The 57,671-nt window shown below is 66.7% G+C and carries 32 protein-coding genes and 1 pseudogene (1 of these 33 running past the window's edge); 11 read left to right on the forward strand and 22 right to left on the reverse strand.

The genetic code is table 11. The annotated features are described in order from the left end of the window. Nucleotides 1-522: 522 nt before the first annotated feature. Nucleotides 523-1,002, reverse strand: coding sequence for a cupin domain-containing protein (locus tag KA419_11965; protein MBP7866652.1), 480 nt, complete (start codon nt 1,000-1,002; stop codon nt 523-525). Nucleotides 1,003-1,256: 254 nt separating this feature from the next. Between KA419_11965 and KA419_11970 the strand changes: the two genes are divergently transcribed. From KA419_11970 to KA419_11985, 4 genes are all read left to right on the forward strand, one after another. Then, on the forward strand, nt 1,257-6,008 hold the full coding sequence (locus KA419_11970) for a diguanylate cyclase (GenBank protein MBP7866653.1): 4,752 nt from the start codon (nt 1,257-1,259) through the stop codon (nt 6,006-6,008). 120 nt (nt 6,009-6,128) lie between these two features. Continuing rightward, on the forward strand, nt 6,129-7,121 hold the full coding sequence (locus KA419_11975; protein ID MBP7866654.1) for a GDP-mannose 4,6-dehydratase: 993 nt from the start codon (nt 6,129-6,131) through the stop codon (nt 7,119-7,121). Nucleotides 7,122-7,139: 18 nt separating this feature from the next. Then, nucleotides 7,140-8,957, forward strand: a complete 1,818-nt coding sequence (locus KA419_11980) for a hypothetical protein (protein ID MBP7866655.1) — start codon at nt 7,140-7,142, stop codon at nt 8,955-8,957. Next, entirely contained in the window at nt 8,954-10,123 is a 1,170-nt protein-coding gene (locus KA419_11985) for a glycosyltransferase family 4 protein (protein ID MBP7866656.1), read from the forward strand. Before KA419_11980 ends, KA419_11985 begins: the two co-directional genes overlap by 4 nt. Here KA419_11985 and KA419_11990 read toward each other — a convergent pair. From KA419_11990 to KA419_12045, 12 genes are all read right to left on the reverse strand, one after another. Continuing rightward, on the reverse strand, nt 10,105-11,181 hold the full coding sequence (locus KA419_11990; GenBank protein MBP7866657.1) for a hypothetical protein: 1,077 nt from the start codon (nt 11,179-11,181) through the stop codon (nt 10,105-10,107). The two genes, KA419_11985 and KA419_11990, sit on opposite strands and share 19 nt — an antisense overlap. Nucleotides 11,182-11,493: 312 nt before the next feature. After that, on the reverse strand, nt 11,494-12,594 hold the full coding sequence (locus KA419_11995; protein ID MBP7866658.1) for a glycosyltransferase family 9 protein: 1,101 nt from the start codon (nt 12,592-12,594) through the stop codon (nt 11,494-11,496). A 285-nt stretch (nt 12,595-12,879) separates the two neighbouring features. Next, the gene (locus KA419_12000) at nt 12,880-14,313 is read right to left on the reverse strand and encodes a PDZ domain-containing protein (GenBank protein ID MBP7866659.1); all 1,434 of its coding nucleotides are present in this window, start codon (nt 14,311-14,313) and stop codon (nt 12,880-12,882) included. 1 nt (nt 14,314) lies between these two features. Further along, the gene (locus KA419_12005; protein ID MBP7866660.1) at nt 14,315-14,941 is read right to left on the reverse strand and encodes a hypothetical protein; all 627 of its coding nucleotides are present in this window, start codon (nt 14,939-14,941) and stop codon (nt 14,315-14,317) included. Then, on the reverse strand, nt 14,938-15,573 hold the full coding sequence (locus tag KA419_12010; protein MBP7866661.1) for a sigma-70 family RNA polymerase sigma factor: 636 nt from the start codon (nt 15,571-15,573) through the stop codon (nt 14,938-14,940). Before KA419_12010 ends, KA419_12005 begins: the two co-directional genes overlap by 4 nt. Nucleotides 15,574-15,657: 84 nt before the next feature. Next, entirely contained in the window at nt 15,658-17,448 is a 1,791-nt protein-coding gene (locus tag KA419_12015; protein ID MBP7866662.1) for a hypothetical protein, read from the reverse strand. Nucleotides 17,449-17,516: 68 nt separating this feature from the next. Next, complete coding sequence (locus tag KA419_12020) at nt 17,517-18,032, reverse strand: hypothetical protein (GenBank protein MBP7866663.1); 516 nt, start codon at nt 18,030-18,032, stop codon at nt 17,517-17,519. Nucleotides 18,033-18,191: 159 nt separating this feature from the next. Next, entirely contained in the window at nt 18,192-18,467 is a 276-nt protein-coding gene (locus KA419_12025; protein MBP7866664.1) for a YtxH domain-containing protein, read from the reverse strand. Nucleotides 18,468-18,633: 166 nt separating this feature from the next. Next, nucleotides 18,634-21,939 carry a hypothetical protein gene (locus KA419_12030; GenBank protein ID MBP7866665.1) on the reverse strand — a complete coding sequence of 1,102 codons (3,306 nt, stop codon included), beginning with the start codon at nt 21,937-21,939 and terminating at the stop codon, nt 18,634-18,636. A 992-nt stretch (nt 21,940-22,931) separates the two neighbouring features. After that, complete coding sequence (locus KA419_12035; GenBank protein ID MBP7866666.1) at nt 22,932-24,707, reverse strand: VCBS repeat-containing protein; 1,776 nt, start codon at nt 24,705-24,707, stop codon at nt 22,932-22,934. Between the two features lie 104 nt (nt 24,708-24,811). Further along, on the reverse strand, nt 24,812-25,900 hold the full coding sequence (locus KA419_12040; protein ID MBP7866667.1) for an OmpA family protein: 1,089 nt from the start codon (nt 25,898-25,900) through the stop codon (nt 24,812-24,814). 51 nt (nt 25,901-25,951) lie between these two features. After that, nucleotides 25,952-26,515, reverse strand: a complete 564-nt coding sequence (locus KA419_12045; protein MBP7866668.1) for an outer membrane beta-barrel domain-containing protein — start codon at nt 26,513-26,515, stop codon at nt 25,952-25,954. 459 nt (nt 26,516-26,974) lie between these two features. Between KA419_12045 and KA419_12050 the strand changes: the two genes are divergently transcribed. The 3 genes and pseudogenes from KA419_12050 (at nt 26,975) to KA419_12060 (ending at nt 32,616) form a co-directional block, all read left to right on the forward strand. Then, the gene (locus KA419_12050; GenBank protein MBP7866669.1) at nt 26,975-28,660 is read left to right on the forward strand and encodes a chloride channel protein; all 1,686 of its coding nucleotides are present in this window, start codon (nt 26,975-26,977) and stop codon (nt 28,658-28,660) included. 192 nt (nt 28,661-28,852) lie between these two features. Further along, nucleotides 28,853-29,392, forward strand: a pseudogene (locus KA419_12055) (lamin tail domain-containing protein). 1,244 nt (nt 29,393-30,636) lie between these two features. Continuing rightward, a complete protein-coding gene (locus tag KA419_12060) occupies nt 30,637-32,616 on the forward strand; it encodes a VCBS repeat-containing protein (protein ID MBP7866670.1) in 1,980 nt (659 codons plus the stop codon). Between the two features lie 441 nt (nt 32,617-33,057). On the opposite strand, the gene KA419_12065 is transcribed toward KA419_12060, so the two are convergent. Beyond that, complete coding sequence (locus tag KA419_12065) at nt 33,058-35,037, reverse strand: GGDEF domain-containing protein (GenBank protein ID MBP7866671.1); 1,980 nt, start codon at nt 35,035-35,037, stop codon at nt 33,058-33,060. Between the two features lie 217 nt (nt 35,038-35,254). Further along, nucleotides 35,255-35,596, reverse strand: coding sequence for an SH3 domain-containing protein (locus tag KA419_12070; protein ID MBP7866672.1), 342 nt, complete (start codon nt 35,594-35,596; stop codon nt 35,255-35,257). A gap of 519 nt (nt 35,597-36,115) precedes the next feature. Between KA419_12070 and KA419_12075 the strand changes: the two genes are divergently transcribed. Next, entirely contained in the window at nt 36,116-37,720 is a 1,605-nt protein-coding gene (locus KA419_12075) for an SUMF1/EgtB/PvdO family nonheme iron enzyme (protein ID MBP7866673.1), read from the forward strand. Nucleotides 37,721-38,534: 814 nt separating this feature from the next. Here the strand turns inward: KA419_12075 and KA419_12080 are convergent. The 3 genes from KA419_12080 to KA419_12090 form a co-directional block, all read right to left on the reverse strand. After that, nucleotides 38,535-38,876 carry an SH3 domain-containing protein gene (locus KA419_12080; protein MBP7866674.1) on the reverse strand — a complete coding sequence of 114 codons (342 nt, stop codon included), beginning with the start codon at nt 38,874-38,876 and terminating at the stop codon, nt 38,535-38,537. A gap of 159 nt (nt 38,877-39,035) precedes the next feature. Continuing rightward, a complete protein-coding gene (locus KA419_12085) occupies nt 39,036-40,493 on the reverse strand; it encodes a glutamate--tRNA ligase (protein MBP7866675.1) in 1,458 nt (485 codons plus the stop codon). 183 nt (nt 40,494-40,676) lie between these two features. Continuing rightward, entirely contained in the window at nt 40,677-42,392 is a 1,716-nt protein-coding gene (locus KA419_12090; GenBank protein MBP7866676.1) for a glutamine--tRNA ligase/YqeY domain fusion protein, read from the reverse strand. A gap of 462 nt (nt 42,393-42,854) precedes the next feature. Here KA419_12090 and KA419_12095 point away from each other — a divergent pair, with 462 nt between their 5' ends. Next, nucleotides 42,855-48,839, forward strand: coding sequence for a hypothetical protein (locus KA419_12095; protein MBP7866677.1), 5,985 nt, complete (start codon nt 42,855-42,857; stop codon nt 48,837-48,839). Between the two features lie 262 nt (nt 48,840-49,101). Next, nucleotides 49,102-50,421, forward strand: a complete 1,320-nt coding sequence (locus KA419_12100; GenBank protein MBP7866678.1) for a M48 family metalloprotease — start codon at nt 49,102-49,104, stop codon at nt 50,419-50,421. 391 nt (nt 50,422-50,812) lie between these two features. Here the strand turns inward: KA419_12100 and KA419_12105 are convergent, their stop codons facing one another. The 4 genes from KA419_12105 to KA419_12120 form a co-directional block, all read right to left on the reverse strand. Then, the gene (locus KA419_12105; protein MBP7866679.1) at nt 50,813-52,363 is read right to left on the reverse strand and encodes a hypothetical protein; all 1,551 of its coding nucleotides are present in this window, start codon (nt 52,361-52,363) and stop codon (nt 50,813-50,815) included. A 39-nt stretch (nt 52,364-52,402) separates the two neighbouring features. Next, nucleotides 52,403-52,912 carry a peptidyl-prolyl cis-trans isomerase gene (locus KA419_12110; protein MBP7866680.1) on the reverse strand — a complete coding sequence of 170 codons (510 nt, stop codon included), beginning with the start codon at nt 52,910-52,912 and terminating at the stop codon, nt 52,403-52,405. A 504-nt stretch (nt 52,913-53,416) separates the two neighbouring features. Next, a complete protein-coding gene (locus tag KA419_12115) occupies nt 53,417-54,595 on the reverse strand; it encodes a class I SAM-dependent rRNA methyltransferase (protein ID MBP7866681.1) in 1,179 nt (392 codons plus the stop codon). Between the two features lie 4 nt (nt 54,596-54,599). Continuing rightward, complete coding sequence (locus tag KA419_12120) at nt 54,600-55,859, reverse strand: DUF3327 domain-containing protein (protein ID MBP7866682.1); 1,260 nt, start codon at nt 55,857-55,859, stop codon at nt 54,600-54,602. 371 nt (nt 55,860-56,230) lie between these two features. Here KA419_12120 and KA419_12125 point away from each other — a divergent pair, with 371 nt between their 5' ends. Beyond that, nucleotides 56,231-57,671, forward strand: the 5' portion of a protein-coding gene (locus KA419_12125; protein ID MBP7866683.1) for a DEAD/DEAH box helicase family protein. Its footprint extends 1,484 nt past the window's final position; only the first 1,441 of its 2,925 coding nucleotides appear in the window; it begins with the start codon at nt 56,231-56,233; its stop codon lies beyond the right edge, outside the window.

Consider the following 57,671-nt stretch of genomic DNA (forward strand, 5'->3'; position numbering starts at 1 on the left):
CGCTGCCGGGATTCCCTTCTTCGTCCCCGCATCGGGTTTCCCCGCTCTGAAAGCGGTGGGAGCCCACCGACGATTTCAAATCTTGCTCATTTTGCCAAAGAATTTACTTTGAAGGGACTACAGCCCAACCCGGATAAACCGGAGAGAAACCACGGATGAACACGGATGGACACGGATGGACACGGATCATCCGGACGCTCCAGAAAAAAACAGGCGGTCTTTACCTCTCGCAAAGGCGCAAAGACGCAAAGCCTCGCAAAGCCGGAACCGGAAAAGGGGGATTCCTTTGCGAGGCTTTGCGTCCTGGCGTCTCTGCGAGAGACCGGATACGTCGATTCCGGAACCGGATCAGCACAAGTGGGGCATTCTAATCCCGTGGCATGCCGGACGACGCTGCCGGGATTCCCTCCTCCGTCCCCGCATCGGGTTTCCCCGCTCTGAAAGCGGTGGGAGCCCACCGATGATCTCAAATCTTGCTCATTTTGCCAAAGATCTTACTTCGTAGGGACTACAGCCTACAGCCTACGGCCTCCTCCCATAGTCATCCTGCACCCGGACGATGTCGTCCTCGTCGGACGGGGCCCCGGTGACCACGTGCTCCCAGATCTCCGCGATCCGCCCCCACGACTGGCCCACGGAACCGGCGCGATGAAGGGCGGCGCGGGGCAGGTGAATCACGGCCCCCGGCGGGAGAACGTGCTCCGACAGCCGGGTGGGGTCCTCTCCGAGGCTCACCGCCACCGGGCCCTCGAGGACTCGCCACCACTCGTCCCGGCGGTTGTGGTACTGGAGGGACAGCTTCTCGCCGGGAGCCATCAGGAGGATCTTGGGGTCGCGGCGCCCCCGGGTGGGCGGCAGGTCCACGGTTTCCCAGTACGCGGAGAGGAAAGCCGCGAGCGAGGTCTCGGAGAAGCGGACGAAAGCCCCCCAGGGGCGTCCGGCGTCCACTTCGACGGTCTCCAGGCCAAACCCGGAGGCCTCCGCCAGTATTCGTCGCAGCATGAGTTCTCGAATGGCATGGTCGGGCATAGGGTCTCCCCCGTCGGATTTGCGGACGATCAAACCTGCCGTCTCCGCAAAAAGTACCATCGCTCTCCGGGCGATGGCTCAAACAAAGGCGTTACACGTACTTTCCCTTTCGTTTTCCGGCTTTTTGCGAACCCATCAAACATGGTAGCAGATCGACTGCCGGTTTCAAAGGGATTGATTTTTCGTGCCGGCTCGTCTAGAGTTGGGAAAAAAGGGGGGAGATACGGATGAACCGAGCGGTGTTGACGGGTTCGTTTGTGGTGCTTCTCGTGGCCTGGTGCATCGCCGGAAAGGAATTCGAGCACCTCGGCTCGGCCCAGGGACTTTCCCACGGGATCACCTACGGTTGCGTCCAGGATTTTCGGGGCTTCATCTGGATCGCCACCGAGAACGGGCTCGACTGCTGGGACGGGTACCGTTTCTCCCCCTACCAGGCCGACCCCGACAACCCCGACTCGCCCTCCGAAAACAACATCGGCGTGATCCTCCACAGCCGGGAGGGGGAGATCTGGTTCGGGACCTGGGGCGGCGGGGTCAACCGGCTGAACCTTGGCACCGGCCGGTTCGCGGTGTACCGGAACCGCCCCGGTGACCCGTCCTCCCTGGGTGACGACCGCGTGCAGGCGCTGCACCAGGACCGCACGGGAACGATCTGGGTCGGGACTTACAGCCGGGGCCTCAGCCGTTTCGAGCCGACCTCCGGGACGTTCCGGCACTTCGACTCCCGGGCGGCGGCCCCGGGCAGGCTGAGCCACGACCGCGTCTGGAGCATCGCGGAAGCCCCGGACGGCACCCTGTGGGTCGGGACGGGGAACGGGCTGAACCGGCTCGACCCGTCCACGGGCCGGATCGTGTCCTACTTTCACGACCCCGCGAACCCCCGGTCCATCCCCCACGCGGTGGTGCGAAAGGTCTTTTTCGACCGGGCGGGCCGGCTGTGGATCGGCACGGAAGCGGGCCTGGGACTGTTCGAGCCCGCTGCGGGCGCCTACCTGCCCCTCCCGCTGGCATCGCCGGCGGGACCGGACACGGTGATCCGCGTGAACACCCTTCTCGAGGACCCGTCGGGAAACCTCTGGATCGGCACCAGCGGGATGGGCCTTTTCCGGTACACCTTCACCGGGGGCGCCGTCGAGCACTTCACCTACGACCCCGCCGATCCCCGCGGGCTCAGCCACAACGACATCCGAAGCCTTTTCGTGGACCGTTCCCAGAACCTGTGGGTCTGCACCCGCGGGGGTGGCATCAACCTGCTGGACCTCAAGCCGGAGCGCTTCCGGAAGGTGACGTACAACCCCCGGAACCCTTCCGGACTCAGTGACGGAAACGTGCGGAACCTCTACCTCGATCGCGGCGGAACGCTCTGGGTCGGGACGGAGGACGGACTCAACCGTTCGGCGGACGACGGCCAGAGCTTCGTTCACTTCAAGCCCCGGGAGGGTGACGGCGCCTCGATTTCGTACAACCGGGTCCGGGCCGTCTGCGAAGGGAGGGACGGCACGGTCTGGGTCGCCACCCTGGGCGGCGGCCTGAACGCGTTGGACCCCGTCACCGGGAAGTTCCGACGCTTCCGGTCGAACCCCGCGGCCGCCGGGAGCCTGAGCCACGACCGGGTGAACGCCGTTCTCGTCGACTCCTCGGGGACGGTCTGGGCGGGAACGGACGAAGGGCTGAACCGGCTGAACCCGGACGGGCAGACCTTCACCCGCTACCTCGCCGATCCCGGGCGCCCCGGGAGCCTCAGCGGCAACTACGTGACCGCCCTCTTCCAGGACCGCTCGGGGACGATCTTCGTGGGGACCGAGAAGGGGTTGAACCTCATGGACTCCAAGACGGGCGACTTCCGGGTCTACCTGAACCGGGAGGGCGATCCCGCCAGCCTGAGCCACGACCGCGTGACCTGTTTCCAGGAAGACCCCCGGGGCGCGGTCTGGGTCGGCACCATGGGGGGCCTCAACCGCTTCGATCCCGAAACGGGGACCTTCTTCCGGTATTCCCAGGGGGACGGCCTGCCGTGTTCGCACATCGCCGGGATCCTGTTCGACCGGGCCGGGAACCTCTGGGTCTCCACCGCCCAGGGCCTCGCGCGCCTGTCCCGCGCGGGGGGGCGTTTCCGGGCCTACGACGTGAACGACGGGCTCCCCGGCAACGAGTTCTTCGACGGGTCCTGCATGGCCACCGCCGACGGGCGGCTCTGGTTCGGCTGCACGAAAGGCCTGATCGTGTTCAACCCCGACCGGGTCCGCGACAACCCCAACGTCCCCCCGGTGGTGCTGACCTCGTTCAGCCTGTTCGACAAGGAAGTCCACTCCGGCCTTCGGCTGCAGGGCATCCGGGAGTTGGATATCCCCTGGCAGAACAACTTCTTCTCCTTCGAGTTCGCCGCCCTCGATTTCACCCGGCCGTCGAAGAACCTTTACGCCTACAAGCTGGAAGGGTTCGACGCGGACTGGGTCCAGTGCGGCAACCGCCGTTTCGCCAGCTACACGAACCTCGACGGCGGGGAGTACGTCTTCACCGTGAAGGGCTCAAACAACGACGGGGTCTGGAACGAGAAAGGCGTTTCCATCCGCATCCGGGTACAGACCAAGCCCTGGAAGACCTGGTGGGCCTACCTCCTCTACGCTCTCGCGGGCATCGGCCTCGTCTGGGCCTGGGCCGCTTTCCGCACCCGCGCCCACCGCCGCGAGATCACCCGCCAGCGCCTCCTCGTGGAAAACCTGCGCCGCGTCGACGAGTTGAAGGACGAGTTCCTGACCAACACCTCCCACGAACTCCGCGCGCCCATCAACGGGATGATCGGCATCGTGGACGGGCTTCTGGGCGGTGCGGCGGGCCCCCTCAGCGCGCAGGCGAACGGGAGCCTGACATTGGTTTCCTACAGCGCGCGACGGCTCTTCCACATGGTCCAGGACATCCTGGACTTTTCCAAGCTCCGCAACCGGGACATCACCATCACCCCCAAGCCCCTCGACCTTCAACAGGTCGCCGAGGTCGTCCGCTTCCTCTGCCGCCCGCTCTTCATCGGGAAGAACGTGACCCTGTCCAACACGGTCCACTCCGACCTGCCCGCCGTCGACGCCGACGAGATCCGCCTTCAGCAGATCCTCGTCCGTCTCGTGGAAAACGCGGCGAAGCACACGGAGTGCGGGGCGGTGACCTTGTCGGCCGAGCTCAGGGGCGTCCAGGTGGAAGTCTCGGTGACGGACACGGGGAAGGGGATCCCCCCCAGCCGGGTGGACGAACTGCAGCGATTCTTCTCGACCCCTGACGCGGAAGTCCCGCCGAATGCCCTCGGCCTCGGCATCACCCGGTACCTGGTGGACCTGCACGGGGGGAGGATGTCCCTGGAATCGACGCCGGGGAAGGGATCCCGCTTCCGTTTCACCCTCCCGGTGAGCCGTTCCGAGGGGGAGCGGGGCTCGGGCATCTCCGCCGCCACCGAGTTCGTCGAGCAGCTCCCCGCGGCGGACGCCGCGCTCCTGGACGTCGTGTTGCCCACCACGGACATCCCGGCGGACGCCTTCCGGGTCCTGGTGGTGGATGACGAGGTCGTCACCCTCCAGGTCCTGGTCCACCAGCTCACCCTTCTCCGCTTCGCGGTGACCCCCGTCCGGAACGGGGTCGAGGCGCTGGAGCGGGTCGCGATGGGGGAGGAGTTCGACCTGGTCATCACCGACACGGTGATGCCGAGGATGTCGGGCTTCGAGCTGTGCCGGAAACTCCGGGAGAAGTACTCGATGTTCGAAGTGCCCGTCATCATGCTGACCGAGAAGAACCAGCCGAGGGAGATCCTGGCGGGTTTCGAGGCGGGGGCGAACGACTACCTGGCGAAACCTTTCGACAGGAAGGAGATGGAGTCTCGCGTCCGGACGCTCCTCTCCCTGAAGCAGGCCGTGCAGCGGGCCATCGTCAACGCCCGCCACCTGGAATCCGAACACCAGCAGCGGGTGCTGGCCGAGACGCTCCGGGACATGACCCGGGCCCTGACCTCGACCCTCAATACCCAGGAGGTCCTGACGCGCCTGCTCGAGAACATGCGCTATTTCGTCCGGTTCGAGTCGGGGCTGGCGCTCTACCGGGAGGAGGGGATGAACTTCAGGGCGCTGGCCGCCTTCGGCGAGCCGCTCCCCCGGGAGGGCGAGGCCCTGTCGAGCGCCCTCCTGAACACGGCCGCCATGAAAACGGTGACCGAGACCCGCCAACTCCTGCGGGTGGACGACCTGGCCGACTCCCCCCGGTTCCGGGATGGGATCGATCCGGGGGAGGTCCGTTCCTTGTTGGGTGTGCCCCTCCTGTGCCGGGGAGAACTCCAGGGCATCATCGTCCTGAAGAGCACGGTCCCCGGGGCATTCTCCGGGGTGGAGGCGGACATGGCCTTCACCGTGGCGGGCCAGGCCGGGATCGCCGTCGAAAATTCCAAGATGTTCACGGAAATCAAGCGGATGGCGGTGACCGACGCGTTGACGGGGTTGACCAACCGCCGCCATTTCTTCGACCTGGCGGAAGCCGAGTTCCAGCGGAGCCGGCGCTACGAGCGGCCCCTGGCCGTCATCATGGCCGATATCGACCACTTCAAGCAGGTCAACGACACCTGGGGACACTCGGCCGGTGACGAGGCGTTGCGGGAGGTGGCGGGCCGCTTCCAGTCCGGCATCCGGCGGGTGGACCTCGTCGGCCGCTACGGGGGGGAGGAGTTCGTGTTTCTCCTGCCCGAGTCCGACCTCGACGCGGCGATGGCGGTCGCGGAGCGGATCCGGGTTTCCGTCGCCGAGCCCGCCGTGACCCTCTCGACCGGCGAGGCCCTCCGGTTGACCGTGAGCCTGGGTGTCGCGGCCCTCCGGGAGGGCATCGCGTCCCTGCAGCAACTCCTCGACGTCGCCGACGGCGCCCTCTTCGTCTCGAAGCATTCCGGGCGGGACCGCGTCACGGCCGCGGAGGGGGGCGAGAGCGGCGAGGACGCCGGCAGCGCCGAGTGAGGGGGGCCGCGGGCGGGCCTGCGTTTTTTCGTGCCGCCGCAACGGGGCATTCCGTATCGCGCCGATTTCTGGTATAGTGCCGCGTTTGTCGACGGACCGATATTTTCGAAGGAAGGAACCATGAACATCCTGATCACCGGCGGCGCCGGATTCATCGGCTCACACCTGGCGGAAGCGCTCCTGGACGCGGGCGACGACGTCACGGCCCTGGACAACCTGTCCACCGGGAGCGTGGAGAATGTCGCCCACCTCGAGGGCAACCCCCGTTTCCGCCTGGTGGTGGGGGACGTGCAGGACCGCTTCCTCACCGACAAGCTCATGGAGCGCTGCGACCGGGTCTATCACCTGGCCGCGGCGGTGGGCGTCGAGTTGATCGTGAAGAAGCCCTGGGAAACCCTGGCCACCAACATCCGCGGCACGGAGGTGGTCCTGGAGATGGCCTGCCGTTACCGGAAAAAGGTACTCATCACCTCGACGTCGGAGATCTACGGCAAGAACACCAACATCCCCCTGGGGGAGGAGGACGACCGGATCCTGGGCTCGCCCCTGAAGAGCCGCTGGGCCTACTCCACCTCCAAGGCCGTGGACGAGATGCTGGCCTACTACTACTGGAAGGACCGGCAGCTTCCCGCCGTCATCGTCCGCTTGTTCAACACCGTGGGGCCTCGCCAGACGGGGGCGTATGGGATGGTCATCCCCCGTTTCGTCGGGCAGGCGCTCCGGGACGAGCCCATCACCGTCTACGGGGACGGCTCCCAGACCCGCTGCTTCCTCCACGTCCGGGACTGCGTGTCCGCGCTCCGGGCGCTGATGGAGCAACCGCGGGCCCTCGGGGAGGTCCACAACGTGGGGAGCGAGGAGGAAGTCTCCATCGCCCGGCTGGCGGAGCGGGTGATCGCCCGGACCGGGAGCCGCTCCGTGCTGACCTATCTCTCCTACAGCCAGGCCTACGAGGAAGGGTTCGAGGACATGCAGCGGCGCGTCCCGGACACCACGAAGATCCGCAACCTGATCGGGTTCAGGCCCAGCCGCACCCTGGACGACATCCTCGACGACGTGATCGCCCACTTCCGGGAACGCGGCGACCGGGCCGCAGACCGCCCCCGGTCCTGACCTCTTCCAGGTAAGGCCATGCCCGCGTTCGCCTGGGTGTACCTGGTCGCGTTCGGCCTCGCGGCCGGATCGACGGCCCTGATGATCCCCGTGGCCCGCCGCCTGGGGTTCGTGGCGAAGCCGCGGGAGGACCGCTGGCACCGCAAACCGACCGCCCTGCTCGGGGGGATCGGCATCTTCGTCGGGTTCGCCGCCGCCGTCGTCCCCTTCATCCCGCCGTCGCGGGAGAACCTCCTCGTCATCGGGGGGGCGGGGGCCGCCTTCCTGTTCGGGCTCCTCGACGACATCCGGGAGACCCGGCCCCGCACGAAACTTCTCTTCCAGCTCGCCCTGGCCACGGCGGCGGCGCTGCTCGGGCTCCGCCTGAACTTCGTCGCCAACCCCTGGGTGGCCGTGCCCCTGACCATCCTGTGGTTCACGGCCATCATCAACGCCTTCAACATCATCGACAACATGGACGGCCTCTCCTCCGGCGTCGCTTTCGTGTCCGGTCTCTGCATCCTGGTGTACGCCTTCCAGCACGGCCTCGGGGGGGTGGCGATCCTCGCGGCCGCCGTTTCAGGGGCCTGCCTCGGTTTTTTGCTCTTCAACTTCAACCCGGCGAAGATCTTCATGGGGGACTGCGGGAGCCTCTGCATCGGGTACATCCTGGCGGCGGTGACCATCATGAGCACGTGGCGCGGGGCGGCGAACCTGCTGTTCGCCATCTTCATGCCCGTCTGCTTTCTCGCCGTGCCCATCTTCGACACCGTGCTGGTCTCCTTCCAGCGGCGCCTCCACGGGCGGCCGATCTCCCGTGGGGGACGGGACCACACGTCCCACCGGCTGGTGATCCTGGGGCTTTCGGAGCGGAAGACGGTCCTGTTCCTGATGGGGATCAGCCTCTCCTTCGGGCTGAGCGCCGCCTTCTTCACCCGGTTCGGCCTCCTGGGGACACTGTCCCTCTTCGGGATGCTGGCCATCTCCATGCTGATTTTCGGGCTCTTCCTCTCGGAAGTGCGGATCTACGGCACGGCGGCCCTCTCGCAGCGCCGGGGGGGGATCGGGGCCGTGCTGCGCTTCGTCCGGGACCACGCCCTCGTCCTCCTGATGGACGCGGTCCTGCTGGGGATCGCCTACGTCCTGTCCTACCTGCTGCGTTTCGACGGGACCGTGGCGGATTTCAACCTCGCCCGCATGAAGGAGTCGTTCGCCGTCGTGGTCCTGGTGAAGATCGCCGTTTTCCTGCTCGCCGGCTTCTACCGCCACGACTGGCGCCGGGCGGGGATCCGGGAACTTTTCCTCCTGGTCCGGTGGAACGTGGTCGCGTCCCTGGCCTCGGTGCTGGCCATCCTGGCTCTCTTCCGCTTCGAGGGGTACTCCCGCGCCCTCTTCTTCGTGGACTTCACCCTCTCCCTGGTCCTGGTGGGGACGGCCCGGTTCTCCCTGTGGATCCTCCGCGAGTACTTCCGGCACGGTGTGGAACCCCGCAGCGGTGACCCCGTGCTGATCTACGGCGCGGACGACGCGGGCGAGCTTTTGCTGCGGACCCTTCGCCTCCGCGGGGACCTGCGGATGAGCGCCGTCGGCTTCCTCGACCCCGGGCCGGAACGGGAGCATGCGCTGATTCTCGGGGTCCCGGTGCTGGGCAGCCTCGACACCCTCGGCCACGTGGCGGCTTCCACCGGCGCCCGGCGGGTCCTGGTTCCGGAGCGTCCGGACGAGTCCGAGGTGCTCGAGGAACTGTCCCGGGCCGCGGGGCCTCACGGGGTTTCGGTCCAGGTCGTCCGGCTGGTCCTGGAGCCTTCCACCGGGGGGACGCCGGAGGAAGCCCGGGCGGACGGGTCGGGGACATGACCCCCGTCCTGGACGCCCGCACCGCCACCCCCCGGTTCCCCGGCATCGGGCGCTACGTCGTGTCCCTGGCCGCCGCCATGGGTCGATTGGTGGGGGACGGGGCGGGGGCGGGCGCCGGGGTCCCGGCCCCTCGCCTCCTGGTGGACGGCGGGTCGGCCACGGTCTTGCCGGACGTTGGGCTGGAGCGGGTCCGGGTGGCGTCGGGACCCCGTTCGGTCTCCCAGCAGTGGGAGGTCCGCGGGGCTTTGCGGCGGTCGGGGGCGGGCCTGTTCCACGCCACCTGGTTCCTGACGCCCTGGTTCCCCGGCGTCCCCCTGCTGGCCGGCATCCACGATCTCATCCCCCTCGATTTCCCGGAGTATTTCCCCTTCCCGAAGCGGGCGCTGATCCGTATCGCCATCGCCATGGCCGTCCGGCGCGCCCACACCGTGCTGACCATCTCCGAGGCCTCCCGGCAGCGGCTGGCGCACCACTTCCCGGGGGCCGCCGGGAAGACGGTGTCCATCCCCCTGGCGGCGGCGCCGGAATTCGACCCGGCCGCGGAAGCGCGCGCCGGGGCCGTGAAGGAGGCACTGGGGATCGACCGGGAGTACGTGCTCTACGTGGGGAGCAACAAGCCGCACAAGAACCTGGCGCTCCTCTTCGACGGCTGGAAGGAGGCCCTCCGGCGGGACCCCGGGCTCGGCGGGCGGTTCGTTCTTGTGGTGACCGGGCGAATGGACCCGCGCTACCCCGGCGCCGAAACGGACCCCGTGCGGCGGGAACTGGCGGGGAGGGTCGTCTTCACCGGTCCGGCCGCCGACGAGCTTCTGCCGGCGCTCTACGCCGGGGCGGCCGTGTTCGTGTTTCCCTCCCGCCAGGAGGGTTTCGGGCTTCCTGTGCTGGAAGCCATGGCCTGCGGGACGCCGGTGATCTGCGGGAATGCCTCCAGCCTCCCGGAGGTGGCGGCCGACGCGGCGCTCCTCGTCCCCGCCGACGAGCCGAGGGTGCTGGCGGAGGCCCTGCTCGCCCTCCTCGGGGACCCCGAACGCCGGGTGTCCATGCGCGCGCGCTCCCTGCGACAGGCCGCCCGCTTCTCCTGGGAGACGACGGCGCGCCGCACCCTCGAACTTTACCGGGCAATCCTCTCGGGGCGGCCCGGCCCCGGTCAGTGCGTCAGCAGGTAGACCAGGTCGAGCGCGTCCACCACCCCGTCGCCGTTGGCGTCCCCCGTCTGCCCCGACGGGAGATTGGCACTGGCGGCGAGGAAGCGTGCCAGGTCGTTGTACTGGAGCGGGGAGGCCCCGGAGTTCCAGCGGTTGTAGAACACGTTCAGCAGGGGGAGGAACTCCTCGGTGGCTTTCACGTTTCCGGCCTGGGACGGGTGGCTGTCGTCGGTGGGGTAGGCGGCGTAGTTGATGTCGACGGTTTGGAGGTGCTGGACCGCCCCGCTCCACCAGCGGTGGTGGTTCCCCGTGGACCAGCCGAGGTCGTTGGTGTCGGCGTTTCCGCCGTTGCTGGTGAGCACGTTGTAGAAGTCGAAGACGGCGACGTTGGGGTGCGCGTAGGACGACAGCCACTGGGTCATCATCCAGTTGTTGAAGGCGCGGGCGTTGGCGGCGCGTCCGTAATCGAAATCCCACTCGCTGGTCGCGTACGGCGGCGCCAGGATCACCACGAAGAGCTTGTCCAGCCGGGTGGCGAAGTAGGTCAGGAGGCGGTTGTAGACCGCCTTGAAGTTGCCGACGGTGAAGGCGTCCGAGATCTCGGCGTCGGGCGGGTCGGAGGGATTGCCGTAGAGATTCGAGTTGGGGAAGCAGGACTTGAACAGGATGACCACGTTTTCCCCGCCCGGGTTGGCCCCCAGTCGGCTCCAGGAACCGAAGTCCCCGAAATTCTGCTCGTTCAGGGCGTACAGCCAGGCGAGGTAGGTGTCGCGGTTTTCCCAGAGAAACCACTCGGGCCAGTTGATGACGTCGGTCCGGTCGCCGATGGAGTCGGGCCCGGTCCCGTAGTTGGTGGCGCTGACGTAGTAGTTGTTGTCCCGCAGGGCGATCCCCAGGCCGCCGTTGTCGTCCGCCAGCCAGAATCCCCCGGTGGAGTGGTGGATGAACACCAGCCTCACGGGGCTCGCGGGTGGGTCGGTGCTGTCTCCCTGGGCGGCGGCGGTGCCGGTGAGGGCCGGCCCGGCCAGGAGGAGCGGGAGAAGAATCAGGAACGGAAACGGACGGGGTTTCGATTGCATCGCCGACCTCCTCGCCAGAGTTTCAACGGGCCGCCTGCAAGTGCGGTTCGGTACCGGGAAAAGTAACGACTTTATTATAGCGCAAACCGCCCGATTTCGATCCGCAAATCTCGCCGATCCCGGTTCGCGGCTAACCCGGCCGCCCACGCCGGCGGGGTCGTGCCCGATCGGCGGTGACGTCCCTGCGCGGCCCGGCGTTGTACCCTCCGCTTCCGCCGGGCGGAGGAACACCGAACGGGGCGAGTCCTTGCCTGGCCCGGAGGCCGTTCAGGATGTCAGGGAGTCAGGGGGTCACGGCGGCCCGCGCCGTGATCAACCCCGTGGGAGCCATTCCATGACGGCCCGGAGGACCCTCTCCGCCGGGATGTCGAGGATGCAGGCCAGGGGGCGGGGCTGGGGGCACTGCTTGCCGGGGCAGGGGTTGCAGGGGAGGTCGAGGCTGATCACCGCGTGGCCCTCCCCCCAGGGGTGCCAGAGGTCGCGGTTGGACGACCCGAAGATCACGCAGACGGGCCGGCCGAGGGCGGCGGCCATGTGGGCGGGGCCGCTGTCGCAGCCGAGGAAGAGGGACGCGCGCTCCATCAGGGCGGCCAGTTCGGGCAGGGAAATGTCGTCGAAGACGGGGAGGTCCTCGCCTGCTGCCCGGGCGACCTCCCGGGCGATCCCCGCCTCGTGGCGTGCGCAGGTCAGCAGGATCCGGCAGGGTCGATCCCGGTGCAGGCCCCGGACGACCTCCCCGAAGCGCTCGGGCGGCCACTGCTTGGACGCGAGCGTGGCGGTGGGCTGAACGAGGACGAGGGGCCCGTCGCCGATCCCCGCCGCCGACAGCCGGTCCGCTGCGGACCGCCGCGCCGGTTCGGGGACGTGGAGTTCCGTCGGGGGGAGGGGGGAGGGGAGTTCCACGCCCAGGCCCCGGAGCAGCCCCGCGAGGAACTGGACGTTGTGGAGCTTTTCCCCGGGGAAGTAGCGGGCGGGGTTCCCCACGAGGTGGGTGTAGCAGTGGGGCAGGTGGTACTGCCCGAAGCCCGCACGGACAGGGGCTCCCGTCAGCCGCATGATGACCCGGCTGGTCATGCTCCCGCTGAAGTCCAGGACGGCGTCGAAATGGGCCTCCCGCAGACCGTGGCCGAGGGACTTCCGGAGGCGCCGGTGGCGGAAGTAGCGGCGCCCGTCCCAGGGGATGGGCCAGGTCCGGTGGACGAGCGGGTTGCCCTCGAAAACGGCGCGGAAGCGGTCTTCCACCGCCACGTCCACCCGCAGGCGGGGGTGGCGCGCCTTGAGGATCTTCAGGCAGGGGGTGGTCAGGACGCAATCCCCCAGGGAGCGGAGCTTGACGAGGAGCACCCGGTCGAGGTCCTCGAAGGGGACGCGGGGCGGGTCCCGGCGATCGGCGCGCGAACTCCAGCGCCGCATGTCAGGCTCCTCCCGTCCAGGGTGAAGTATCGTTCAAGGCGACTTCCCCGCGAAAAGTACCACCGCCCTCAGGGCGCTGGCTCGATCAAAGGCGCAACATAACGTTTCCGTTCCATTTCCGGGTTTTCAAGAACCCGTCAGCGGGGACCCTGGCTTCCCGCCGCCCGGAAGGACGCCACAGTATAACCGAAGCCCCGCCCCGGGGGAAGGCACTTCGTTCTCCGGCCCAATTCCGGTTTTGCGTTCTTGTGTTTGAAATGGTCCTGTTTCCCGGCGGCGGGAGGGTCAGCGGGGGGCGGCGTGGACGTTCAGCTGGGCGCCGGCGCGGGAGACGAGCAGGGTGAGCGGTTCGCCCCGCCGGGCGGCGGCCACGATCCGCGACACGTCCTGCGGGCCCTGGATGAGGTTCCCGTCGATCTCCAGGAGGAGGTCGCCGGGCCGGATTCCCGCCTGTTCGGCGGGGGAGTTGGGCAGGACAAAGGACACCCGGGCGCCGGGGCTGTCCCCGGCCTTCGGGGCGCTCATGAAGATCCCGATGGAGGGTTTGCCCGACGGCCGCGCCTTGAAGCGGACGGACGAGGCGGGGGTCACGGCCGCCCCCTCGCTCCGGGCCGCCGGCTCCGAGGGCAGCAGGAAGGGGGTGGACGGGGCGTCGACGGCCGGGACCCGGGCGAGGGCCGTTTCCAGGTGCAGGGACTTCCCGCCGCGGACGGCCTCGAGCTTGACCGGGGTGTCGGGGGACATCCCCTGGATGACCTGGATGAACTCGCGGGTGGAGGACACCCGGTCCGAGTTGATCCGGAGGATGATGTCTCCCGGGACCATCCCGGCGGCCTGGGCCGGGGACCCCTCGGTGACCCCTTTCACGAGGACGCCCTGACCCGCCTTGCGGGGGAGGATGTCCTCGACGAAGACGCCGAGGTACCCCGACTGGATGTTCCCCCGGACCTGCAGCAACTTCCGGACACTGCGCTCCACCTGGGACCGGCGGATCATCGGCCACTCGGAAGGCGGGGCCATGGGGTTGGGCTGAGGCCGGCAGAAACCCCGGAACCCCCCGGAACTGTCGAACACCGGGAGCATCAGCGGGGGTGTGCCCTGGTCGGACAGCGCTTCCCAGTGAATCAACCCGTGAGACTCGTCGTCACGGGCCCGGCAGATCCGGAAGGTGTTCTCGCCCGGGACACAGACCCACCGGGTGTCGGACCCCTGGTCCGCCGGCGCCATCCGGACCGCGATCCCCGTCGGCGGGTAGGCTGGTTGCGGCTGGGCGGGCTCGGCCGTCATCAACCCGATCCGCTCGTCGATGCCGATGGGGACGTAGGGGACCTCGGATTCGGGGAGCAGGACCCGGACGTCGACGTTCTTCCCCGAAAATTCGCGCCAGAGCCACGACAGGCCGATGACCACCACCCGCCGGGGCGCGTCGAGCAGGACGCCCGGGAGCACCGCCTCGCGCCGGACGAAGAAGGACTCCGAGTTGTCGAGGATGGAGTTCTCGAGGCGGAAGGGGTGGTTGCAGGCCGCTCCGCCCGCGGGGCACGGTTGGCGGAAATCGGCGACGGTGCGGATCAGGCGGACCGGGACCACCGGAAAGACGGTCTCTTCAGCGGGGCCGGCGACGGCTGCCCCGAAGACGGACAGGGCGACGAGGGCGGCGGGGAAAAACCCCGCCCTCCGCGGGCCGCGCCGGCAGGTCTTCAGAAGGAGGGAAAACATGTCAGTAACTCACTTCCCGGATGTACTGGGCCTCCAGCTCGCGGAGGTTCTGAATGCGGTAGGAGGCCGGCATCTCGATCACGATGGTGTCGCCCGAGTCCACGTTGTGCGACAGGAGCCGAACCTGGTCCTTGGCGGGCTTGCGGGTCACGGTGGCGGGCAGGGGGATCTCCACGGGACGGGTCTCGGCCAGGACGTTGTCCACCGGGCGGAGCGGGGCGGGCGGGGTGACCGGGCGGAAGACGTGGGTCGGCGGGGCAGGGGACGCCGCCGCCGAGGGGGAGAGGGGCGCCGGCCCCGTGGACCGGGTCCCCACGAGCACGGTGAGGAGGATGACCAGGACCGCGGAGGCGGCGATGGCCGCGTACTTCACCCAGGTCGTCCCCCGGCGGGGCGCGCGGGTTTCGGGAGCGGCGGCCAGTCGGAACCGGAGTTCGTCCTCGAAGCCGGCGGGCGCCTCCACCGCGGGGAGTTGCCCGATGGCCCGGGAAAGGGCGGCCTCCTCCCGGGCGAAGCGGGCGCACCCGGGGCAGTGCCGGAGGTGGTCGCGGACCTCGGGCCGGGCGAGGATTTCGTCCCGGAATTCGGGGGTGCAGGCGATCCATCGCTGAAGTGCTCGGCAGTTCATACAGCCTCACCTCCGCGGAAGTAAGGAAGGAGCCGCTCCTTCAGGTAACCCCTGGCGCGGAAAAGCTTGGACTTGAGGGTCCCCACCTTGATGCCCGTCACCTTGCAGATCTCCTCCAGGGGCATGTGGGCAATCTCCTTGAGGATGAATATCTGTTTCTGCTGGGGATCGAGGGAGTCGATGGCGGCGCCCAGGCGGCGGGCGGTCTCCCCGCCGAGAAGGGCTTCCTCGGGGTTCCCGGAGGCCTCGGCCTCGACGATGCGGTTCCGGGAATCCTCCTCCCCGTCCCGGAGCGTCTCCGACTCGAGCACCAGGGCGGGGCGGCGCTTGCGCCTGCGCATTTCGTCGATGGCCGTGTTGGTGGCGATCTTGTAGATCCAGGTCGAGAATTTGAGGTTGCCGTCGTAACGTTCCATGTTCCGATAAACCTTCAGAAAGACGTCCTGCGACAGGTCCACCGCGAGGTCGTAGTTGCCCAGGAGTCGGTAGAGGTAGTTCACCATCGGGTTCTTGTACCGGGAGACGATCTCGTAGAAAGCGTCTTCCGACCCGTTCCGGGCCTTGAGCATGAGGGCGTTGTCTTCGAGCGCCCCGTTCCGCGTTGGCGTCGCCTGTTGATCCAATCGTTTCAATCCTGTTCTCATGGCTCCATTTCCGTTTCCCCCGCGGTGGCCTTCCCGTTTGCCTACTACGACGAACAGGGGAAGCGGTTCCCGTCAATCGGCAATTTCCAGCCAGCTGAACCAGAGGGGATGGCGGCGCTTGTACCAGAGCAGGACGTCCCGCAGCCGCGCCTGGTTGGGGAGGGAGATCACCTCGGGGGGGATCTTGTCGAAGTGGATGCGAATGTTCTCGTCGCCCAGGAATTCCAGGGCCTCGGCACAGAGCGTCTGGAGTTCGTTCCGGATCCGCCCGGAATCGGAGATGCGGACGGCGCGGGACTGGTAGTCCTCCCCCGCCAGGAACCGGATCAGCAGCGGGTTGAAGACCAGCCGGCTCTGGTCGAAGGTCTCCATCAGGCGCAGGGTGAAGGTGATCCGCTTGTCGCCCCGGGGGGCGGCCAGCCGCACGGTGACCCGCAGGATGCCGGGAGCGACGCATTCCACGCCGGGGGCGCCCGAGTAGGGGTCCGGGCACATGTAACCGCTGACCGCCAGAACGTCCCAGGCCTTTTCCGGGAAGAAGTCGTCCGCCTGGATGGTGAACTTGTGGAGCGGCAACCCGGCATCGGCGGCGTCCCGGATCATCCGGGTGTAATTGGCCGCGGCGTCGTCGGTCACAGGGTTGCCGACCACTTTCTCGAGCTTCTGCTTGAAGTCCGCGACGTCGGGGTTGAGTCCCATCACGAACTGCTCCCGGTGATGGGGCAGGTCGAACCGGGAGGAGAAAATGGCCAGCGAGGCCTCCAGGCCCAGCATGGGCGCCAGAGAGGCGGCCTGCATGGCTTCCGCCGAGGCGGCGTAACCGTCGCAGAGGAACACGTGGGGGTTCCCGTCGTCGTCTTTCCAGTCGCCGATCAGGTAGGTGGGGGCGTAAGTCCCGGACTCGGTGAAGGCCGCCATCCCCGTCGGCAGGACCCAACCGTCGTCGATCACGTGGACGCCGAGCGCCTGCCACTCTTTCCAGAGGTCGCCGATCCGCGGCTCCCGGCTCTTCCCCCGGAGGGTCCAGACGTGGACGTTCCCGCTGGCCAGGCCGGGGTAGGTCATCCGGAGGGCCTTGAGCACCAGTTCCCGCGGGGTCCGGAAGTTGAGGAGAATGGCCTGGTCGGAAGCGTTCTGCACCACCTTCCGCGGCAGGAAGAGGTTCCCCATGTACCCTTCGTAGGGTTTCGTGATGCGCAGCGGCTGGTTGAAGACGTGGAGGACGGTCAGCGGGCCAGCGGGGGCTCCCTTGGCGAAGAGCGAGGTGTTCTCGAGGGTGTCGATGGCCGTTCCCCAGACGGTGATGCCCGCCTGCTTGATCTCCCCGTAGAAATCCTCCCAGGTGTAGCTGTCGTGGTTGAGGAGCCGGAGGACGCGTTTGTCGAGCCAGCGGGCGACGGACGGCCGGGCGTAGACCCGGCCGAAGCCGAGCTGCGGGTTGGAGCCCATCTCCGGGGTCTCGCCGCCCTTGGGCATCAGCCCCTCCCCGAGGCAGACCATGATGGCGTGGTTTTCGGGGAGCTGCCTCGAAAGGTACCAGAGGCTCTCGCTCATGGCGTAGGCGGAAATGGCGTCGGCGTCCTTCTTGACCTGGTTGAGACCGGCCTTGTCGAGGTCGCGCCCCTCGCCGTATCGCCCGAAGAGCTTGGTCCCGAGGGCGGTGACGGCGCCGGTCACGGCGAAGAGCCGCTCCATGTTCCCGTCGAGAAACGAGATCTCCTTGGTGAACTCCTTGGCCGGCTTGCCGCGGATCCACTGGATGTCCAGGTCTTCCAGCCACAGGTGGAAGCGGCCGAGGATGGGCCGGGTGTCGAAGGCCCACTGGGCGATGGTGTCCTTTTGGTCCTGGATGGATTCGATCATGGCTCCTCCATAAAAAAACAGCCCCGGGGGGGGCCGTCGAACGCGGATGACCGGGTTTTAACGGTCCGTCAAAGGTACATCTCCTCGCTTTCGGCGAACTTCTCGCGGTCACGGTGGGGGCGTTCGCCCCGCAGATAGCCCAGGGCGGCCTTCACGCCCCGGAAGACCGACGAGATCTCCCGGACGGGGTTGAGGATCGTGGTGGTGACGAGGTCCATGATCATCTCGGAACGCTTCACGACTTCCGTCACCATCCCGTCGATCTTCGTGGTCTGCTGGTGAACCATCTGGGTGGTCTCGCCCACGTAGTCGGCCACCTGCTCCGTGGTGCGGCGCGAGATCTCGACGATCCGCTTCACCTCGATGCTGATGTCCACCAGTTGTTCACCGATGGGCTGGATGGTCTTGGTGAAGCGCTGGACGTCGGCGACGACTTCCTGAACGCGGGGTTCGACGGTCCGAACCAGTTTCTGGACGGTGTCCGCCGTCGCGGTCAGTTTCGCCGCCAATCGCCACACCACAACGCCCACCACGGCGAGAATGAGGGTCTGGAAACAGATCAATGCGACAATCGCCCATTCCATGATGTCACTCCGTGTTTTCTGGCGCCGGTGCCTCCCCGGGTTTGCGCCGGGAAAGCATCGTCCTGTTCGAAGAATCGACCGGCGGAACTCCGGTTTCCCTCGAAAACCGGGCTGCCCCTCACCCTCAACGGGCGGTTGCGGGGGAGGCCCGTGGTTCGCCTACTCCTCCTTCGGGGCCTTGGTCTGCTTCTCTTCCCGGTAAGCCTGCTTGCCGGCCTGGATGGCGTGGGAAATCATCTCCTTCTCATGGACGACCTTGTCCTTGCCCTTGTGGTACATGTCCTTGATGCCTTCCCGGACGTCTTTCACCTTGCCGACGATGAACTCACGGGTTTCCTGGCCCGAGCGGGGCGCGAAGAGCAGCGCGACGGTGGCGCCGATGGATGCGCCGATCAGGAAATACATTGCCCGGTCTCCCCACCTTCTGTCTTCCATGTGAACCTCCTGAGAAATAGGTTTTTCAACGGTGGATGTTAGCAGAAATCCGCGGCCGCGTAAACAGAAAAACAGGTGGAGGTAAAAAGGCGGGGTGCCGCACCCGGGCCCTCCGGTGCGACACCCCTTGTGCGATCAGGCCGTTACGCTTCAAACCGGCGGAAGGTCAGTAGGCCCCTCCCGAGAAGTTGACCGAATTCTGCACGGTCCAGGCGGTGGCTGCGTTGCCCATGTAAACGTCCTTGACGAAGCCTGTCCCGTCCAGCAGCCACAGGGACATGTCGCCGGAGGCGAGGTTCCGCCACAGGATCCCCGCATTGCCGTTGCCGGCGAAGTCCCCCACGCCCACGCAGGTCCACGTGCCCGCCGCGCAGGGCCCGAAGCTGGCGGTGCCCTTGATGCCGGTCTCGTCGACGTACCAGACGTCGATCATGCCGGTGGAGGTGCTGCGGAAGAGGATGTCGGCCCGGCGGTCCCAGTCGCAGTCCGCGATCCCGAGCATGGCGTAGTCGGTGGGCTTGTTGCCGAGCGAGAGGCTCCCGCTGGGGCCGGAGGCGTTGTTGTACTGGACATACACGTCGCCGGTGCCGGAGTTCCGCATGACGTTGTCGGCGAAGCCGTCCCCGTTGAGGTCGCCGGCGCCCATGTACTTCCAGGTCGTGTCGATGTTCCCGCCCAGGTAGCCGATGCCGGTGCGCCCGGTGGCGTCGCAGTACCAGACGGACATCAGGCCCGTGGTGACGTCGATCCACAGGATGTCGGCCTTCCGGTCGCCGTTGCAGTCGCCAACCCCGACGATCCTCCAGTCGGTGGACGACACGGTCCCCACGTAAACGTCGGTGGAATGCCCGATGGGGGCGGTGAGCCAGAAGATGACGTCGCGGGTGCTCCCGCGCTGCCAGAGCAGGTCGTTGAAGCCGTCCCCGTTGAAGTCGCCGATCCCCTTGATCATCCAGTCGTAGGGGGCCAGCATGACGTCCATGGAGGCCTTGACGTTCACGGGGCCGCCGAGGTAGCCCGCCCCGCTGTACCCGTCCTCGGACATGTACCACACGGTGAGGGACCCGTCGGAGTAGTTGCGCATCACGACGTCCATTGAGCAGTCGCCGTTCATGTCGATGGGAGGACGGTAATCCGTCCACTTGGCCAGGCGCGCGGAGGGGGTGATGCCCGCCTTGACGAAGGCGCCGCCGAAGAGGACGCCGTCCGGCAGGGACACGGCGGTGTAGGCCCAGTACTCCAACCCGCTCCCGAGGGGCAGCCAGACGCTGCCGTTCCACTTGGCCACGTAGTAGTTGTAGTAGTAGTCGGTCTCCGTGAACTGCCCGCCCACGTAGATCTCGCCGTTGTACTTGGTGATGGCCATGACGTAGCCGTTGGCGGAAGTGAAGCCGGTCCCGAAGGCGGACCAGGCCGTCCCGTTCCACCTGGCGATGTACCCGCAGGTGGTGCCGCCGGCCGTGGTGAAGTAGCCGCCGGCGATCACATCGGTCCCGTCGAGGTAGAGCGCCCGCACCTGGTTGTTCATGCCGGTCCCCAGGGCGGACCACGCGCTCCCGTTGTACTTGGCGATGTAAGCGGTGTTGGCCACCCCGTTGAAGGTGGTGAAGGAGCCGCCCACGTAGGCGGTGGTGCCGGTGACGGCGAGGGCGTAGACACCGCCGGTGTTGGGGCCGGTGCCGAAGGGGGTGGTGCTCCAGGCGGAGCCGTCCCACTGGGCGATGCGGTTGGGGGTCGTGAAGGTTCCGCCCACCCAGATGTTGGAGCCGTACTTGGCCAGGGCGTACCCCGTGTTGTTGCTCAGGCCGGTGCCCATCGTGTTCCAGTTGGCGCCGTCCCACCGGGCGATGCGGTTGGCCGCCGCCCCGCCGGCGGAGGTGAAGGAGCCGGTGGCATAGACGTTGGTCCCGTCCACCAGGATGGCCCAGACGCTGGAGTTGACGCCGGCCCCCAGGGCGGACCAGGCGGTGCCGTTCCACTTGGCGATGCAGAGGGCGTTGACGTCGCCGATCATGGTGAAGAAACCGCCGACGTAGAGGTTGGAGCCGTCCACGGCGAGGCTGTAGATCGTCCCGTTGCACCCGCGGCCGCCGAAGGTGGTCTCCATGGAGGACCAGGTGCCGCCGGTGGGGCTGTACTTGCCGATGCGGTTGCAGTTGACGCCGCCGGCCTGCATGAAGTTGCCGCCCATGAAGACGCTGGTGCCGTCGGTGGCCGCGCCGTACGTGGTGCTGAGCATGCCGCCCAGGGAGGACCAGGCGGTGCCGTTCCACCTGGCGGAGTAATTGACCGCGGTGCCGCCCGCCGACGTGAAGGATCCGCAGGCGTACAGGTCGGTGCCGATGGTGGTGATGCCCCAGACCGTTCCGCTGCATCCGGTCCCGAAGTGGCTCCAGGTGGCGCCGTCCCACTTGGCGATCCGGGTGGCGCTGTTGTCGGCGCCTGCATTGGTGAAGTTGCCGCCGGCGTAGAGATTTCCGCTCGCGTCACAGGTCAGGGAGTAGACGGCGTTGTTCATCCCGGTTTTGGCGCCATCGACCAGGCCGACCCAGTCTCCCGCCACGGTGCTCCACTGGGCGATGTAGTTCAGGGTCGTGCTCCCGGAGTTCAGGAACCACCCCCCGACATAAATGGTCCCCATGATGTTCGTGGCGAAGGCCATGACTTCGTCGTCCAGGGCCCCCAGGGCGGACCAGGTGGTGCCGTTCCACCTGGCGGCGAAGGGGGCGGCCACTCCGCCGGCGTTCGCGAAGTAACCGCCGACGTAAACGTCCGTGCCCGTGGCGAGTACGGCGTTGCAGTAGTCATCGGTGCCGGTCCCCAGCGCGGACCAGGAGGTCCCGTTCCACCGGGCCACGTTGTTGGCGGCCACGGTCCCGGCGTGGTCGAACTGCCCGGCCACGTAGACGTCGGACCCGTTCACGGAGATGGAGTTGATCATCCCGTAGCGCCCCCCGCTCAGGGTGACGCCGCCGCCCATGGCGGACCAGGTGGTGCCGTTCCATTTGGCGACCCCGTTCACCAGGATGCCGTTCACGTATGAAAAGGCGCCCCCGATGTAGAGGGTCCCGCCGGAACCCGCGGCGACGGCGAACACGCCGTAGTCGCAGCCCTTGAACGCGTACTGGGTGCTCCAGTTGTCGTCGCCCGGGAAGAGGATGGCGGCGTTGCGGGTGGGGGGCTTCGGCGCCTGCTGCTCCCGCTGCTTCCGGGCGAGGGTGCGGAAGTCGAAGCCCTCCGGGTTCTCGGGAAGGAACCGGGGCTGGTTGTTCTCGTCCAGGACCATCCGGTACCCTGTCGGGTCAAAAGACCCCTGGAGATCGGGCTGAAGGCTGACGGATCCATCCTTGTTCAAAACGGTGGAGAGGGAAGGCAGGGCTGTGTCCCCGGCGCAGAGGAAGGCGGAATTCGCGGTCAGAAGAAGGAAGAGACCGCAAACCAGGATCCCGGTTGCTCGCCAACGCTTGTTCATCCACGACCTCCTGATATTGGAAAAATAAGAGCAGAATATGCTTTGGTTGCGGCGTCGGTTGCACCCACGCCCGTTTGCCTTGACCCCGCCATAATCCCCCCGGGCTTGACTGGCCTACAGAAAATGAAGCTTTGACGCCCCCGCAAAAAGTCTTTTATGCCCGCGAATCACGCGAATGAACGCGAATCAGAAATCAACAATCAATAGATATTATTCGTGTTATAAATTCGCGTATATTCGTGTTATTCGCGGGAAATCTCCCTTTCGCGACTTTTTGCGGGGTCATCAAGCTTTGATTTTTATAGACGAAAACGGGAGGAAAAGCAAGGGAAAACGTGATGACGGCGGGAGGCGGGGTGGGCGGGAAGCGAGGCAGGCTGCAGGTTCTCGTCGCTTACAGAGTGATCGTTTTTGTCAAATTGAGCAACACGCGGTGAGCCCGCAAGAAGCCCGGATTCGGATCTCACAGGCACGGGGAAGGCGGGTTGTTCCCGGCCGGAACTCCACGGAAGGCCGCACCCGGAGAGGCCGGGCCGCGGAGCGCGACCCCGATGCCACTCGCGCAGGGAAGACGGGACGATCGCTCGAAACACCCGCCAGGAGGGGGAGCAGCGGCCTGTTCGGTCTTTCTTTGCGAGCTTGGCGCCTTGGCGAGAGACAATCCGGATCCTGATCTCGCGAAGGCGCAAAGTACGCAAAGAAATCCAGGCAGCCCTCGGATGCGGCCCGGGGGCATGAAAGCGCGCCATCACCAAGTTCCGCGCCTCCGGGAGAAAGCTTCCAGAAGGTCTCTCACAGAGGCACAGAGGCACAGAGCACGGTCAACAGAGCGAACGCCGCCTCCTTCCTCCTGTCTCCCAACCAAGGCCTCCTGAGGGCTGTCTCCCCCTCCTGGTTTCTGGCTTCTGAATTCTGGATTCTGAATTCTGGATTCTGAATTCTGGATTCTGAATTCTGGATTCTGAATTCTTCTTTCGTGTATCTTGTTGTTGCTATTCCGGTTTGTCGGGTTTGGGCTGCGGGTCCGGAGGGTTTCCGTTCGAGGGCGTTTCCAGGACAAACTCGCGGAGGTTCCCGTCCCGGTCGCCCACCACGACGCGAATCCGGTCCCCCTCGAGGAACGCGGCCGGGGAAGCGTTCTCCCGGAAACGGGGAAACGCGGCCTCGTGTTCCGTGAACTCCCCGATGCGCCCGCCGGTCCTCCGGGCCGAGAAGGTGCGGACCTGGCCGTCCTGCTGGCCCAGGAACAGCCACACGGCGTCCGGGGTTTCCAGGAAGGCGGGGACGGCGAAACCGCCCCTGGATTTTATCCGGGACAACTCCTCGTGGGGGGTCTGCACCCAGACGGGCCCGGCCTTCCGCTTCTTCTTCGATGTGCGCTCCGCTTCCCGCAAGGAGAAGACATTCAGCGTGCCGTACTGGTCGCCCACCACCAACTCCGGTTCCCCGTCGCCGTCCAGGTCCATGGCGGACGGGGTGGCGTGCCCCGGGACCCTGGCCCCGTCGGGGAACCCCGCGAAGCGCGCCCAGGGGCCGCTCCCCGCATTCGCCGGCCCCGAGAAGGCGTGGACCCTCCCGCTCCCGTCGCCGACGAGGATGAGGCGTCTGCCCTTCCAGGACACTTCGCAGGGCCTGCTGTACCCCGGGACCCGAGGCGAGGCGGCGTCGGCGGGTTGCTCCGCCCAGGGCCCGTCCGCCCCCTCCTTCCGCAGCCACGTCAGTGCGCCGTCCTGGTCCCCCAGGAGAAGGTCGACCCCGCCGTCCCGGGCCACGGCGGCCGGTGCGCAGGAGGGTCGAAACCGCACCCCCGGCCGGACCAGCTCCCGGTCGGCCGACCACCGGCGGTACTCCGGGCCGTCGGACCGCCAGACCGCCAGGTTCCCGTCCGAGTCGGCCACCAGGAGTTCGAGGAGCCCGTCCCCGTCCAGGTCGCCGAAAGCCGGGGACGGGAAGGAGCTTGCCGGGAGGGAGGGCAGGAGGGGGATCACGGACGCGCGCGTCCCGCTGCGCCGGACGCAGAAGAGACGGACTTTGCCCGTCGAGATGCCGACCGCGAGGAAGCCCGCCCCGTCCAGCCGCGCGCCCGTGGGGGAGGCGTACTTGCCGGAAGGGGCCCACAGACCCGCCGGAAGGCCGGTTTTTTCGAACAGGAAGTCCTTTTTCTGCCGGAAAGCCCGGAGGACCCCCTCCGAGTTGCCCACCAGGACCTCGGGCTTGCCGTCCAGGTCCACGTCCGCCAGGGCCGGGGCCGCGTCGTCGCCCACGTCGTCGGGCAGTTCACCCGCCAGTTCCCAGCGAGGCCGGTCAGTTCCCGGGACGTTCCGGAACAACAGGACCCGTCCCGAGACCTTCGAGAAACCCCCGGTGCCCACCAGGAGGTCGAGGCGCCCGTCCCCGTCCAGGTCCCCGAGAGCGGGGGCCGAGAAGGCGTTGGCCCTCACCCCGTCCGCCCACCCCGGGAGTTCCTTCCAGCGGCGATCGGGCCCCGGCGTGTAAACGGAGACCGTCCCGTCCTTGGCCCCGGTGACCAGTTCCGGCCGTCCGTCGCCGTCCAGGTCGCCCAAGGCGATTTTCAGAAAGGGGATTGCGGGGAGGCCGATCCGGTGCGTCCGGTCCGCCGTGATCTCCCGGAACCGGAGGACGCTTTGGGCGGGTGTGGGGCTCGAGCCGGCCGGGGCGGCGCCGGGACCGACTGCGGAGGCGAACAGGCAAACGAGGACGGCGAACCGGCGGGCACGGGACGCCATTGCCGAGAAGATCCCTATCATGCGCAAAACGTCGCTCCCATGTTGCAGTTGGGGGGAAATCCCTGAAGGCATGAAAAAAAACGGCAGGGACCCCGGGAGGGGCCCCTGCGCGGCGAACGGTCCGGTTACTGAACGACGATCTCGAAATGGACCCGGCGGTTGAACTTGGCCTCTTCGGAATCCTTGTTTGCGGCCGTGGGGACTTCCGGGCGGGCCAGGCGGGTCTCGCCGTAGGCCATGCTGGAGAGGCGGGATTCCGGGATGCCGCCTTCCTGGACCAGGAATTCCATGACGGCCTGGGCCCGGCGTTCGCTGAGCCGCTGGTTGTACTTCTCGGAACCATGGGCGCAGGTGTGGCCCTCGATCCGGACCTTGATGCCCGGGTTTTCCTTCATCACGCCGATGTTCTTGCGGAGGATGTCCTTGGCTTCGTCGGTCAGGGTGGACTTGTCGAAAGCGAAGTGGACGTCTTCCAGGATGATGGGCTTGGGCTCGGGCTTGGGCGCCGGCGGCGGCGGGGGAGGCGGCGGCTCGGGCTTGGGCTCGGGTTTGGGCTCGGGCTTCGGCGGGGGAGGCGGCGGCGGCGGCTCGGGCTTGGGCTCGGGCTTGGGCGCCGGCGGCGGCGGGGGAGGCGGCGGCGGCTCGGGGCTTTCCAGGTCGCCGAAACCGAAGACCAGGCCGGCAGTGAGCAGCAGGTTGTGCCGGGTGCTGGAGAAGACGATGGCGTCCCGGACATCCGCGCGGAAAGCGATGTTCTTGCTCAACCAGACCTTGACGCCCCCGCCGATCTCGGCCGTGAACTTGTTCAGGGAGTCGGTGACGTTGGGCGTGAAGTGGGCGATGCCCATCCCGCCGTAGAAGAAAGGATTGACCTTCTCCTTGGGGATGAGGTGGTACAGCACGCCGCCGCCGAAGGTGTAACCCTTCGTGGTCTGGTTCGGCCAACCGAACTGGTTGTCCTCCACGGGAATGAGGAGGGGGTCCCGGACGTCGGCGTTCAAATAGCCGAACTGGCCTTCGACGGCCACGTGGTCGGTGAAAGCGTAGGAGAACCGTCCGCCTGCGATGTAGGACGACTCGAGGTTGGTGCCGTCCGAGAAGCGGAGGAAACCGACGTAGGGTGAAAACTCGATGCGGCCGTCGTTCACCTGGGCGACGGCGAAATAGCCGGCCGCGATGAGGACGATCAGCAGGATCAACGAACGCCTAACCATGACTACCTCCTGATGGAATAATCTCTCCCCTCAATTCCCTTTCGCTGCGCTTCACAGGTCGCCGAAACCGAAAACCAGCCCGGCGGTGAGGACCAGGTTGTGCCGGGTGCTGGAGAAAATGATGGCGTCCCGGATGTCCGCACGGAAGGCGATGTTCTTGTTCAGCCAGATCTTGACGCCGCCGCCGAACTCCGCCATGAACTTGTTCACGGAGTCGGTGACGTTGGGTATGAAGTGGGCGATGCCCATCCCGGCGTAGACGAAGGGGTTGACCTTCTCCTTGGGGAGGAAGTGATACAGCACCCCGCCCCCGAAGGTGACGCCCTTCGTGGTCTGGTCCGGCCAGCCGAACTGGTTGTCCTCCAGCGGGACCTGGAGGGGGTTCCGGACGTCGGCGTTGAGGTAGCCGAACTGCCCCTCCACCGCCACGTGGTCGGTGAAGGCATACGAGAAGCGTCCCCCCGAGATGTAGGTCGATTCAAGGTTGGTGCTGTCCTGGAAGCGGATGAACCCGACGTAGGCCGAAGCTTCGATGCGGCCGTCGTTTTCCTCCGCGGCTGCGAAGAAACCACAAACAAGCAGGATGCTCAGGATGATCAGCGAGCGTCGCAACATGGAAACCTCCAGAAGGTGAATGGGCCCCTCGCCAAAAGACTTCGTGGTTCGTCGCTGCCGGAGGGGCGTGCGCGCAGAAAGAACCCTTTGAGTGGGATGATATAACTTGCATAGGTCTAAATCAAGCTGATTTTTCCGGGGAATCGGGATCGGAACACGGGCCCTCCATCCGGACCCTTGCGGGAGGGAGTGATTCCCCGGGCGCTTCGCGGGGCCCCGTCCGCTGGCTTTTCCCGACGGATCGGTGCACCACCCGGTTTCCCGGTCCACAAATCATGCCCCGGCCCATTCATTCCGATGTATGATGGCGATCGGTGAGCCGATGAAGACGACCATTCCCCCCATCGGAAAGGCTTGGGTTTCCCGGACGATTCCCGCCGGTTTCGTGAGACCGCACGGGACCCCTGTCGGTCCGGGATCTTCGGCCGGGCCACCGCCCGGCCGACGGCGGTGTGCGTTATGAGCCGCTTTCCCTCCCCCGACAACCCGGCGGTCCGACGCCTGGGGCCGCTGGTTCTCGCCATCCTCCTGGGCGTGGGCGTGGGTTTTGTGGCCGCGGGGTACCGGGAGGCCATCGAAATCACGGCCCGCGGCTTTCGGAAAGTGTTCTCGACCCTCCCGCTTTTCCTCGGCTTCCTGATGCCCGTGGCGGGGGCGGGCGCCCTGGTCCTCTTCCTGGCCGGTCTCCGGTCCTGGGTCGGAGAGTATGTTCCCGCCATCATCGAGTCGTCCATCCGGTCCCGCTTCATCCGGGTGAAGGATGCCCTCGTCTGTTTCGTGACCTCCGTCCTCACGCTCGGCTCCGGCGGTTCCGCCGGTCCCGAGGGCCCCATGGCCTTCGTGGGCGCCGCCGCCGGGTCTCTCGTCGGGAAAGGAGCGAAGTCCGACCCCCACCACACCCGGATCCTCCTGGCCGCCGGCGCCGCGGCAGGGATCGGCGCCGTCTTCAACGCCCCCCTCGCCGGGGTCCTGTTCGGCCTGGAACTGATCCTGCTCAACGATCTCACCCTCTCCGCCGTCACCCCGGTCCTCCTGGCCGCGGCGGCCGCTTCCTCCGTGACCCGATGGCTCTCCGGGGACAGCCCTGCGTTCCAGGTGCCCCCCTTCGTCCTGAAAAATCCCCTCGAGTTGTTCACCTACGCGGTCCTGGGCGTGGCGGCCGGCCTGGTGTCCTCCCTGTTCTGCCGGGTCATGGCCACGGTCCGGGAAATTTTCGAGAGGCTCCCGTTCTCCCGGTTGCACCCCCTGGTCGGGGCCGCGGGGGTTGGGTTGATCCTTCTGGCAGTGCCCCAGGCGGGAGGTTTTGGGCACGACGTCATCGACGACGTGCTTCGGGTCGAGTTCGCCCTGCCCGTCATGGGGCTGGTCTGTCTGACGAAGATCGTGGCCACGGCGCTCACCCTGCAGTCGGGGAATTCCGGGGGGATCTTCGCCCCATCCCTGCTGATCGGGGCGTCCCTCGGCGCCCTGGTGGGCGGGCTGCAGCAGGGGTTGATCCCGGGGCTGGGGACCCAGGGGGCCTACGCCACCGTGGGGATGGCCGCCGTGCTCTCCGGGACGATCCACGCCCCCCTGACCGCCGTGGTGCTGATCTTCGAACTCACCCGGGACTACAGCGTCATGCTCCCCCTGATGACGGCCACGGTCCTCTCCACCGCCGTGGCGTTCGGGACCGGCTCGGATTCCCTCTACATTGCCCCCCTGGCGCGGTGGCGGATCAATTTCCGGCGGAACCGGGACCTCGGGGCCATGGCCGAGGTCAAGGCGGGGGACCTGATGCGGCGGCGTTTTCCCCTGATTCGGCTGGACGACCCGCCTGTGGCGATCCTGAAAACCTGGAGGGACTGCCGTGACCCCCGGATCGTCTGCCTCGGGCCCGACGGGGCGCTGGCGGGGTTTCTCTCCCGCGACATGCTTCACCTCGTCGGCGCCGTACCCCTGTCGGAACTGGTCCGGCCCTTCAGGCGGACGGTCGGACCCGACCTTCCGTTCTACGAGACCCTCGAAGCGCTCCGGGCCGGCGAGGACCTTCTCCCCGTCGTGGACGCGTCGGGAAAGGTGGAGGGCGTCATCACCCACCGCATCTTCTTCGACCGCTTTCTCCCCCTCCTCCGCGTCTTTTCCGCCCGGCGAAGCGGTTTGTGAGGGCCGGGCGGAGCTTTTGCAACAGAATTGGCTTGCCATCGCTGTTGTGGGCCACTACAATAGTGGACAGGTCTTCAACGGCCGGCATGCAAGAAATCAATTTCACGGGAGGAAGACATGATAAGCACATCAACACGCGTCCAAACGGGCAGGGGCCCTTGGTTCCTGGTCGTCCTGCTGGTCATCGGGCTCATGTCCTGCTGGTCCGCGGCGGTATCGACGACCGTCGTGATCAGCCAGGTCTACGGCGGCGGCGGGAACTCCGGTGCGCCCTGGAAGAACGATTTCATCGAGCTTTACAACCTGGGCACCACGACCGTGGATCTCACCGGGTGGTCGGTGCAGTGGACTTCCGCGACGGGAACGTCGTGGTCGGTGACGACCTTGTCCGGCAGCATCAATCCCGGGCAATACTACCTCATTCAGGAGGCCGCCGGCTCCGGGGCTGCACCCGCGCTGCCCACACCCGATGCTACGGGGACCTTCACGATGGGAGGGACCAGTGGCAAGATCGCCTTGTCCAACGCCACGACAGCGCTGACCGGGGCCTGTCCCTCCGGCGCGGCGGTGATTGATCTCGTCGGTTACGGGACGACCGCGAATTGCTATGAAGGCACCGGGCCGACAGCGGCCCCGTCGAACACGACCTCCGTGATCCGGAAGACCGGGGGCTGTACGGAAACCGACAACAACGCCTCCGACTTCGAAACAACGACGCCGATTCCCCGGAACACCGGCTATGCGTATTGGACCTGCACCTGCCTGACGGGCAACCACCCGGCGGCCGAGTTCGACATCAACTACACCAACTTCACCAGCGACATCCTCTGGCGTCACGCCACCAGCGGCGAGCTCAGCGCCTGGTACATGAGCGGCGCGGGAACGGTCGGCAGCGTCACCCCCGGCGTCGTCCCCAACCCGCCCTGGCAGATCGTCGGCGCCGCCGACTTCAGCGCCGACGGCAACTGCGACCTCCTTTTCCGCAATGAGAACACCGGCGACGTGGTGATCTGGAACCTAAATCCCCTCGGCTTTGCCACCCAGCTCTACCTCGGGCCCGTGGACCTGTCCTTCACCGTCGTGGGGACGGGTGACGCGGACGGCGACTGTTACGCGGACATCTACTGGAAGAACGGTACCAACGTGTCCCTGTGGCTGTTGAACGCCACCGGCGTCAAGAGTGCCGTCAACGTGGCCGATGTCGGCTCCATCGACTGGAAGGTGGAGGGCGTCGCCGACTTCAACGGCGACCAGCGGAAGGACGTCCTCTGGCGCACGGTGTCCACAGGAGACCTCTCCATCTGGCACGTGGGCGCGGCCGGCTACCTTTCGGCCACCTCCCCCGGCAACGTCGACGTGGCCTGGCAGATCGTCGGCCTCGGGGACGTGAACGGCGACCGGAAAGCGGACATCTTCTGGTACAACGCCACCCTCCGGAACCTCGACGCCTGGTACCAGACCATCTACGGCGTCTGGACCTCCGTGAACCTGGGCACCCTGCCCAACGACGACTGGAGCGTGGACGCCATCGGCGACTTCAACGGCAACGGGAAGAGCGACGTCTTACTCCGCAACATCAACACCGGCGAAATTTCCGTCTGGCTCTGCACGGAAGCCGGCCACGTCGGCGACATGGCCATGGGCGTCGTGGACCTTGGCTGGCGGGTCCAGAACGGCGTGATCTTCGCCGGAGGGATGTAGGCTTTAACCTGCACACCGTCCGCGCAAAACCCAACCCGCCGCCCGGCCCCGGGCGGCGGGTTTTTTCTTGCCCGCCCCCGTGAGGAGCTGCACCGGTTCGCGGCTGTCCTGACGCGTTGTCCCCGGTTTTTCATCGTGGGGTCAAGGTCCGGCCCCGGGGGCGTCGGCGAGGCCCACGCTCGGAGCACTCCCTTCACATTCGCCGTGAAATCGTGGTACACTCCCTTCGTACGCTTTCTCCGTCCCGCACACTTCTTTCCGGCAAGGAGGCCCCCATGGAAACGAGACCGAGTTCGACCGGCTCCCGGACCCCCACCCTTCGGAGGCTGCCGCGATTCTCCTTCCTGGTTCTCGCGCTGACGGCCGCCTGCGGCGCATCGAGCCTGCCGGCACAGGCCTGGGTGGACATCACCGGCCCGGACGGGGTGTGCCCGGGGGAGAGCGCAACGCTGGACGCGGGGCCGGGTTACGCCTCCTACGCGTGGAGCACGGGGGAGAGCACCCAGACCATCGAAGTGTACCCGGCGTACCCCGGCGAGACCTACACCGTCACCGTGACCGACGGCGAGGGGAACCCGGCCTCGGACGACCACTGGGTGGGGGTTTACGATTCCCCCGCGCCGGACGTCACGGGGCCGGACCACCTGTGCCTGGGCGAGGTCATCACGCTGGACGCGGGGGCGGGCTACACCTCCTACCTGTGGTCCCCGGGGGGCGAGACCACCCAGACCATCGACGTCTCGCCCGGGGTCGACACCTCTTACTCCGTGACCGTCTCCGACGCGAACGGCTGCACCGGGACCGCACCGGATTTCCTGGTGACGGTCTGGGACTACCCCGGAGCGGACATCCTGGGGCCCTTCGAGATGTGCCAGGGGGACACCATCACGCTGACCGCCTGGCCGGACGGCTGCGAGTATTACTGGAGCACGGGGGAAACCAACCAGAGCATCGACATCTCACCGGCATCCTCCGAGTATTACTCCGTGACCGTCTCGAACCCCGGCGGCTGCGAGTCGACCTACAACGACTACCTGGTCACCGTCTACGAAACCAACGCCATCACGGGGCAGCCGGAGGCGGTCACCGTCCAGTCGGGCGATGCGGCCACGCTGAGCGTGACGGCCGTGGGGGACTCCCTCGTCTACCAGTGGTACCGGGGTCTCAGCGGGGACATGTCCGTCCCCGTGAGCGATAACTCGTCGTTCCTGACCACCGACCCCCTGACGGACACGACCCCCTTCTGGGTCCAGGTTCAGGGCAACTGCGGGCCGGAGGTCGCGTCCGACACCGCCTGGGTGACGGTCCGGCAGACGCCGAACCATACCGCCGACGACTTCAACGGCGACGGGATCGCCGATGTTCTCTGGCGGAACGACACCGGCGGCGTCCTGACGGCCTGGCTGACGGGCGACGGGGGCGCGGTGACGGACCTCTTCCTGGGCCTCACGGGAGGCACCGGCTGGCAGGTGAAGGGGACGGGCGACTTCGACGGGGACGGCCGGTGCGACATCCTGTGGCGCGACGTTTCCACGGGGGGGCTGTCGCTGTGGCTCCTCGGCCCGTCCGGCGTGGCTTCTTCCCCCTCGCCCGGGTCGGTGGACACCGCCTGGGTCACCCAGGGGACCGGCGACGTGAACGGCGACGGGAAGACGGACCTCTTCTGGCGCAACGACGCTCTGGGCCTGCTGAGCCTCTGGTTCCTGGACGGCGGGACCGTCACGGGTTCGGTCCTCGTCGGGACCGTCGCGACGACCGACTGGCAGGTGATCGGGGTGGCCGACTTCAACGGCGACGGGAAGACGGACCTCCTCTGGCGCCACGTCCCCACGGGGGCAATGTCCCTCTGGTTCCTGAACGCGGCGGGGGTCTTCACCGGCGACCTGTCCCCCGGCACGGTGGACCCGGCGTGGCGGATCACGGGGCTCGGCGACCTGGACCGGGACGGCTGCGCGGACATCTTCTGGCGGCATGCCGCGACAGGGACCCTGTCGGCCTGGCTGATGAGCGGGACCGGGATCAAGGGGGACGTCTACGTGGGCGAACTGGGAGACCCGGACTGGAAGGTGGCCGGTACCGGCGACTTCAACCAGGACGGGCACGCGGACCTGCTCTGGCGGCACGCGCCGTCGGGGACCCTGGCGTACTGGTACCTCTCGCAGCTGGGCTTCGTGGGGACGGCGTCCCCCGGGGCGGTGGACCTGTCCTGGCTGACCCAGAACCACGTGAACCTGAACGGATTCCCCGCCGGCTAATCTCCTGTATCTCTTCGGGATACGGGATCGTGTCAACACTTTTCGGGCGATTCGCCGCATGATTTGACACCGTCGGGAAGCCGCCGCCTTGAGCCCTGCCGATGGAAAGGTATGCCGGCTGCCGGCGCACCGTCGGAAGGGGAAAGCCGTGTGGAGTGCGGCGCGGAGGCTGCCGAAGCGCCGCTTTCGAACCAGCCGACAAGGAGGCGCGCAGGCTTCCGGAACGCCGTCGGAAGGGGTTTACGCCTGCCGCGGGGGCAACGGTGTCGCCCGGCCAGCGGCACCGAGGCAATGCACCTGAATCCCGGAAAAGGGCGAGATTCCCGCGCTGCGCCGGAAGCCTGCGCGGCGCAGGCAAAGCGGCGCTCTGTCGGAACTCCGCACCGCACTCCACCTGATCCAGACCCCGCCGGCAAAGCCTCCGGACCTACAGCCTACAGCCTACAGCCTTTCCCCTACTGCGACCTGATTCCGGCCCGCCTGTTTGCCCCGGTAGAGCGCTTCATCGGCGCGCCGGACGCAACCCTCGAAATCGCTGTCAGCTTCGAAGGGCGCGACGCCCAGGGTCATGGTCACTTTCAGATCCTGCTCCTGGAAGGAACAGGCCATCGATTCGATCTCCCCGCGGAAGCGCTCGGCCACCGCAGCGGCCCCTTCCCGGTCCGTTTCGGGGAGCAGCCAGATGAATTCCTCTCCGCCCCAGCGCCCGGCCAGGTCCTGCTTCCGCAGGAACCGCCGCATGGTCCGTGCGATCTCCTTAAGCACGTGGTCACCGCAGGCGTGCCCGTGTCGGTCGTTGAACTCCTTGAAGTGGTCGATGTCGCCGATGACCACGGCGAACGGGTGCTGGTGTCGCTGGAACCGGCCGATCTCCTTCTGGGCCGCCTCCTGGATATAGCGCCGGTTGAAAAGCCCGGTGAGAGGGTCCGTCCTGGCCGCCGTCTCCAGCTTCCGGTTGGCCTCTTCCAGTTCCCGGTTGATCCGGCTGATGGTGCGGGCGTCGTGTGCCTTCCGCCGGTACCGGTTGAGCACCAGGAAAACGAGTCCGACCGCCGCCGCCAGCCCGCCGAGGGTCGTGGTCCTGAGCATCCGGCTTCGCTCGAGTTCGAGGTCCTGGATCGCACGGTCTTTCTTCAGCAGCTCAACTTCACGGGCTTTCTTGTCGATCTCGTAGTTGGCTCGCATGTCCGAGAAGTTCTTGCGCTTCTCACTGTTGACGATCTCCTCCTGGATCTGGTCAACCTGCTTGTGGTAACTCAGGGCCTGGCGGAAGTCGCCTTCGCGTTCACTGATCTCGGAGAGCGTCTGGCAGCAGTCACGGACCAGGTCCCGGGCCATGATGGCCCTGGCCAGGGCCAGGGCCTGGTCGGCGGACTCGCGGGCTTCGGCGAAGCGCCCCAGCTTGCTGTAGGAGCTCCCCATGTTGGTCAGACTCGCGGCCAGAAGCCACTGGTCGCCCACTTTCCGGCTGGTGGCCATGCACTGTTTGAAGAGTTCGAGGGCTTTCGCCGGGAAGTCCTGTCGGTCGTAGACCGCACCGATGTTGCACTGGGAGACGGCGACCCCCTGTTCTGATCCCAGTTCGCTCTCCATGACCCTCACTTTCTCGAAAAATACCAGGGCCTGAGGGTAGTCGCCCTTCTCGAAGTGGAGTGCACCGATGTTGTTGTAGATGTTCGACAGAAGGCGTTGGGCAGCGGGGTCGACCAGGGAGAGGGCGCGATTGTAGCTCCGGAGAGCGGCGGAGTAGTTCCGGGACTTCAGGTGGAGCGTGCCGATGTTATTGTGGGTGGAGGCCTCGTTCGCGTGGTCTCCCATTTCCTCGAAAATTCGCAGGGACTTCAGGAAGAAGTCGTAGGACTTGTCGTAGTCGCCGAGGTTGTCGTAGATCTTCCCGTAGACGGTGTACACGTCCGCCAGTCGTTCGTGCCGGCCGAGGTTCGTGAACCAGGTCCTCGCCAGGTTGCAGCAGTCGATCGCCTGGGAGTATTTGCCCTGTCGCGCCAGCATCGTGCCCACGATGAGCTGGCCCTGCGCATAGGCGGCCGGGTCATTGTTGGAACGGGCCAGTTCCAGGATCCTGTATCCATACCGCAGCGCGGCGTTGAAATCACCCAGGTTCTCCTGGGCGCCGGCGGCGATCCGCAGCAGCCGGACCTCCACGGCCCGGTCCGGGAACAAGCGGAGCAGGGACAGGGCCTCGACCGAGAACTCCAGCGATTGGCGCGGATTTTCCATCTTGAGCCCTTCCGCCAGTTCGATCAGCGGAGGGAGCCGGTCCTTTCCCGTCGCACCGGCAAGCTTCTCCCTGAGGGACACGAACCCGTCCGCGCCTGGCAGCGAACCGGCGAAGAAGAGGAAAACCCAGGAGATGATCCGGAGTGCTCCCAATTGCCCTTTCCGGTAAACTGGGTGGTTCACCTGCCCTCCCGGCCGGTCGCTCCAAGGGAATCACGGCTCACGAATCGATCCGGCCCGCCGGGACCTGGGGCGGCCCCACCGGGCTTCCGTCCAGGGACAGCGGCTTTTCACCGAGGCAACCATGGAGCATTCATGCTTGGAAAATAGACGGAAAGGGGGACGATGTCAAGCCCCATCCCTTTCCTGGATGCGATACCGACCCCGTTGGGGGATGGAATCAAACAGGAGAAGTGGCGCGGACGGGGACCCAGCCGGTGCGGCCACGGGCGTCGCGGACCACGTACCAGCCGGACTCCTCCTCGAGGACCTCGAGGGTTTCGCCGGGATCGACGTCCAGTTCCCGGGACGAATAATCCCGGGTCAGGCGGGCCGTGTCGCCGTCGCGGGCGAGGTACGCCACGGGGACCCAGGCGGTGACGCCGGCGGGGTTTTCGGACCAGAGCCAGCCCTCCCACTCCGTGGGGCGCTCTTCAACGCGCAGCGTGTCTCCAGCCCGGGCGACCAGGGGCTCGCCGGGGTCGGGGCGGTGGGACCTCGTGACGGTGCATTTCTCGGGCATGGGGACCTCCAGGAAGGCAGAAGACAGGAGTTGCCGGGCCCTCCCCTGGGACCGGACGGGGAAAGCGCCATCGGCGCGGTGGACATCCTGCCCCGGGCGCTATCGAACCACAAAGAACGCAAAGGATATCAGGAACACAGAGACCGGTAGCCTGTGCGCCGTTGTCGGAGCGCCGAGCGTCGACGCCGAACGGGTCGAACAGAAGAGAGCGGGGGACGCGCGAGGCGCCGTTGTGAATTGTCGTCCCGGTCCGCCGGGACGACAATTCACGCTTCCCACGGCCGCCGCTCGACGAACGCGCGGAGGCGCCGGACGCAGTGTTCCTTCCCCACAGGCGGCGGGATTTTCGTTTTCGCACTGTGGCGTCGCTCTGAGCCGCTTCACTTCCGTGAAGCTCAGGCCTCAACCGGCATGACGGTCTAGAGTTGGACAAAAATATTGACCCGGCTCCCTTTGCGCGTTAGAATAACCCTCAGCAAGACCCTCATCGCTTCAACGAAAGGCCAAGGAGGTTTCATCATGCGCAAAGGTTACATGATAATGGCGTTTTGTCTTTGCTTGTCCGGTTGCACGGCGGCCGTGGTCGACTGCTGGTGCCCGCAGGTCACCAACGTCTTGGGGTGGAAGACGGAGCTGGCCTTTTACAACCCCGGGACCCGGATCGCAAATGCCTTCGTGATGCGATACAATGCGGACGGGGTTCTCCAGGGCGACTTCCTGATCATCCCCGTCCCGCCCCTGGCGTGGGCGAGCGTGCCTTCCGCCGACATGAGCTACAACGGGACGGCGCGGGTGACGTCCGACCGCCTCCTGAAGGTGAAGGCGGCCTTCCAGTCGGGCACTTCGCCGAGCCTGTGCGAGATCTTCCTGACGAGCGAGCGTTGCCGGGAGTGGATCCTCCCCAACTCGGTGCGGTCCTGGATGGACTACACGGGCATCTCCATGGTGAACCCCGGGGCCGACCCGGTCCTGGTTGAACTGGAAGCCTGGATGGGGGGCGTACGGGTGGGAACGACCCAGGTGACCTTGGGTGCCGGAGACCAGTACGTGCGCCTCAGCAACGAGATCTGGGAGGGGATCGAATACACCGAGTTCGACACGTTCCGCATCCGGTGCGGGACCCCGCTCCCCGCACCCATCGGGATCACCGGGAACTATTCGGGGGACCGGCACCTGTTTTTCGGCGGGCAGCCGCTTCAGGACCCGGAGGAACCGGTGGACGACGAGGCGGACCCGCCGGCCGGCGACCAGGTCTTCTACGACCCCATCGTCGGGGTTCTCCGCTTCGTTCCGCCGGGGAACTTCACGCAGGGGTCGTCGGTCAACGAGCCCTGCCGGTCGGCGGACGAAGCCCAGTTCTCGCACACGCTGACGTACAAGCTGGCGGTGATGGAGACGGAGTTGTCTTATGGCGATTGGTTATACCTGCATAACCTCCAACCGACATTGCCGGCAAAAAGCATAGACTATCTTTCGTGGCCGGTGGAATGTTCATGGTACGAAGCGGTGTTGTACGCCAACCTGTTGTCGAAACAGAACAGTCTAAAGCCCTGCTACTATATCGATCCGGCGTTTATATCACCCCTGTCGGCGGCCAACTACACCACCGGGATCTGTTATTGCGACTGGAACGCTGACGGGTTCCGGCTGCCGACGGAAGGAGAGTGGGAATACTTGTGCCGGGCGGGGACGACGACGCCCTTCTGGATCCCGGAGCCGAACTACACCGCGGAGAGATGTGGTGATATCAATGCAGACTATGATGCCTACGACCAACTGGAGACGGCTGCGTATTTCTTTGGAAACTGGCTTCCGGGTACACATGGTATATCGGTTTATGGACTTGCCGTGAACCCCTGGAACCTTCACCTCGTTCACGGGAACGCCGAGGAGTGGTGCTGGGACGAGTACGCAGCCTACCCGACCGGACCGGCGACAGACTACCGTTGTGAATATGTGCAGAGTTTCAGCCGTATTCTCCGGGGCGGGTATTACACGTCGAGGGCCAAGGATTGTCGTTCCGCCAGGCGGGCACACCGTGATCCGGGGGAAATCTCCGGAGGTGTGCGTTTGGTCCGCTCCCTCGGGCGCGTGCCCCAGAAAGGCGGGGGCACTGGGAAATAAAGCGCACAGGACGGTCGCTTTCCTGCGACTCGGAACTGTTCCCCGGAACGGTTGACGCCCCGTAAAAAATCCTTCTCTCTCACAGAGGCACTGAGGCACGGAGAAATGCAAATCGTATTTCAAAGAATTAGCAGCCGGTGGGCGCTCCGCCGGAGGCGATGCTCCCACCGGGAAACCGGTCCGGTTGACGGGCCGCGCACCGGAGGCGGCGCCTGTATCGTTCGTGGATTTCCGGCACCCCTCCGGGGTGCGGCGGGTCTAACGGGCTCCTACCGGTGGGAGTTCGCCCCTCCGGGGGAACTCCCACCGGCTAATCTCTTCGATCCCTTCGGGATAGGAGATCCGTGGGCGTTGTTTCAAGAGACCTTTGAAATGACCAATCACGAAGACACCACAGAACAGGGAACCCCGACAGGGTTTGGGCCAACCTGGAGCGTCGAGGCTTTCCAGAAGCAAATACACAACACATTTAAGAAGAAGATGTTGCGAAACATGGTTTCTGATCGATGGGACGGCTACCCCGCCGCCCTCGCGATAAACATGTCCCTGACGGGGTGAGGGCGCAGCGGTGATCGGCTCCCGATGGCGGTAAACCCGCCCGGGGGACCCGTCTCCTCGACCGTCTCCCCCGGCCCGTCAAGAAGCCGGATGCACGGAGAATCCCGGAAAGCTTCGACGCTTTTCCCGGGACGTCGCCCGGTAAACGTGGCCTCGGAAGGCAACCGGAATCGATAATATGTTGGTAAAAACGCAGCCGTTAAAGAGCCTACAGCCCACAGTCTCTGCCCGACTGCGACCCCGACGGATGACGGGATCAGGCCGGACGGGTGACGCGGACGGGGACCCAGCCGGTGCGGCCTCGGGCGTCGCGGACCACGTACCAGCCCGACTCCTCCTCGAGGACCTCGAGGGTTTCGCCGGGATCGACGTCCAGTTCCCGGGACGAATAATCCCGGGTCAGGCGGGCCGTGTCGCCGTCGCGGGCGAGGTACGCCACGGGGACCCAGGCGGTGACGCCGGCGGGGTTTTCGGACCAGAGCCAGCCCTCCCACTCCGTGGGGCGCTCTTCAACGCGCAGGGTGTCTCCAGCCCGGGCGACCAGGGGCTCGCCGGGGTCGGGGCGGTGGGGGGAGGTGACGAGGCAATGGGGATGCAAGGGAACCTCCGGGATAGAGTGTCGGGTTTCGGGTGTCGGGTTTCGGGTTTCGAGGGCCCGTTTTCATGGGGCGGGTGAAAAATGTCGTTCTGAAGCCGTCTCCCCGACACCCGCTCCCCGCTCCCCGACACCCGACACCTGAAACCTGACACCTTCCCCTCACTCCCAGGGCCGCCGCTCGATGAAGGCGCGGAGGCGCCGGACGCAGCGTTTCTTCCCCAGGACCTTCAGCATCTCGAAGAGGCCGGGGCCCTCGGAGCGGCCGCTGACGGCCAGGCGGGTGGGGTGGATCACCTTGCCTGCGCCGAAGCCGCGCCGGGCGGCCATCTCGCGAACGATCTCCTCCAGCGGGTGAATGTCGAAGGCCTCCATCTTTTCCAGGGCGCCGGCCAGTTCGGTCATCACGTCGGCGACGTCGGGGGTCTTGCGGGCCGTCAGGATCCCCTTCTCGTCGTAGGTGTCGGGGTCGGTGAAGAAGTAGGTCGAGAGCCGTTCGATGTCCGTCAGGACGTTCATCCGCTCCCGGAAGAGCCCGGCCATCTCCACGAGGGTCTCGCGGGGGTAGTCGCCCGGCCAGCCAGGGACCTTCGCCAGGAAGGGCTCGCAGCGGCGGTACAGGGTCTCGTTGTCCAGCATCTTGATGTACTGGAGGTTCATCCACTTCAGCTTCTCCACGTCGAAGACCGCCCCGTGGGAGACCACCCGGCCGAGGTCGAACAGCTCCACCATCTTCTCGCGGGGGAGGATCTCCTGGTCGTCGGGGGGCGCCCAGCCCAGGAGGGTCAGGAAGTTGAAGAAGGCCTCGGCGAGGAAGCCCTGGGCCTCGTAGTCCACCACGTTGGTGGCGCCGTGCCGCTTGCTCAGCTTGGACCGGTCGGTGCCCAGGATCATGGGGATGTGGCCGAAGCGGGGCGCTTCGATCCCCAGGGCCTGGTAGATCATGATCTGCTTGGGCGTGTTGGGGATGTGGTCCTCGCCGCGCACCACGTGGGTGATGCCCATGCCGGCGTCGTCGATCACCACGGCGAAGTTGTAGGTGGGGTAGCCGTCGGACTTGGCGGCCACCAGGTCGTCCAGCAGCTCGGGGCTGATGGCGATGGGGCCCTTGCAGAGGTCGTCCCACGCGATGGGGGCGTCCGCGTCGATGCGCACCCGCACCATGAACGGCTCGCCGGCGTCCGCCCGGCGCTTCGCCTCCTCCGGCGGGATGGCCAGGCACGCCCGGTCGTAGCGGGTGTTCTGCCCCGCGGCCACCTGGGCCTCGCGCATCCGGTCCAGGCGCTCGGCGCTGCAGAAGCAGCGGTAGGCCTTCCCCTCCGCCAGGAGCTTGTCCAGGGCCGCCCGGTAGAGGGGCAGGCGCTGGGCCTGGAAGTAGGGGCCGCGCTCGCCGCCGGCCTCGGGGCCCTCGTCCCAGTCCATCCCCAGCCAGCGCATCCCGTCCATGATGGAGCGGGTGTACTCGTCCTTCGACCGTTCCTGGTCGGTGTCCTCGATGCGGAGGATGAACTTCCCGCCGTGGCGGCGGGCGAAGAGCCAGTTGAAGATGGCCGTGCGGGCGCTCCCCACGTGGAGGTTCCCCGTGGGCGACGGCGCGAAGCGTACGCGGATTTCACTCATGATAAAGTACCTCGTTTGCTTGTCGGAAATAGCTGTTTAGGCTGAAGGCTGTTAGGCTGAAGGCTGAAGGCTGTTAGGCTGAAGGTGTTTAGGCTGATAGTTCGTTACCCGGAGATCGTCTGGTTTTCATGAATCATCCTGTTTTGCCGAATTCCTCCGACCTTCAGCCTAACAGCCTTCAGCCTAACAGCCTTTCTTCTCAATCTTCGCCCAGGAGTCCTTCAGCGTCGCGGTCCGGTTGAACACGGGCCGGTCCGGGGTCGAGTCCCGGTCGACGGTGAAGTAGCCCTGGCGCAGGAACTGGAAACGGCTCCCCGGCGCGGCGGCGGCGAGCCCCGGCTCCGCTTTGCAGCCCCGGAGGACCTCCAGGGAGGCCGGGTTGACCTGGGTCCGGTAGTCGGTCCCCTCCGGCTCGCCGGGGAAGGGGACGGTGAAGAGCTGGTCGTAGAGCCGCACCTCGGCGTCCACGGCGTGGGCGGCACTGACCCAGTGGGCCGTGCCTTTCACCACGCGCTTGTCGGGGGTGTCGCCGCCCCGGGTGGCCGGGTCGTACGTGCACCGGAGTTCCACCACCTCGCCGGTGGCGGGGTCCTTGACCACCTCCTCGCACTTGACGATGTAGGCGTGCTTGAGGCGGATCTCCCGGCCCGGCGCCAGGCGGAAGAACTGCCTGGGCGGGTCCTCCCGGAAGTCGTCCCGCTCGATCCAGACCTCACGGGAGAAGGGGACCTGCCGGGTGCCGGCCTCGGGGTCCTCCGGGTTGTTGACGGCCTCCAGCATCTCCACCCGGTCCTCGGGGTAGTTCACCAGCGTCAGCTTCAGGGGGCGCAGGACGGTCATCACCCGCGGGGCCCGGCGGTTGAGGTACTCGCGCACGCAGTGCTCCAGGAGGGCGAAGTCGACGGTGCTGTTGACCTTGGCCAGGCCGATCCGCTCGCAGAAGTCGCGGATGGCCTCGGGCGGGTAGCCGCGGCGGCGCATGCCCGCCAGCGTGGGCATCCGCGGGTCGTCCCAGCCCGCGACGATCCCCTCTTGGACCAGGGCCAGGAGGCGTCGCTTGCTCATCACCGTGTAGGTGAGGTTCAGCCGGGCGAACTCGATCTGCTGGGGGTGGTGCGGGGTCTTGAGGACGTCCAGGACCCAGTCGTAGAGGGGCCGGTGGTCCTCGAACTCCAGGGTGCAGATGGAGTGGGTGATCCCCTCGATGGCGTCGGAGAGACAGTGAGTGTAGTCGTACATGGGGTAGATGCACCACGCGTCGCCGGTGCGGTGGTGGGAGGCCTTGAGGATGCGGTAGATCACCGGGTCCCGCATGTTGATGTTGGGGGAGGCCATGTCGATCTTCGCCCGCAGGGTGCGGGAACCCTCGTCGAACTCGCCGGCGCGCATCCGGCGGAAGAGGTCGAGGTTCTCCTCCGCGGGGCGGTCCCGCCAGGGGCTCGGTTTTCCGGGCTCGGTGAGGGTACCCCGGTGGGCGCGCATCTCCTCCGCGCTCAGGTCGCACACGTACGCCAGGCCCAGCCGGATCAGGTCCTCGGCGTAAGCGTAGAGCCGGTCGAAGTAGTCGGAGGCGTAGTAGAGCCGGTCGGCCCAGTCGAAGCCCAACCAGCGGACGTCCTGCTGGATGGAGTCCACGTACTCCGTGTCCTCCTTGCTGGGGTTGGTGTCGTCGAAGCGCAGGTTGCACAGCCCCCCGAACTCGTTGGCGAAGCCGAAGTTGATGCAGATGGACTTGGCGTGGCCGATGTGGAGGTAGCCGTTGGGCTCCGGGGGGAAGCGCGTGTGGACGCGGTTCGAGAACTTGCCGGTCTGGTTGTCCTTCAGGATGATGTCCCGGATGAAGTTGGACGGAATCGGGGCGCCGGCGGCCTCGCTCGGGGTGCTGGGGGTGCTGGGCATGTCGCCTCCTTGATCACGCTCGGTATCCGCTTGCAACCGGCGGCCCCGGCTGCAAAAAACCTCATTTTAGGCAACGGCCCCCGCGAAGTCAACGGGTTTGCGGCGAGACCCGACCCGGATAAACGGAAAAGGAAATGCGAAATACACGGAATACAGGAATGGCGAGGAAGCCACAGATCCCACGAACGGGTCTTCAAAGGACGAAAGGACCAAAAGGACCAAAACGACCCAAAGGACGGCAGACCTCAACGTTTCGCCCTTTCACGTCTCCTGACCATTTTTCGCCGGCCGGCCCGGCGCTCTTCGCTCGGCTAAGCGCTCCCTGCGCCCCTCCCGGCTGAAATCGGTTGATCGGCCATTCGCGGGGCGCTATACTGGCGAAAGAAGTCTGCAAGGAAACGGAGCGGTGCGTGTCAAATCAACTGTGCCCGTGTGAAATCCCTCGGAGATCGGGAGGTGCCCATGCGTTGGATCGGGATCGGAATCCTCGTCGGGATGGTGATGGCCATGGCCCGCGGTGCTGAGCCGCCGGCCCCGTCCTCCACGGCCGTGCTGTGGGACGAGGTGAAGAAGGCCGTCGATGCCGGCTTGCCCAAGACCGCCGTCGAAAAGCTGGACCTCATCCTGCAGAAGACCGCCGCCACCCAGAAGTGGGGCGAGTGGCTCAAGGCCCTCGGGAGGAAGATCACCCTCGACGCGGTGATCCAGGGCAACCGGCCCGAGGAGAAGGTGGGTCGGCTGAAGACGGCCATGGAGAAGGCCCCGAAGGAACTGCTCCCCATCCTCCGGACCGTTTTGGCCGAGTGGTTCTGGCAGTATTACCAGCGGAACCGCTGGCGCTTCATGAACCGGTCCGCCACCGAGGGCGGCGCCTCCGAGGACTTCACCTCCGAGGACTTCACCACCTGGGACCTGCCGAAGCTCTTCCGGGAGATCGACGGCCTCTACACCCGGGTGCTGGCCGAGGAGGACCTCCTCAAGAAAACGCCGCTCTCGACCCTGAAGGACTTCCTCGAGCCGGGCGCCCTCGACGGCAAGCTGCGCCCGACCCTCTTCGACTTCGTCGCCTTCGAGGCGCTGGACTTCTACACCAGCGCGGAGCAGGCCAAGGCCCAGCCCGAGGACGCCTTCGCCATCGACGCAGCTTCCCCCGCTTTCGCCTCCTGGAAGGATTTCCTGGCCTGGGAGCCGAAGACCGCGGACGCTGACTCGCCGAAAGTCAAAGCCCTGGCCCTCTACCGGAAGCTGATCGCCTTCCACCGGGGCGATGCCGACCCCTCCGCCCGGATCGACGCGGACCTTCACCGGCTGGTCTACCTCAAGAACGAGGCCTATGGCGAGGGAAAGGTCGGGACCTTCCTCCAGCGCCTGGAGGAACTCGCCAGTGCGCACCCCGGCGTGCCGGTGACCGCCCTGGTCCGTTTCTACCAGGCGAAAGCCCTGGAGGACGAGGGCGAACGGGTCAAGGCCCTCCGGGTCGCCCTGGACACGGAAAAGGCCTTCCCCGGGACGCCCGGCGCCCAGGCCTGCCGCTGCGTGGCCGACCGGATCCGCATGAAGACGGCCACCATCGGCGGCGAGCGGACCATTCCCCCCGAGAAGGGGAGCCTCGAAGTCCGCTACAAGAACTTCGACAAGCTGTACCTGCGCGTGGTGGCCGACGACTGGAAAGCGTTCACGCGCCGCAAGTGGGGGCACCCCAACCAGTTGGAGGACGACCGGTTCCAGACCCTGCTGGCCGCCCGGCCGGTGGCCGAGTGGAGCGTCTCCCTCCCGGCGACCCCCGATTACACGGAACGGGTCCACCCCGTGGAGGTCCCGGCGCTCAAACCCGGTTACTACCGACTCCTGGTGAGCTGGCAGCCGGATTTCCGGAACTCCTCCATGCTCCAGACCGCCTGGGTCTGGGTCAGCCGACACACCCTGGTGCGACGACTCCGCCAGGGGGCCGTCGAGGGTTTCGTGCTGGACGCGGTGAGCGGCGAACCGGTGCCCGGCGCCACGGTTTCCCTGATGGTGCGGCAGAACGAGTACTACCACTTCACGGCGAAAACCACGTCGGGCCCCGACGGCTTCTTCGACCTGAGTTCGCCGAGCCTGGGCTACGACAGCCACCTCCACGTCGAAAAGGACGGCGAGGAACTCTTCGACGCCCAGAACGTCTACCCGGACCGCCAGGGCGTCCCGGAGCCCCGCGACCAGGCGGTCTTCTTCACCGACCGGGCCCTCTACCGGCCCGGCCAGACCATCTACTTCAAGACCATCCTGGTCCGGGTGGACGACGCCGGGCGCAACTACACCGTCCTCCCGGGGCGCCCGGTCACGGTGGTCCTCCGGGACCCCAACGGCCAGGAGGCCGGCCGGCTCTTCCTGGTGACCAACGACTTCGGGAGCGCCAGCGGCCAGTTCACCGTCCCCTCGGGGCGGCTGACCGGCCTCATGACCCTCCTGGCGGAGAGCTGCCAGGGCTCCGACCAGTTCCGGGTGGAGGAGTACAAGCGTCCCAAGTTCCGCGTGGAGATGGAAACCCCGAAGACGGCCTTCAAGCTCGGCGACACGGTGGAGGTGAAGGGAAAGGCCCTCGCCTACACCGGGGCCGCCGTGGACGGCGCGGGCGTGCGCTACCGGGTGGTGCGCCTGGCCCGGTACCCCTACTGGTGGGAGTGGTTCCACGGGCCCGCCAGGAGCGCATCCCAGGAAATCGCCCACGGGAAGGTGAAGACGGGGCCCGACGGGTCCTTCTCCGTCACGTTCCCGGCCCGGCCGGACCGGTCCATTCCCGAAAGCGACGGGCCGACGTTCGCTTTCCAGGTGTTCGCGGACGTCACGGACACCGCCGGCGAGACCCGGTCCGGCCAGGCGACCGTCAACCTGGGCTACGCGGCCCTGGCGCTCCGCCTGGAAGCGAAGAGCCTGCTGACGGGCGGGGAGCGTTTCCCCCTGAAGGTGTACGCCGAAACCCTCGACGGCAATCCCCTCTCGGCGGAGGGCACCGTGACGGTTTACGCCCTGAAACAGCCCGAAAAGCCCGTCCGGGCGCCCCTCGGCTCGCCCTGGTCCTGGATGCCGGCCGGGGACGGGACCGGTTCGTCGGTCTGGCAGCGATGGCCGCAGGGGAACCAGGCCGAGCAGGCCCCCTTCTTCGTCAAGGACAAGCCCGTCGAGGTCTCCCTTGCGCTTCCCCCCGGGCTCTACCGGGCGGAGGTGGTCTCCCGGGACGCCTACGGGAAGGAGGTCAAGGCCCTGCTGCCCCTCCAGGTCCTGCCGGCCTGGGACGGGGAGAAGTTCGGGCTGAAGCTCCCGTCCGTGGCCGTCGCGCGGGACGCCGCCGTCCCGGTGGGCGGGACCGCCGACGTCCTCTGGGGCACCGGTTACGATTCCGGGCGCTGCGTGGTGGAGGTGGAGCACGACGGCAAGGTCCGCGAGCGGCACTGGAGCCGGCCCGGCACCACCCAGCACCGGGTGAAGGTCCCGGTGGGCGAGGCCTTCCGCGGCGGGTTCGCCGTCCGGGTGACCTACGTCCGGGAGAACCGGAACTACACCACCGTCCTGCCGTTCTCCGTCCCCTGGGACAACAAGGACCTGGAGCTGTCCTTCGAGACCTTCCGGGAGAAGATGCAGCCGGGGGCGAAGGAGACCTTCGTGGTGAGGGTCAAGGGCAAAAAGGCGGACGTGAAGGCCGCGGAGATGGTGGCGGCCCTCTACGACGCCTCACTGGACCAGTTCTACGCCCACGCCTGGCCCGGTTTCAGCTTCTACCACCAGGACCGCTACCCGCCCTGGACCGTCTTCACCAACGCCCGGCAGGACTTCAACCTGTGGCGGGAGACCTGGAACAGCTTCGAGCGGATGCCGGAGCTGACCTACGTCCACTTCCCGCAGGAAATTTCCCAGAGCCTCTTCTCCTTCGGTTTCCCCGGCGGGGAAGGGCAGCGGCGCTACAAGTCCGCCCGGCCCCGCAACGGCGACACGGGGGCCGTGCCCGAAGCCATGCCGGCGCCGCCCCCCGCCCCGTCCGTGGCGGCGCCGATGGCGGAAGCCGCGCCGGCGACGCTGGACGCCGCGGCCGACAAGGGAGGGGCCGCGGACGACGAGAACCAGCCGGGCCAAGCGCCGGCGGCCGCGCCCAAGCCCGACCTGGGCGACGTGAAGGCGCGCGAGAACCTCAACGAGACCGCTTTCTTCTTCCCCTCCCTGGTGATGGAGGCGGACGGCACCGTGGCGATGGCGTTCACCATGCCGGAAGCCCTCACCGAGTGGAAGTTCCTGGGCTTCGCCCACACCGCCGACTGCATGCGGGGAGCGCTGACCGGGACCACCGTCACCCAGAAGGACCTCATGGTCCAGCCCAACCCGCCCCGCTTCCTGCGGGAGGGGGACGAGATCGAGTTTACCGCCAAGGTGACCAGCCTGGCGGAGAACCCCCTTGAAGGGATCGTTCGTCTCGAGTTTGCCGACCTGCTGACCGGCAGGCCCGTGAGCGAGGCCCTGGGCCTGGCCGAGACGGACCGGGCCTTCCACCTCGACCCCAAGTCCAGCAACGCCTTCTCCTGGCGCCTGAAGGTCCCGGTGGGGCAGGGACCCCTGACCTACACGGTCCGCGCGAAGGCGGGCGACTTCTCCGACGGCGAGGCCGGCTCGCTGCCGGTGCTGTCGGGGCGGGTCTTCGTCACCGAGTCCGTGCCGCTGTGGGTCCGGGGGCCCGAGACCCGGAAGTTCGCCTTCCCGCGCCTGGGCGAGATCGGGACCTCGCCGGGCCTCGCCCCGGCCGGCCTGACGGTCCAGATGGCCTCCAACCCGGCATGGTACGCGGTGCAGGCGCTGCCCTTCCTCATGGAGTTCCCCTTCGAGTGCGCCGAGCAGATCTTCCACCGCCTCTACGCCAACACCCTGGCCCAGCGGGTGGCCCTCTCCAACCCGCGGATCCGGCAGATCTTCGAGGCCTGGCGCGGGACGGACGCCCTCAAGTCCAACCTGGAGAAGCACCAGGAGCTGAAGTCGGTCCTGCTGGAGGAGACCCCCTGGGTCCTGGACGCCAAGAAGGAGTCCCAGTCCAAGCGCAACGTGGGGCTCTACTTCGAACCCAACACCGTGGAGGCCAACCTCGCTTCCGCCCGGGAGAAGCTCGCGAACATGCAGCTCTCCAACGGCGCCTGGCCGTGGTTCCCGGGCGGGCGCCCCTCGCCCTGGGTCACCCTGGTGGTGGTGACGGGGTACGGGAAGCTGCGACGCTTCGGTGCCGACCTGGACGTCTCCATGGCCGTGAAGGCCCTCGACTACCTCGACGACTGGCTCGCCGAGCGCTACCGCCAGATCCCGAAGAAGGACCGGCCGCTCAACCACCTCTCCCACGACATCGCCGCCTACCTCCACGGCCGCAGCTTCTTCCTCAAGGACAAGCCCGTGGCCGCGGGCAGCCAGGAGGCGCTGGCCTACTTCCTGGGCCAGGCGAAGCAGCACTGGCTCAAGCTCAACTCCCGGATGAGCCAGGGGCACCTGGCCATCGCCCTCAAGCGCTTCGGCGACCCCGTCACCGCCGGCGGCATCATGGCCTCCCTCAAGGAGCGGAGCGTCACCAGCGAGGAACTGGGGACCTTCTGGCGGGAGGACGAGCTGTCCTGGTGGTGGTGGCGCGCCCCCATCGAGACGCAGGCCGTCATGATCGAGGCCTTCGACGAGGTCTGTGCCGACGCGAAGACGGTGGAGGACTGCCAGGTCTGGCTGCTCAAGCAGAAGCAGACCCAGGCGTGGAAGACCACCACTGGGACCGCCGACGCCGTCTACGCCCTGCTTCTGAAGGGTCAGGACCTCCTCTCCGACAGCGAGCCCGTGGAGGTGACCCTGGGCACGACGGAGGTGAAGCCCGAAAAGATCGAGCCGGGGACGGGCTTCTACGAGGTGCGCTACGACGGCCCCGCCGTGAAGCCGGAGTTCGCCGACGTCTCGGTGAAGAAGGTCACGAAGGGGATCGCCTGGGGCGGCGTCCACTTCCAGTACTTCCAGGACCTCTCGGCGGTGACGGCCCACGAGACCAACCTGAAGCTGGAAAAGGCCCTCTTCGTCAACCGCGACACGCCCAGGGGCCCGGTGATCGAGCCGGTGACCGGCCCGCTGCAGGTGGGCGACCTGGTGACGGTGCGCATCACCCTGCGCACGGACCGGGACATGGAGTTCGTCCACCTCAAGGACGGACGGGGGAGCGGGATGGAGCCCACCAGCGTGCTGTCCGGGTACCGTTTCCAGGACGGGCTGGCCTACTACCAGTCCACCCGGGACACGGCCTCCCACTTCTTCATCGACTACCTGCCCAAGGGGACCTACGTTTTCGAGTACACCCTCCGGGTGCAGCTCCGGGGCAAGTACCCCTCGGGCTTGGCGGAAATCCAGTGCATGTACGCCCCCGAGTTCAACAGCCACTCCGCCAGCGTGCCGATGGAGGTGAAGTAGCCGGCCCGCGAAGGGATATGGCCCGCGAATGACGCGAATCGACGCGAATAGGGATTGAAGCCGGCGAGACCCAAGGTTCGACGAGGAAGACAGTTCCAGATACCGGTTAACTGTGCACTGCCGGGATCATTGTGGAAACGCAGGGGCGCAAAGGCGCAGGGAAATTTCTGCCAGAGCGCTTTCTCTTTGCGATCACTGCGTGTTCTGTGGTCAAATTGTCCCGCCGGGTCGGCCGGAAAAGATCATCCAGCAGGAGGTCCGTGTGGCGATCAACTGGGACGACGTGCGGTACCGGGGGGACGCCCGGGACGTGAACGAGTTGTACGAGGTGTACCGGGTCAAGGACTACCTGGCGGCCTTCGAGGAAAACCTGCGGCGGCAGGACGCGGGGATCCGGGAGCAGTTCCTCAAGGACGGCATCCGGCTGAGCCGGACCCTTTCCCCCCGCATCTTCACCATCTACCAGGACCTCTGCGACCGCCTGGGCACCCCCATGGACGTGGAGATCTTCTGCCTCCCCGACGCGGCAGTCAACGCCGTGGCCATCCTGGACATCCAGGAGGCCGGGACCTGGTCGCTGGTGGGCGTCACCGCCGGGGCCCTGGAAAAACTCGACGACGACGAACTGAAGGCCATCCTGGGGCACGAGGTGGGACACTTCCTCTTCGGCAACCACCGCCTGAGCGCCCTGCGCAACACCGACCCCGACAACCCTGCCCTGACGGTGCTCCCCGTCTTCGGCGAGAGCCTCTTCCTGCGCTGGCAGAAGAAGGCGGAGATCAGCGCCGACCGGGTGGGGCTCCTGGCGTGCGGCAACCTCCAGGCGGCGGCCCGGGCCCTGCTCAAGGCCACCTTCGGCCTCAGCGACCGCAACATCAACATCGACATCGCGGCCCTCATGGCCCAGATCGACGAGATCCGGGGGCACCCCGAGATGATGCGGGAGGCCTTCTCCTCCCACCCGCTGTTGCCGGTCCGGCTCAAGGCCCTGGAGTCCTTCTCCCGCTCGGCCAAGGCCGCCCGGAACGGTTTCCCGGCCGCCGCCGAGCCGCTGGACGACGAGGCCCTCGAAAACGAGACCGACGCCCTGGTGGCCCTCAGCCGGCGTTACCCCCACAAGCGGGTGGGCGAGGCCGTGATGCGGGCGGTGGCTCTGGGCGGGGTGCGGGTCCTCTCCGCCGACGGCGACGTGAGCGAGCAGGAGATCAAGATCCTCATCTCACTCCTCTACAAGCACTTTACCGACGAGCCCGAGAAGGAGATCGTCACGGACCCGGACAAGCTCGACCAAGCGCTCCCGAAGGAGCTGGCCGTCATCCGCGAGGACGGGGACCCCGACGACGCGGGCTTCGTCCTCTCCCGCCTGGCGGACGTGGCCCTGGCGGACGGGGCGCTCCTGGAGCCCGAGGGCGGGGTCATCCTGGAGATCGCCGAGAAGCTGGAGTTCCCCGTGCGATCCGCCTACGGGATCCTCATGCAGGCCGCCCAGGAGGTGGGTTTCCAGGTGGACCAGAAGCTCAACCGCCTCGCCGACCAGTTCAAGCAGTCCCTGACCCGGAACCCTCCCTCACCCGGGAAGTAGCGCCTTCACAGTAAGCTCGTTGCCCAATCGCGACTGATTTTGGGAACGACCCTACGAGACGGCGGCCTGGAGCGATTCGAGGGGAATTTCCCGATGGGGAGCACGCTTTTCCGCATGCGGCCCTCCCCGTGCCTTTGTGCCTCCGTGAGAGACCCTTGCGGAATCTCTCTCACAGAGGCACGGAGGCACAGAGAAGATGCACGGCCGATTCCCGTGAACAGGCCAGACACTTTTCGGTCCGTCTTCCGACTTTTTGCGAACCCGTCATATAGTGGCCGCCTTGAACCGCGTGCTTCGGCCTCGGAATCCCGTCCGTGTATTTCGTGTATTTCGTGGTTCCTTTTCCGTTTATCCGGGTTGGGCCCCTCGAAGGAAGATCTTTGGCAGGCGGTCATTCGCCCAGGAGTTCGTGGAGGACGCGGCGGAGGACGGAGGTGCGGTAGAGGTCGAAGTGGTTCAGGCCTTTCAGGATGTAAGCTTGAAACGCGTCGTCGGAGGGTTGGGCGCCGATGTCGTTGTCGGCGTTGTCCGAGAAGATGCAGCGGACTTTCATCACGCGGGAGAGATCCCGCAAGGCCCCCATTCGGGATGTGGTGGTCACCTCCCCGAAGTCGTCCAGGACCTGACGGGCCAGGTCCGCCAGGAGCCGGGTATTCCCCCGGCCCTTCCCGAAAACGTCGATGAAGTACTTCTGGAGGCGAAGCCAGGCGCTGAAGCTCTCCCCCTGGTCGATGATCTCCCGGTTGGTCTCGAGGATGAAGGCCGTCAGGTCGTCGCCGGGGCGGAGCCGGGCCAGGCGGCGGGACAGGAAGCAGGTGTGGGGGCCCAGGTTGCAGTCGAGGGTGACCAGGGCATTCACGTCCTGCTCGGTCAGGATGCAGTCCATGAGCATCCGGGCGAAGATGTCCCCCCCCAGCGAGAAACCGACAAGGACGGTCTGGGCGGGCTGGAGGTCCCGGACCTGGTCCCGGATGAAACGGCCGAGGATCTCGCAGTGCTTCGCGATGGGGATGGAGGGGTATTCCTCGTCGTCGGGGTGGAACCCGTACAGGGAGACGGCCACACAGTGGTAATCCAGGACGGAGATCTGCTGGGTGAAGTCGTGGTGGTCCAGGCCCAGTCCCGACAGGAGGATGATCAGCTTGTCGGAGTGCCGGAACAGGTTGTCAGCGTAGCGGAGCTGGTTGCAGCCGGGGGCGATGACCCCGAGTCCCCGCAGGACGTCGGGCGACACCGTCCAGGACATGGCGTGGGTGTCCACGTTGCGCAGCTGCCGGACCACGTTCCGGGGGACCTGGCGGTTCAGGTTGGCCGGCGCGTCCCCCGCGAACTGGTGCACCGTGATGCGGACGTCGTGCTTGATGAAGATGTTGCGATACTCCAGGAACTTTCCCGGCACCTGCAGCCCGGGGTCCGTCCCCGTGCCGCCCCGTCGAAGGAGACGGTGAACGGGGTCGCCCACCAGGACGTGCCCCCCGTCCCCCAGGTTCATGACCCGGTAGGCGAGGTTGAGGGTGGCCCCGGCGTAGTTTACCTGCCCGTTGAGGTCGGTGTAGCGGAACGCCGGCCCCTCGGAGAGGGCCGCCCGGATCTGGTAGGGCTTCCCCTCGAGCCGCCGGAGCAACTCGAGGGTCATGTCCAGGACGCCCTGGGCGTATGCGCGGCGTGTCGGCAAGTCGGATCGGCCATGGTCCAGGACGATCAGGAGACCGTCCCCGGTGGGGATGAGGTCGGTCCGGAAGGGGCTCTTTCCCTCCGTCCCCAGGTCGCGGAGGAGGGGGGTGTAGTCGTCCAGCAGCGATTCCACCGCGCGCTGGAAATCGATGACCGTCCGGATCTGCTCCACGTCCTGGCGGCTGGAGAACTCGACGATGTCCGTGACGAGCGCAGTGATATGGGTTCGCTCGGGGGCCGGGGCGCTCCCCTCCAGATCTTCGAACATGGTGCCCTCCACGGGGGCGGTCGGGGTCGGTCTCCGAGTTCAGGGGAGCCGTGAAGCCGATTCGATGACGATCGGCTCCTGCGGGACGTCCTGGTGGGGGCCCCGGGAACCGGTCTTCACCTTGCGGAGACGGTCCACCACGTCGGTGCCCGCCGTCACCTTGCCGAACACCGCGTAGCCGTAGTTGCGGGGCGAGGGGTCCTTGTAGTCCAGGAAGGCGTTGTCCGCCACGTTGATGAAGAACTGCGCGGTGGCACTGTTGACGTCGGACGTGCGGGCCATGGCCAGGGTGTACTTCGTGTTCTTCAGGCCGTTGTTCGCCTCGTTGCGGATGGGCGGGCGGGTCTTGCGCTGGACCATGTTCCGGTCGAAACCGCCGCCCTGGATCATGAACCCGTCGATGACGCGGTGGAAGATGGTCCCGTCGAAGTGTCCGTCGTCGACGTACTGCAGGAAGTTCTCCACGGTGAGGGGGGCCTTGTCGGCGAAGAGTTCGATCTCGATGTCACCGGACGTGGTCCGGAGCATGACGCGGGGGTTGTTGCTCATCATGTGCTCCTTTTCGGGTCTGTTTAGTAAGCCTGCAGTTGAAGGCTGCAGGCTATGGGCTGTAGGCTGCAGGTTCAGAGGGTTACTTCCCTGTTCCTGCGGAAGATGAAAACCGGATCGATCGGATCGGTCGGATCGGTCGGATCCGACCGATCGGTCCGATCAAGCTGCTGCCGGACATCCCGTTGGCCGGAAGCGCCGTTGCCGCCGCCCCCGGAGCTCACGCTCCCCCGACTCTCGGGTCAACCCGGCTCTGGCGGCAGCCTGGAGCCTGAATACCGGCCGATGGCGGTGGCGATACCGGCTGCGATGGCGATATCGATTGCGACGGCGATGCCGATGCCGATTGCGATTGCGTCGGCGATACCGATGCCGATTGCGATTGCGATACCGATACCGATACCGATACCGACCCCGATACCGACCCCGATACCGACCCCGATGGGAAACCCTCCGGACCTACAGCCTACAGCCTAAACACCTACAGCCTAACACCTACAGCCTTTACGTCACCCTCACCAGCAGCGCCTTGAGATACTCCGTCTCCGGGTGGAAGACGTTCACGGGGTGGTCCATGGGCTGGGCGAGTTTCCGGAGGATCTGCACGTTGCGCCCGGCATCCACGGCGGCGGCGAAGACGATCTTCTGAAAGGTGGCCGCGTCCACGTGGGCCGAGCACGAGCAGGTCAGCAGCCAGCCTCCCGGGTTGAGCGTCTTCATGGCGTGGAGGTTGACGTCCTTGTAGCCGTGAAAGGCCGCCTGGGCGGCGCTCTGGCGCTTGGCGAAGGCCGGCGGGTCCAGGACCACGAGGTCGTACTTCTCCCCCGGTTTTCGGAGCAGTTCCATCACGTTGGCCCGCACGAAGCCGTGCTTGCCGTCGTCGAGGCCGTTCAGCCGGAAGTTGGCGCGGGCCGCCTCCAGCGCCGGGGCCGAGGTGTCCACGGTCACCGTGCGGGTGGCGCCCCCGAGGGCGGCGGCCACGGAGAAGGCCCCCGTGTACCCGAAGCAGTTCAGCACCGTGCGGTCCCGGGCGACGTCGCGGACCAGACGGCGGTTGTCGCGCTGGTCCAGGAAGAAACCGGTCTTCTGGCCACCGGCAACGTCCACCGTGAAACGGATGCCGTCTTCCTCCACGCCCACGCCCCCGGCGGGAAGCTCGCCCCGGAGCGCCCCCGTGGCCGGCTCGAGACCCTCCTCGGCCCGGGAAGGCCCCTCGCTCCGCTCGTAGATGAACGCCGGCTTCATCATGACGGAAACGATCTCGGCCAGGTCCTGGCGGAAGGGCTCCAGCCCGAGCGCCTGAAGCTGGATCACGATGCCGCCGTCGTAGCGGTCGATGACGAGGCCGGGGAGGAAGTCCCCCTCCCCGTGGCAGACGCGGTAGGCGTTGGTGCCGTGGCCGGCGAAGAGCTTCTGTCGGAGGGACCAGGCCCGGAAAATCCTGTCCCAGAAAAAGTTGCTGTCGATGGGGGCGGGGGTGAAAGAGAGGACCCGAACGGCGATGGAGGTCTTCTCGTTGTAGTACCCCGTCCCCATGAACTTGTGGTCCGCGGCGTAGAGGTCCACGATCCCCCCGTGCCGGACGCCGGGGTCCGCCTTGAGGATCGCCCCGGAAAAGACCCAGTGGTGATGGGCCAAAAGCGGTTTTTCCTTGCCGGGCTTGAGGTAGATCTTCGGGTGCATGGTCTCACCGCCGCGGGGGGGCCAGCGCCATGAGGGCCTGGGGGAAGGCGGCCTGCCAGCAGTTGTAGTCGTGCCCCCCCGCGAACTCGTGGTAATCGGCCCGGTATCCTTTGGCCCGCAGGACGTTTCGGAGGTGCCGGGTGGCGCCCAGCACCGTCGGGTCGTCCTCCCGGAGCCGCCAGCGGTCCAGCCGGCCCGCCTCCAGCCGGAAACGGACCGGGAGCCGGTCCGCCATGGCCAGCAGTTGGGCAAGCCACTCGTGGTCCCGGGGGTACTCGGGGCTCCACCAGAAGGACCCGGACTGGGCCAGGACGTTCCCGAAAACCGTGGGGTAGGTGACGGCGGTGAAGGCCGCGGCAAGCCCCCCGTGACTGGGCCCGCAGAGGATGTTGCCCGAGGGGTCGCCCCCGGCCCGGTACCGGTTGGCCGCCCACGGGAACAGTTCCATCGCGAGGAAGTCGGCGAAGGGTACGTGGCACGCGAACTCCCGGTTCCGCGTGGCCTGGTCCAGGGCGTCCACGAAGAGCGTCACCAGGGGGCGGACCTTTCCCCCGGCGAAAAGGTTGTCCAGGATCGTGGGGGCGGCCAGGGCGGAGACGTAGGTCATGCCGTCCAAAACCACCAGCAGGCCCGGGGGGTCCCCGTCCGGGCGCAACCCGGGCGGGAGGTGGGCCCAAACCCGGCGCTCGTTCCCCAGTCGCTCCGAGTGGACACGGTGCAGCTCGAGGGCCCCCGTTGCAGCCGGGGGGGGCGTCGCGGCCCAGAGGAGCGGGGGGGCCTGGGGGAGTTCGATCACCGAGAGAATTCTCCCTGCGAAGCCCGACTCGGTGTCCGCCGGGAAGATCATCTTCCGGGGGTTGAGGGGGTCGAAATCCCAGGTGGAGGTCCGGGTGCGGAGGTCCTCCACGTGGAGCATGGGGACAAGGGGGTCGTTCGGCGACAGTTGGTAGGTGGCCCGCGCGTCGGCCGGGAGGCGCCAGGTGCGGTACCAGACGTCCGTGTCGGGCAGGTTGCGCATCTGGCCGCACACCGGGTCGTGACCCGTGAAGGAGGAGGCTACCACGACGTTGCGGGTCCCGGGCTTGCCGCGGTGGAGGAAGGTGACCCAGTGGTGGTCGCAGTCACCGGGGATGGACTCGATCAGGGGCGTGCCCGACGACGCCACTTTCTCCCAGAAATCGGCGAGTGCGCCGGGCTTGCCCTGCTTGAGCTGCGCAACCAGCCTTGACAGGCGCTGGCTGATGAGGTGGTCCCGAGGTTCCATGAGCGGCTCCCGTGCCGGTCTCTTTAGCCCACATTCTACCGCAAATTGATCAGTCTCAACCCCATGAAAATGCAGCCCGGAGAAAAATGACGCCCCCGCAAAAAGTCATTTATGCCCGCGAATCACGCGAATGAACGCGAATCAGAAATCAACAATCAATAGATATTATTCGTGTTATAAATTCGCGTATATTCGGGTTATTCGCGGAAAGTCTCCCTTTCGCGACTTTTTGCGGGGTCATCAAAAGTCGCCAGTTGGAGATTCCCCGCGAATAGCGCCGATTGACACGAGGAACGAATACAAAAAGGCTTGCAGCGACCGCGCAGAAAGGCTAACCTTTGCCCTTCGAATTGACCCTGGAGGGACCCCGGATGAAGAAAATCGAGATTCGCGACCGCCGGGCGGTGACGCAGTTGATCAACCGGCAGAAGGAAAGCAATTACGCGGGCTGGATCCGCGGGCTGTCGGCGTTCAACAACGGGCTGGTGGAGGCGCTCACCCTGGAGCGGGACCGGGTCACTTTCCTGGTGACGGACCGGTTCAGGGACTTCCGGCCCGTCCTGGACCTCTCGGACCCCGGCGCCCCCCGCCACGCCTGTGACTGCGGTTCCTACCTGAAGTGCTGCCACCACGTCGTGGCCGCCTTCATTCACCTCGAGCGGCTTGCCGCGGATGCCCCCCCGGCCGCCGACGCCGTGGCGCCGTACACCCGGGGGGAAATGCTCGAGCGCGTCCTGGAGGAACGGCGGGAGCGGGCCCGGACGGAGCCCTTCCGCCTTCAGGAAGGCCCCAGCATCTACGGCCCGCACGAGGTGGTCACGGGCCGGCACAAGCGATACGAGATCACCATCCGCGACTTCGACCGGATGCAGTGGTACTGTTCGTGCCCCGATTTCCGCCTGAACAAGCTGGGGACCTGCAAGCACCTCATGTTCGCCCACGCGAAACTGCACAGCGCCTACCGCGGGGCGTCCGAAAGCGAGAAAGCCGTCTACCCTTACTTCGAGATATTCTGCGACCCGCTCCAGGATTACAAAATCTCCTTTTTTTACAAGGGGATGACTGAGGGGCCGGCCATCGCCGACGCCTGCTTCCACGGGGAGACGCCCCTGGCCCCGACGCGCTACCGCAGCTTTCTCCAGGACCTCGAGGCCTTCGCCGAGCGGCGGGACGTGGTGGTTCGCCCCGAGGTGATCGACACCATCGAGGAACACTGCGAGCGACAGTTGCTCCGCCGGCTGGAGGAGCAGCACGTCCCCGACCTCTCCTGGCTCCGGGCGGACCTTTACGAGTACCAGCGGCAGGGGATCCGTTTCGCGGCCTTCCGGAAGGGATCGGTCATCGCCGACGACATGGGCCTCGGGAAGACGCTGCAGGCCATGGCCGCAGCCTGCCTGAAGCGGGAGATCTTCGACTTCCGCCGGGCGCTGGTCGTTTGCCCGGCGTCCCTGAAGGAGCAGTGGAGGAAGGAGATCGAGAAGTTCACGGGGGAGTCCGCCGTGGTGGCGGCCGGGGGAAAGGACGCGAGACGGAGGCTCTACGAGGCCCCCGAGCCTTTCTTCGTCATCGCGAACTACGAGACGGTCCTCCGGGACGTCACCGCCCTGGCGGCATGCCCGCCCGACCTGGTCATCCTGGACGAGGCCCAGCGGATCAAGAACTACGAGACCAAGACGGCGGAGGCGGTGAAGTCGATCCCGCGGAAACACGCCATCGTCATCACGGGCACCCCCCTGGAGAACAAGCTCATCGACCTCTACTCCATCATGGGTTTCGTGGACCCGAAGCTCCTCGCCCCGTTGTGGGAGTTCT

This window comes from Acidobacteriota bacterium, from assembly GCA_018001935.1.
GTDB lineage: Bacteria > Acidobacteriota > JAAYUB01 > JAAYUB01 > JAAYUB01 > JAGNHB01.

Excerpts from the sequence above, each read along its gene's own strand:
- KA419_12005 (MBP7866660.1), bottom strand. The coding sequence starts at position 14,941 with ATGAACTGCCGAGCACTTCAGCGATGGATCGCCTGCACCCCCGAATTC.
- KA419_12090 (MBP7866676.1), bottom strand. The coding sequence starts at position 42,392 with ATGCCCAGCACCCCCAGCACCCCGAGCGAGGCCGCCGGCGCCCCGATT.
- KA419_11995 (MBP7866658.1), bottom strand. The coding sequence starts at position 12,594 with ATGCGGCGCTGGAGTTCGCGCGCCGATCGCCGGGACCCGCCCCGCGTC.
- KA419_12085 (MBP7866675.1), bottom strand. The coding sequence starts at position 40,493 with ATGAGTGAAATCCGCGTACGCTTCGCGCCGTCGCCCACGGGGAACCTC.
- KA419_12020 (MBP7866663.1), bottom strand. The coding sequence starts at position 18,032 with ATGGAATGGGCGATTGTCGCATTGATCTGTTTCCAGACCCTCATTCTC.
- KA419_12105 (MBP7866679.1), bottom strand. The coding sequence starts at position 52,363 with ATGTTCGAAGATCTGGAGGGGAGCGCCCCGGCCCCCGAGCGAACCCAT.
- KA419_12015 (MBP7866662.1), bottom strand. The coding sequence starts at position 17,448 with ATGATCGAATCCATCCAGGACCAAAAGGACACCATCGCCCAGTGGGCC.
- KA419_12045 (MBP7866668.1), bottom strand. The coding sequence starts at position 26,515 with ATGTTGCGACGCTCGCTGATCATCCTGAGCATCCTGCTTGTTTGTGGT.
- KA419_12000 (MBP7866659.1), bottom strand. The coding sequence starts at position 14,313 with ATGTTTTCCCTCCTTCTGAAGACCTGCCGGCGCGGCCCGCGGAGGGCG.
- KA419_12115 (MBP7866681.1), bottom strand. The coding sequence starts at position 54,595 with ATGCACCCGAAGATCTACCTCAAGCCCGGCAAGGAAAAACCGCTTTTG.
- KA419_12035 (MBP7866666.1), bottom strand. The coding sequence starts at position 24,707 with ATGATAGGGATCTTCTCGGCAATGGCGTCCCGTGCCCGCCGGTTCGCC.
- KA419_11990 (MBP7866657.1), bottom strand. The coding sequence starts at position 11,181 with ATGCAATCGAAACCCCGTCCGTTTCCGTTCCTGATTCTTCTCCCGCTC.
- KA419_12120 (MBP7866682.1), bottom strand. The coding sequence starts at position 55,859 with ATGGAACCTCGGGACCACCTCATCAGCCAGCGCCTGTCAAGGCTGGTT.
- KA419_12030 (MBP7866665.1), bottom strand. The coding sequence starts at position 21,939 with ATGAACAAGCGTTGGCGAGCAACCGGGATCCTGGTTTGCGGTCTCTTC.
- KA419_12025 (MBP7866664.1), bottom strand. The coding sequence starts at position 18,467 with ATGGAAGACAGAAGGTGGGGAGACCGGGCAATGTATTTCCTGATCGGC.
- KA419_12110 (MBP7866680.1), bottom strand. The coding sequence starts at position 52,912 with ATGAGCAACAACCCCCGCGTCATGCTCCGGACCACGTCCGGTGACATC.
- KA419_12040 (MBP7866667.1), bottom strand. The coding sequence starts at position 25,900 with ATGGTTAGGCGTTCGTTGATCCTGCTGATCGTCCTCATCGCGGCCGGC.
- KA419_12075 (MBP7866673.1), top strand. The coding sequence starts at position 36,116 with ATGCGCAAAGGTTACATGATAATGGCGTTTTGTCTTTGCTTGTCCGGT.
- KA419_12070 (MBP7866672.1), bottom strand. The coding sequence starts at position 35,596 with ATGCCCGAGAAATGCACCGTCACGAGGTCCCACCGCCCCGACCCCGGC.
- KA419_11985 (MBP7866656.1), top strand. The coding sequence starts at position 8,954 with ATGACCCCCGTCCTGGACGCCCGCACCGCCACCCCCCGGTTCCCCGGC.
- KA419_11970 (MBP7866653.1), top strand. The coding sequence starts at position 1,257 with ATGAACCGAGCGGTGTTGACGGGTTCGTTTGTGGTGCTTCTCGTGGCC.
- KA419_11980 (MBP7866655.1), top strand. The coding sequence starts at position 7,140 with ATGCCCGCGTTCGCCTGGGTGTACCTGGTCGCGTTCGGCCTCGCGGCC.
- KA419_12060 (MBP7866670.1), top strand. The coding sequence starts at position 30,637 with ATGGAAACGAGACCGAGTTCGACCGGCTCCCGGACCCCCACCCTTCGG.
- KA419_12050 (MBP7866669.1), top strand. The coding sequence starts at position 26,975 with ATGAGCCGCTTTCCCTCCCCCGACAACCCGGCGGTCCGACGCCTGGGG.
- KA419_12095 (MBP7866677.1), top strand. The coding sequence starts at position 42,855 with ATGCGTTGGATCGGGATCGGAATCCTCGTCGGGATGGTGATGGCCATG.
- KA419_11975 (MBP7866654.1), top strand. The coding sequence starts at position 6,129 with ATGAACATCCTGATCACCGGCGGCGCCGGATTCATCGGCTCACACCTG.
- KA419_11965 (MBP7866652.1), bottom strand. The coding sequence starts at position 1,002 with ATGCTGCGACGAATACTGGCGGAGGCCTCCGGGTTTGGCCTGGAGACC.